The following is a 57,671-nucleotide window of genomic DNA, read 5'->3' on the forward strand; positions in this document are numbered from 1 at the left end:
CTTCAGAATGTAGGACGCAAGCAAGATGAGATTCCCGACGGGTTTGAGATTGCTCCTGTTTATCCAGTAGAATGACGTCTCCTACTTCAAATAGGCGGAAAGGTTTTTCCCCAGATCGGTTGAATTGTAAGTTTTTCATCAAACTCACCAGTAGACTTCGCCGAACCGTGTTATATTCAAGGGAAACAGGATTTTCCAGAATAATTTCATCCGATTTTTTCATTGGTAAGCGGAGACTTAAATTATCATTTTTGGAAATTAGGATATTATTGGACATTTCGATACAACCCGTACCTACCATAATATCTCGTGTCTTCTGTTCATTTACCAATACAGGATGATACTTACCTAACCCTTCCATATTAATTGTCAGATCTAAATTTTGATACCCGTAGCCCATAGCAACTTCTTCGACGATATCCACTTCATGCATGATATCATCCCGATAGGCAGGAATAGCGACATCAATCGTGTTGGAATCAACAATTTTGGCATCCAATCGCATTTTTTCTAAGCATTCCATCATTTCTTGGGGGGAGAGATGTAATCCAATATAAGAATTAATGTAATCAACTCGAGCTTGCCAGTGTTTTGGAGTTAAATCAGGAGTATACATCGCATTATCGGGCTCATCCTCGTAAATCACTTTCACGGACTCAACTTCACCTCCCATATCAGCAAAGGTTGAAGCTAAAATATTTAACGCTACATCCACAGCTTTTTTACTTGTTCCAGTAAGATCTAAGAGTAGATTTTTAGTTTTATCAGGTGTAACTGTGGTATATGTCCCATTTATCACAGGAGGAAAAGATACTACTTTTCCTTCAGCATCATAGATCATAGGATATTCATTAAAACCTTCTAATAAGTGGGCATACTGAATTCCCATCGGATGTTCCTCCAAAATTTCCTGAGGGGTTAATTCATAGGCTTCCAAGTGAAGAGCTTTAAATTTAACACCATCAGGCTTCACAGTGGTGTAAAGATAAGGCCCTTTGACAGTATCATAATCATGAATACCTATTGCAACCTTCTTCCGATCCCTTCCTACAGCCCAATGCAAGATTTCTTGCATTCGCATGAGAGTAATGACCTGGGTTTCATTAAGAGGTTCTGCAAAGCGAACTAATCCGGACACCACAAACGGACGAACTTTCCGTACTTTGGCATCTACCTTGAAATATTCCAACCCCTTCTTGACATGATATTCTTGTAACCCTTTTGCAAGACCATAATATCCCGCAAGAACGCGCGCGACCCCTTCAGGACTTGAAAAATCGGGACGATTGGGATTGAATTCTACCTTAATTATCCCTTCTTCAGGATCATAATCATCAATATCCAAGGATATCCATTGTAAATCATATTGGAGTGTTTCATAAGTTAATTCCTTATCCAACAATTCTGATAGCTGGGAAATTTTTAATTCTATCGTAGGCATTTTAATAGGACACCTCCCGTAACCATGAGATATTACTTTGATACAAATCTCGAATATCTTCACGTTTAAGCTTTAACATAGCGAGTCGCTCTAATCCTAATCCCCATGCGAGAACTCGAACAGGGTGCTTAATGCCCCATGCGTACGTAACTTCAGGTCGGAAAATACCCGATCCTCCCATTTCAAGCCATGCACCCAGTTCTTCACTGTATACAGAAACTTCCATGGAAGGTTCAGTATATGGGAAAAATCCGGGGCGGGTGATCACTTTCTTGAATCCCATCCGGCGATAAAATTCAGTAATTTGACCAATTAGATCACTCAATGAGACATCTTCAGCAATCACGATGCCATCAATTTGCTGAAATTCAGCTAAGTGGGTGCGATCGACCTTTTCGTTCCGAAATACCCGATCAATACAGAATACTTTGACAGGCAATTTTTGGTTTTCTAGCCCCACTTTTGCAAGATGACGAATAGTAGTTGCTGTAGTATGGGTGCGTAACAATAATTTTTTTGCTATATCTTCAGACCAATCATATCCCCACCCAGTAGATCCTGTATCACCTCCATTTTCATGGATATTTTTGATTTGGGACACATATTCCTTTTTAGGGAGGATTCCTTTGTTAGGTTTTTTAAGATAAAAGGTATCGTGCATTTCTCGAGCGGGATGGCCTTGGGGTTGATATAAACTATCAAAATTGTAAAAAGCTGTTTCGACAATTGGACCCCGAATTTCTTGAAATCCCATGGAAAAGAACACTTCACGAATTTGATTTTTCACAATCGTCATGGGATGCAACTTACCAACTTGAAAGCGAGGTCCTTCAATCCCTACTTCATAATGTTTTAAATTCGCGAGTTTTTCTTTCCATTCACCAGATTTCAGCATATCGGAGGTGATCCTCAATACTTCTTCTTGTACTTCCTCGATCTCAGAAATTTTGATCTTCAGTCCTTTTTCGGTTAATTGAACAATTCTAACCGTTCCTTTTTCTCGACTAACCATTTTACGCTTGGTTAAGGTTTTGACTTCGTTTTGTAATTCTTTTGGTATGGAAGAGAGAGAAAGGGGTGAATCTTTAGTAAATAATTTTAAAAGATGTTCCAAAGAAGATTCTTCAGCAGCCTCACTGTAAATAAATATTTGATTTGTTCCAGCTGCATCTGAGGTCACTACCCATTTATTTTTTTTCATATTTGTGAGTGCAATAAAGAAGATGTTTTTCTTAAACCCTAAAATCTTTGCAGCTTCAGCCGCTAACTCATCTAAATTCACTTCTTTTCGGCCATCTTTCACAAATAATTTGAATAGTTGACGTTCGGGTAGTCCTTTTTCATAATACGAAAGTCCTTCTTTGTTTAATTTTAAGGATATAACTTCACTTTCGGAGAATGTTGCTAACCCATTTTGCTCTAAAGTATATACGGCGCCCGACATGAGTTTCTCATATCCTAAGTTAAGGTGCTTGCTCAAATCCCATGCTTCCATTGGTTTATTGAGCTTTTGCAACTCCTTAAGCACGTCCATATATTCCGTTTTTAACGCGATTTTCTGACTGGTGGGTGTCATGTTATTTCTCCACTACCTTAGTATTTTTTTCTTGATTAATCAAATTTATTGAAAATATGGAAATCCACCATCATTACTGGTAGGAATGAGTTATGAGAATAGACACTGATTTCAATTATAAATGAAGATTGCAATTCATGAAATCCAAAAGATAAGTGCCATTTTTCTTACTATCTATTTGGGGATCCTAGTGAAAGGATACCAAGATTTATACTGAATTAAATAATTTGAAAGTTTTTCATGGTTAGAGAAGGAGTTTTAAATCAATTTGGAAAAAATTGAAAAAAATCTTTTTTTTATGCACTTTTCTTTAAATCTCTTTTTGAGGTAAATCAGTTCAAAGAACCACATTAGAATTCTCTCCATACTCAATTTTGCTGAGAATTTCCTTGTCTTCAATTTTTTCCACCCATTGAGCTTTCTGCACCTTTGCTTTCTGAGATTCAATTGGGGGTCGATAAAAGAACATATAATACCCGATGAATATAAAGACTAATCCACCAATAGATAGGAAAATTCCTCCCATTTCAATAAATGAAATCCCTAGAAAAAAGAAAACTAATGATACAAGTATAAAAATTATCCCAAATATTTTCCATACTAAAGGGCGTGGGGCAATGAACGAATCATAGAAACAAGGTGCACATAACATTTCTGAATACCTTGTGGAAATTTCTTTCTTTCTTTTACATTCCACACATACTAAAGAATGGCAATTCTCACATGTTTCAACCGCTATCCTGTCGGGGTGAAATTTACATTTTGGATCTGACATGAATATAATCCCTAGTCTTCTTAAAATTTATAAATTCATTGGTAACACCTTTTTTTCGACTTGCATTGCTTTCACTTATCATCCAATTGGATTATTTTGGGTATTACTTAGAATTATTTTTACGATTCAACTCTTTTGAGGATATCGATCACATTGCTCAAAAAACGTAATATCCGCATATCCAGCATATATTCTACCGGAATGAATAACATCCTTAGGAATATAATATCTATCCCCCTTGATAAAAGTATATTTCTTTTCTCCAATTGTGAGTTCAATGGTTCCTTCCAGAACAAAACCAACTTGAGCAGCATGGGAATGGGCAGGTAAATCTACATCCTTGCTAAACTCCATAAAAATAATTTGATGTGTGGACGATTGAGACAAATACGCAGATATTCCACTTATTGGGATGTCTGCCTTGGGAAGATTCAAAATTGGTTCTGGAAAAATACCAAGAGGAAGTACGTTTCTCTCATCAGCGGTTTGTAATTCATTATCCATATTTGATAACTTTTTTTGTAGTTAATCAAATTTGTTAAAATAGAAAACATCCCCAGTTCCAACGCAAATGGATTCCTTTTTAATTTTTCTATTGATAATTTTTGGCTTAAACATCCTTTATAATCTTTGAAAGATAGCGAGGCTTAGTGTTCAAGAAAATGGCATCAGAATTAAATAAAAAAAATAAAAAAAAAATGAGCCCAATTTCGTTGTTCTTCCTGCTCAGTTATACTCTCTTTTGGGGATATTTAGTTGTTGCATTTGCAATTATTACGATCCTTTCTTTAGATCCGGCGAATCTTCCGGTTTTTGCCGCAGAAATGTTAGGCATTGTCGGATCATATGCTCCAAGCGTCGCGGCTATCATAGTATTGCTTCAATATAATGATAAACAGGCAATAAAAGCGCTATTGAAACAATATATAAACTTCAAGGCTTCGTGGAAGTTATACTTACTGGGATTATTACCAATAGTTGTGGCATTCATCAGTGCATTAATTGGGAGAATTTTCATTTCTAATCCACCTGAAATCGTAATGTTATCCTCATTTGCTCCCGCCATCTTTGTTACTCTGTTGCTCGATGTTGCTAAGGGTCCTATTGGTGAGCAAGCAGGTTGGCGTGGCTTCGGATATGCAAAATTAATGGAAAAGCAAAGTTTCTTGAAAACTGGTTTGATAATTGGTTTTTTCTGGGCTTTTTGGCACGCACCTCTATGGTTGATGAATGCCTGGTCCATCGGAGAGGTTCTTGGTTTTATCCTTACCGCGGTTGCTACAACACTCTTCATGAATTGGATGCGGTTTAAAAACCAAAAATCGTTGATACCTGTGGTGCTGTTTCATTTATCCATGAATTTTGGCTTGCAATTGGTGACCGATATTGGGTTCAACTTGATTTCTTTGCGTGTTTTGCTTCCGATATACGGAGTAGTGTTTGTTATTTTGGCAACATTATTCTACGCATCAAATAAATCTCAGCTAATTAACTCTTCTCATTCAAAAATTGAGTAATTCAATCTTTTTTTCTTCTTGTATCCTTTTCACTTAATAACTCCAGAGCAGAAGAACTCAAGGAATGCGATATAAATTAAAAAGCAAAAGGGTTTTCTTGAAGAAAATTGCTTCTGTTATGGAAAAGAAATGGTGTAGGAGGGGGGATTCGAACCCTCGATGAGCTACCTCACTAGCGCCTCAGGCTAGCGCCGTGGACCATGCTTGGCTACCCCTACAGAAAAGATAGTATTACTATTAAAAATATAGCATAATAAAAAAAACTTTTGATACTAGTAATTCCCATTAAATTTCGAAGGTGCATAGATTTCGTGGGTTGAAGAATTGGACTCATAATCAGAGTATTTGGACTAAGCATGAAGGTTCATTGTAAAAATTGGAAACAAAGAAAAAAAAACTCAACTCGTCTTGTTTGAAAAAAATGTATTTCTAATTGATCTAATCATAGCAGCGATCAAGTCGAACAGGATGATTTTGGGGGACATAACCATAGGAACTATTATAAAATGTTTTTAACCCAGCTTGTAATTCATTAACACAGTTTGTGTGGTCTTCATTTGAGAATGTTTTTCGTTTAAAGAATTTCATAATTAGACATAGCTAACAAATAGATATTAAACTTATTCTTATAAAAAAAAAAGATACTACTAGAACGCAATTATGGAAACCAACCAAAAAAGGATAGAGTAAAAATTACACTTATAAATTTAATGTGGAAAATTCAAATTTCGATTTGTGTATCTTCAAAATTTTCATAAATTTTCAGTGGAATTCATTACATGCTAGAAAATCTTGTCAAATTGTCGTAATTGTCACAATATCAAATATTTCAAAAGATTTACACCTAATAGAATGATTTAACTTGATTTCGTGATTAAAAAGTAGGGTTTTTAACCTTAAAACCATATTTAAAGGATAAATGAACCACATATTTTTGGAATAGTTCATAACTTTTAACTATCGTGAAGTAGCATCTTTATTTTGAGATAAATTAGAAGTCTACCCAAGCTGCACCACATTATACTCGAAAATCAATTAATTAAAAATTAGATATTTCGTTCTTTTTTCTCTAATTTTTCTGTCGTTGTGGTTTTTTTAACCCCAGATAATTTTTGGATCTCAATTTCTTGGAGAAGCAATGCCAAACTGTAGATGATGTAGATAATCCCGATGATGATCATTAATCCAACAACAAGGTTTTGCAATAATTCCGCAGAATCGTCAGGGAAGTATTGGGACCCAACATATAATAGATCAAAGCCAATAAATAGTGAGAATAAAAGAAATATCAATCCAAGTGATAAAACAATACCGAATAAACCATATTTGAGTTTTCGTGATAATAATTCACCGCGTTCGGAATGACGAGTAATTCCACCAACAATAACAGTCCCCCCTTCTTGTTTTAGAATTTTCAAAATCCAACTGCGAATTGGGACAACATCAAAAATAAGGGAGAAAATAGCAATGATGGCCAAGATATTAAAAATATTGGATATTTCTAATCCGGTTTCGGCTCCTAATCGAATATCGATTTTTAATAATTTTAAAACTAAAACAAAAAGCAAGCTAATTCCCATTTTGCTGCCATAAAGCATAAGTAGTAATCGATCTCGGCGAGCTATTTGGAATAAATAATAGATTCCTCCCACAACAATTGTTATAACCCCAAATATTATTCCCAAAGTACTTTGTACTGTTGAAAACATTGAAAAAATCAAAATAAGACTGGTGATAATGCTCAAAATGGGAATAAAGGGATAGAGAGGAACTTTCCAAGGGCGAATTAAATTCGGGCGGGATTTACGCAATATAATTACTGCGAGGGAAAGAAAAATCATTGAAAACAAAAAGATGAAGTTACTCGCTTCTGTTATCAAACTAATATCCATACTCAGGGTAAAAACAAACATCAAAACCCCGGAAATAGTCATGGCAACCCATTGAACACCATTTTTTTTTTTTTGTACAATGTTGTGAATGAAACCATCCCGAGACATGGAATGTAGGATGTGGGTGGACATTTGAATACCTGCATTTATGGAGGTAATAGTTGCTACCATTCCAATAAATCCCATAAAATAGATACCGAAATCATTGTTCAGTATTCTGCCAAACATATCAGCTAAAGGAACTTTGGATTCAGATTGAATAACGGCATTCCAAGATGGTGAATTTACTTCACCTAAATTGAGAAGAGTGACTAATCCTACCATCCAATAAATAAAAATGGCAATTAGAATCGAAAAAATGAAGGTCCGAGGAATATTTTTCCGAGGTTTTTTAATCTGATCGAAAGCATTGGTTAAGGATTCAAATGTACTGTTCCACTCATAAACACAATATATGACGAAAGTGTAGCCCGTCATAGATAAAACTTCTCCAAAAGTAAATGGTTCGGATAAAATCTTACCAGAAAAATCTGTATGTTCTATTTGACTTCCCACAATTAATCCAATGACAATATAGATAAGAAATCCTCCTAAGATGATCCAAGTTGCAATTTTCATGGCTTTATTTAAGGGAATAGGTTTTTTCAAGTTTAGAATGAGGAAAACAATGATGATTGATGCACCAATAATATTGATCAGATTCGGATTAATTATGCGGTTAGGGAGAAAAACTTCTAAGGATAATGCAAATCCAAGACCAGATAGGGCAGCAAATAATAAGTTTCCGATCCAAATTAGCCACCCGATGAGATATCCTTGCCCCCCCCCGATAGCTTCTTTGGAAAAACTATAACTTCCACCTTCAATGGGAAGGGAAAGAGCTAATTCAGAGTAAATGAGAACGAAGCCCAACATTAATAAGCCATTTAAAATGAGGGAAATAAGCATTCCACCCTTCGCGGTCATAATAACCGTTCCTATAATTGCAAATATAGGCCCCCCGATGGTCCCTCCTAAACCTTTACTTAGAAGCTGGCGTAACCCAATTGATTTTTTTGGTTCCTCAAATTCTTCATCGTCGGTTTGATCGATTTCGCTTCCCATGGTTATCCCTAAATATCTAAAGGTGGAACTTAGATATGATTATTATTGATCTTCTCTTACTATATAATTTTCGGCAATCAGCAAAAAATCTTTAACGATGAAATTTCAAGTAAATACATATGGCAAAGAAAGATGGATTTGAGGAAGAAAGTAAAGATATGATGGATGATGAGTTACTTGATGACATCCCCGATGATATTTTATTAAATGAAGATTTGGATGATCCTTTGTTAGCAGAAGCAGAAGCCTTATTGGGAATTGCCAAGCCAGGATCGAAACCAAAAAAAAACCTCACTCCGAAAAAAACTGAAGAGGATAAGAAATCGATTCAAACAGAACCCAAAATCTTGAAAAAAGCAGTTATAAGCAAGCAAACTATGAAAGAATTTACCATTTTTATTCTGAAAAAAGCAAAAATCTATGAAGAGATTGCTTTTGAAACGATTCTCCGAAAATTAAATCCAGCCTGGAATTTTACGGAACCAGTTCTCATTGATGTGTTAGAAGCGATTATCGAATCCAATACCGTGACGGCTATAAAGATGAAAATGACGGCAAATTCTCTAAAATTTTATTCCGCCACCCATCCGAAAGATAAAAAGATCTAAGGGTAGAGTTTATGATCTATAATTTTTTAAGATAATATTTCGCTTTTAGATAAGGAAAATTGTTATATGGGGATACGAACAATCAAAATATAATATTAATCGAGTTGAAAACTAATGGCAATGCTACACGACGAAGAACACATTTGTAAACACTGTAATAAAAAAACCCCCCACATTCACCACTGCACTCCGGTTGAAGAAGCAAAACGATATACTTGCGGTTTTTGCGGGACTGAAAACATAAATCACCGCCACATGTGCAAGGAAAAATTAAATAACATCAAATTTTATTGTGCTAATTGTGGAGCGGTGGGAGTAGAAGAAACGGACATCTGTAATCCTGTGCCAATTGATGCAGAACAACGAGAACAATGGGATAAAGTGGCATCAAAAACAGATACAGAAGTATTGGATTCTTGCCGAATTTGTGGTCAACCAGTTTCACCACCCGGTCATTTCTGTGATCCGAAATATCCGTATGTTTGCGAATATTGTGGTGTAAAAGTCGAGACGGGACACCATTTTTGTAAAGAAAAAGTAGGTAATTGTAAATATGACTGCAAAACTTGTGGTCGGATCGCTATTAAAGCGACAGATGTATGTGCTCCCTTTAAATTTAGAGATTAATTGGAAAACGATCTCCCTTTTTTTCATCCTTTTCTCTAGCTGGAAACCTTTATATATTTGAAGTATACTAATAAAATTACGCAATAAGATACGGCTCTAGCTCAAGTACCACGGAATTTCCAAATTCTTAATTCCAGAAATGTTGAAAATTCAGCCTACTCCTCCCCGTAGTCTATGCGATTTTACCATAAATTATTTCGAGTTGAACTTATAAATGGACAATATGTTGATACTACAAATTATCATAGGGATTTGTTTCACAGGAATTGTAGTGACATTATTTTTAGAAAGTAAAGACTACCTTACCTACAGCTTATTGTTTTTGTTCATTATTGGTATCAGCTCATACTTTTTAAACAAGGATTTGTTTACAGATCCTGATATTGCAGATAACATTATTTTAGCAATTGATTGGAATGTGATTGTTTTTTTAGTCTGTCTGTTTTCCATTGTGGAAATTCTAAATGATCAAAAAGTATTTCATGAAATTGCATTGAAAATAGTTAATCGATTTCACAATCACCCAAGAAAGATGTTCTATGCTTTGAGTATTACCTCTACCTTTATAGCCACAATAATTGAGGATCTTAGTGTTGCGATTGTCTTTGTTCCGATAGTCATCGAAGCATGCAAAAAAATGCGAATTGATCCAACACCATATTTATTTGGAGTGACAATTTGTATCAATCTGGCGAGCACTTTAACACCGTTTGGTTCCGCAGAAAATATAATCATTGCCAACCATTTTGGGTTATCCCTTCATTGGCATCTTATATATTTAGGGATATATTTTCTCGTAGGATTAGCGATTACTCTATTCTTTTTGGATATCTTTGTCTTGAAAGGTTATATAAAAAATTTTGAATATTCACAGAAAAGTGCGATTCCAGGATATTTTGATCCAAATGAAGATGTGGGAATGTCAGAGGTTCATGAAAACCCTCCAATGATCGATAAAATGTTGCATCGAGCTACACTACAGGACATAAAATTCAAATATCTGCAAGAAGGTCCTAAAGGAGGTGTTTTACAACAAGCGGAACTCATTCAAATTCCAGAAAGTGCTCATATTCTGGATATCAAAATTGAAAAAAGTGTTTTTCGCAAAAATATTGTTGGTTTGCTCATTTTTGTAGTGGTACTTGTCACAATCTCCAATATTATAATAGCTGGTGTGTTAGGACTTTTGTTGTTTTTATTTCTCAATCCTGTTGAAATTTTCCCCGGTAAACGTCCTGAGCCTTCTGTGTCAACCTATCTTCATAAAATTGATGCAAAACTCATATACTTCTTTATAATTTTATTCTTAACGGTATTTTTTATGGGAAAAGCGGGATTAACAAATATTATTGAAAATTTGGTCGAATCTGTATCACATCACAATACTTTCGTACTCGCTATCGGGTTATTGATAATAACATCCCTGCTTTCAGGGTTGCTTGATGATGCACCAATCACCATTTTATTTTTACCAATAATTCAAGACCTAATCAACACGGGATTGTACTCTGATAATGCATTATTTATTGCTTTTACCTTAGGGATTAATTTAGGCGGAAATTTCTTACCCCAAGGAGCAGCTTGTGATATGATGACTTTAGAATTGGCGAGAAAGAACGGTGTAGAAAATTTCACTTATAAAAGTCTAACTATTGTGGGTGGATTATTTGCATTACTCCATATTCTCTTGGGAATCGGCTATATCTATATCTTTACGGAATTAATTATTTAATATTATAATCTTTAGAGATATTGCCTCAAAAATATATTGGAGTAAATTTTAAACCCTAATGCATAGATGAGAAACGATTTTTAGGCTCAGATACCCTGAGTAGTTATCTTCATTCGAGGTTTCTTTCGAGGTTTCGTCGGACTTCCTTCGATATGTATCATCATCGCCATAATGGTAAGTGATTCTAATCATATCATTTTTTCGATTTCTGGTAGAAAATATTCGAAAGAAAAAGTTGAATATACAAAGTGAAATGAATCTATTAATGGAAAATTTTTGGGACTTTGCGAAGTATATAGAATTAAAATATAGATATGATACAACTCCAATGTATCGATCATTACTATCTATCGCAAATGGATTGAATTCACCATTTTTTGAGGGGAAAAAATTAAATCCTCAACAATTAATAACTAATTCCTTTGATTCCCCCACTACTCAAAAAGGGATCTCAGCTTTTTTTGATTCACCCCAAAAAAAAGAATTTCGAGAGTGCTCTCAAGAATCGCTCATTTCTATTGGTTATTATGAACCATACACAAAATCGGCTCTTGATGAAGGTCAAAAACCCATTTTTGGACATAAAATGATTATTCAATTTCATTTAGCAATCAGACATATAAAGTTGGGTTATAATATAATTAATCTAGAAGATGAATCCTTGATCGAGAAGATGCCAAAATTACTATTATTCGTTTCTTCTACTATCTTAAGTAAAGCTGTGCAACTCAACTTGATTGAATATGTTAGGAAGGGAGGTCATTTATGCATTTTTGGAGATTTTCCAGTATGTGATGAACAACACCAAACCTATTCCTTAATAAAAGACGAGTACTCTAAAACCCAAAATAGTGGAAAAATCAAATATTTTAAAGGAAATCCCCTTACTTGTCGTAGAGGTATTCGATATTATCTCGAAGAATTTTCTTTGAAATATAAAAATCAAATATCTCGGCTCAGAATACCAAAAATTTTCTCACCTATTAAGGAAAATCTTTCTTTTTCTAAAATTTCTGCAAATATCCTAAGAAAATTTAATCCAACAGAACTTCAAGGCGATAGTCTCAAATCGATCCACCTTCTCTTACGATTTCTTCAAAAACAAGGGATCACACGTAAAATTGATGTGTCAGTAAGAACAGAGTATATTTTCCGCCACAAAATTGAAGTCTTTGTTTATACCCATCCTGATAAGGATCTTCTCTACCTTTTTATTTTTAGCAGAGATACTAGCTGGACTCTACCCGTTTCGATTCACCTTTATATCCCAGAGCGTTCTTTTAGCTTGCGTGTCCGCACAAATATACTTGGACATACTTCACAAGTTCTCCGTATTGAAAATGGTGAATTGAATAATTTCATCTATACTGGGATAAATCCTATTTTGCATACCAAAGCTCGGTTATATTTAAAAGTCAATAAAGATACGATTAAAACTTCTGATCCAGTTGATATCATTTATATTCGGAAAGAAAATAGTGCAGAGATTTATGCGGGCCATGGTAATTTTAAATATAACAAAAAAATATTCTTGAAAGGATTACAAGACCAACCCATTGTGGTTAAAAAAGGGGCTCACAAAATTTCTTTTTAGTATCTCTTTTGATCCTTTTCGATCGCTTTTTTTTGAAAGATTGGGGAAATCCTAAATCGATCAATTCACGATGGTGGGTTGGGATAAGCTTATAAATATGAAGATGACATTTTCGATCATATTGATTTTGTCGATGGATAAAATTAGAAGATGAATGATAATGGTTACAATAGCAGATGGAAGATATTCTCTTCCCAGTTCTTACCTTTATTCCAAAACCCAGCATGTTTTCTTGGATAAAGTGAAAAAAATTTGTGGTTTAGATCAAATCGGCTATGCTTTTCTTAAAAAGCCAACAGAAATGCAAATACTAGTTGATAAGGAAGTAAAGGTGGGAGAACCCTTTGTTGCAATAACAACGGATAGAGGGATTTCAACCTTAAATTCACCCTGTTCGGGCATATTGAAGACAAAGCATGATGATGCTTTGGAAAAAATGGAAAATGATACCTATGAATATGGTATTCTTGAGTTTGAAGAAATAACTGAAATTGATACTGCATTAATTACTGGAGCAGACATTGAACCTTGGGCTAATCATGAGGTGCGGTCATTATTAAAAAATGAATATAGCTTCAAGGTAATTTTAACCGGAGATTCAGCAGTTGGAAAGACGGCCATTAAAGTCCGCTTTACAGATGACTATTTTAAACAAGACTTAAAGACAACTTTGGGAGTCGATTTTGGTTCAAAAGAATTGAAGTGCGAATATTTAACAGAAGATATTCTATTTTCTGGGGTGTATAGATTTACTTCAAAAATGAACGTGTGGGATGCTGCAGGGCAAAGTCATTATGACAAAATTCGAGGCATGTACTACCGAGATGCTAAAGGAGCACTTCTGGTGTATGATGTGAACAATCCTGTATCATTTGATAATTTAGATAAATGGATTGAAGAATTAGATGAAAATTTGGGGCATGTGCCTACTTTACTCATTGGGAATAAAACAGATTTGGAGAGATTGGTACCACTTGAAAAAGCCTTGGAATTTGCGAAAAACCATGGTTTTCTTTATGCAGAATGTTCAGCAAAAACGGGTGATAAAGTTGAGAATGTTTTTCGGAAGTTAGCCATAGAAATCTACAAAAAAGAAGAAAATTTGTAAATTTGAGGCTTCGTTTTTTTTTCTATGCTTTATTTTCTATATCGCTTTAATGTGTACCAAGTATTTATATAAAAGAGTGTTTAAATCAGGCTCAATTGATTCGTAAATAGACTTATTTGATCGATTGTGGAGAATTTGATCATGAAATTTAGTATAGAAGAGATCTAATCCCGTTTCATAGAAAGTTGAAATGTGATCTTTTATAATATTTGGTCGAAACATCATTGTCAGAATTAATCCATGTTTCGCAACAATATTCATCTCAATGTTCAAACCTTCGATTAGGATACGTTGGATTTTTCCAACATTTTCTTCCCCAAATACATTTAACGCAGCTATGAAATTACTCATCAAAGGAATTTTTATATCAAAATCATCTGTAAAGGATTTTGAATATAAAATGTCACCGCCTTCACGTGCAATAAATATTCCAATTATGTATTTTTTCAATATTTTATGAAATTTAGAATTTTCAGATAGATTTGTCATTGAAGATGAACATGTCGATTTATCCATTCAAAACACTTTTACTATTAGGTATGATAAGCAATATTATAAAAATATCCATTTTTGAAAAGTAACTCACAAATATAGGACGAAATCACATAATATGATATTGTTAATATTCTTTATAATACCGATAAGAAAAAACCCAAAAAAATCACGAAAGATAACTTCGTTTCCAATCATCAATTCGGACCAAATTTGTCTTAATAGTCCGCGGACTTAACCATCGCAAGATATTGAGCTTAGAGCCTGCTTTATCATTGGTACCTGATGCACGAGCTCCCCCAAAGGGTTGTCTGCCGACAATAGCACCAGTAGGTTTATCATTAATGTAAAAATTACCTGCGGCATATCTTAACACTTTCTTACTTAGAGCAATTGCTTCAATATCCGTTGCAAAAATAGCTCCAGTTAGAGCATATGGAGAAGTTGCATCGCATATATGAAGGATCTGCTCAAATTCGTTTTCAGGATATACATAAACCGTAACAATTGGACCAAATATTTCTTCTTCCATCAATCGAGCTCGCGAATCTTTGGCTAGAATAACAGTTGGGTCAATGAACCAGCCTTTTGTCTCATCAATCTCTCCTCCTGTAATTATTTCATAAGATTCAGGATGATTTTTCGCATAGTTTAAATACTCAACAATTTTTCTAAAGGATTTTTCATCAATGATAGAACCACCGGCTACTTCCAAGGAGGAAACGTCCCCATATTTGAAATTTGGGAGGGTTTCCAAAATTATTTGCTTGTAAGAAGACCATTGATTCTCTGGAATATAGACTCGGGAGGCTGCAGAACATTTCTGTCCCTGATACTCAAAACTCCCACGTATTATATTCATAGCAGTATGTTGTAGTGGGGCAGATTGATGAACCATAATAAAATCTTTCCCACCAGTTTCTCCGACAATACGTGGAAAATTTCTGTAACTCCGCAAATTTAACCCGACTTGTTGCCAAATTTTGATCAAAGTATCATAACTTCCAGTGAAATGGATTCCTGCGAGATTGGGATTATTTATGACAATTCCAGCATCTTGGCTATCAAACGGAACAAAATTAATAACACCTGGAGGCAATCCAGATTCCAATAAGACTTCCATGATCTTATAATTGGCAAAAATCACACTTCGAGCAGGTTTCCACAATACCACATTTCCTGCTACAGCAGGTGCTGCCGCAAGATTGCCACCTATTGAATAAAAATTGAAGGGTGGAATAGCCAGAATAAATCCTTCAAGAGGACGCCATTCAAATTCATTTTCTTCCCCAACATAACTTTTAGGTTGAATTGCAAACAATTCTTCAAGATATTTGGAGTTATAATTAAGAAAATCAATCATTTCAGCTAAATCAATTTCTGCTTCATAGGGAGTTTTGGATTGGTTTAACATTATAGCAGCAATATTTTCAATTCGTTTTGGTCCAGCAAGGAGTTCAGCCGCTTTACGAAATATATTCACACGATCACATGCATCTAATTCTGACCATTGTTCGTGGGCATCTAATGCTGACGAAATTGCATCTTTCAAGTGTTCTTTAGTTGCTAAATGAGCCTTAGCAAGGATTTGAGAGTGATCATGAGGAGAAACAATATCAATCACTTTTGAAGACCGTATTTTTTTCCCATTGATAATTAGCGGAATTTCTTCAACATGGTTTTTCATACGTTCGAGTTCTTTAAGGAGCATTGAGCGCTCTTTGGAATTTTTTTTATAAGTTGGGATTTGATCAACATCATTTTCTACTATTTGGGGTACACATTCCATACAAAACACCTCTAATTTTGGAATTTTTCTATATCAAGGACTTAATGTAAAACGAGTAATCTGACTAGTAAAAACTATCAAATCAATATTAAACAAACCCATTGCAATAATAAGAAGAATAGGGGATTTGTAAACAAAAAGAAAGAATTATGGAATAAAAAGTAATATCAATTAAAGAGCTTCAATATGCACAAGATATTCAAATAATAACTCGAACATTTTTGGGTCAAATTGCTCATAAATTGTCTGATTAGTCCGGTTTTGGGCGATTTGTTCTTTAAACTCATCATAAAACATATCCAATCCAATTTCATAATATTTTGAGATATGATCTTTGACCATATGAGGACGAAACATCATTGTTAGAACCAAGCCATGCTTCGCAACAATATTCATTTCAATATCTAAACCTTCTATTAAAATACGCTTGATTTTACCGACATTTTCTTCCCCAAATACATTTAGAGCGGCGATAAAATTACTCATTAAAGGAAGTTTTAATCCATCTTGAAATGATTTGGAATACAAAATATCCCCTCCATCTCGAGCTACAAATATTCCCACAAGATACTTTTCCAAAATTTTTTGAAATTTCACATTTATTGGAACGTAGGGATGATGCGAGGACAGAAAAGAAGTTTTTGTATTTTCCATAAAAATCACCTTGGCGATATGATTCGTTTTGATCAAATAACCGTTTGATCAAATAATTGTTTGATCAATATATAAAGTAAACGCAATGTTTACATGGGGATAACTCGGAAATAGAATCCAAAAAAAATGACTTTTATTTGCCAATCAAACCAGATTTTTTCGCAATTTTCAAGAAAGCAAGTTGTAAAATGAAGGTTTCAAATATTGGGGATAATTCTATGATAGGAGAATTGAAGTTAATCATTAGGACATCGTAATCAGATTTATAAAATGCAGATAAACTCGGATTATTACAAAGAATTACAACTTTTCCCGCTCGAATTTTAATTTGATCAATTAAACGAATGAGTGTGTTGTTAGATTCTTCTCCTTCTCTATCTCCAACTAGCATCATACAATTGATAGATTTATCTTCAATTCTGCGTTCAAAAACTTGAAATGGTCCATGGAAAAAATGCCCCAAAGCAATTCCTTCAGCGAACTTGCGATGATATGTTTTAGCAATCAGAGCTGCAAACTTCGCACAAGCCAAGGATGATGGATCTTTTGAGATGAAATATAAATATTGAAGCTCATAGCCCAAAAAATCAGAAATTTGATCAACACTTTTCTCCCAAGATTCACGAAAATCTTTGAGTTCAGAGATCAATTCAAAAGATCCTTTCTGGATCGTATCTAAATTAAAATCGGTTCCCACTAACATTTGAGAAACTAAATAAAGCACAAATAAGGTATTTCCAAATGATTTCAAGCCAATAACTAATTCTGAATCAACATAAGTATGGAAAACTTGACCGCATTTTTTTGCAACGGGAGAATTTTGCTCATTAGTTATGAGCCAAAGCAAATTTCTATCAATTTTGAGTAAAGAAAGGTGATCTAGTGCTTTTAATATTAAGCGCGATGACCCAGATCGGGATATAAAAATATAAAGTGTATCTTGGGAATCTTCAGGCAAGAAATAATCGTAAAATTCGGTTAATTCGATACATTCCCATGTAAAATCTAAAGCATAGGGTGAATTCATGAATACAAATCGAGGTATGAAACTGGCGAAGTGATTAAACGTATTTCCAATAAAAACGACTTTTGAAAATTTAATTTGGGAAACGATTTGAATGATACTTTGGACCATTTTCTTACCTTCTCCAGTAGTATAAGAATTCACACAATCTTGTAATACTTCAGGAGCATTGAGAAAATTCTTAAGTAGGTCATTATAAGAAAAAGGCCAAATTTGCGTTTCTGGGGTCACTTTTCAATTACCTCCCGGCGTAGAGCTTGATCTAAAAGCAAATATTGTAATACAATCGTCTCAAAAATAGGAGCTAAAGAAGGATTTTTTGTAGTGTGTTCAAAAACCCAAACATTTTCATTTGATCTCCCCAACGATGATAACTCTCGGCTGTTATTAATAAGCATCACTTTTCCTGAGCCTAATTTTTTACTAACCATCTCAATCAAGCGAAGGGTATCTTCAAGATTAGATTCATCCCCAATAATTAGCACACATCGAAAATCTTCTGGATTAGATTGCACTATTTGATAGGGGCCATGGAGAAAAAGACCAATATTTGTTCCTTCTCCATAAATACGGGCATAAGATTTGACACTAAAAGCCCCCCTATACGCAGTTGATAGAGAAGCACCTTTGGAAATGAAATAAAGAAAATTATAATCTGTTCCTAAAAACTCTGTCAGTGATTTAACATGAAATTCCCAATCTTGGCCGTAAAATTTTATTTCAAAAATTAATTGGCGAATTTCTTCTTCAATTTTAGACGAGATGACATCGCGATTCATAAATGCTCTGCCTATAAAGTAGAGAACCAGCATTGCATTGACATAAGATTTTGTTCCGATAACTTCTTCATCCCCCACAACAGTAGGTAAAATAAAATGAGAGTTTTGAGCCACGAAAGATTCCAGATTATTTGATACACCCCAAATTTTCTGAGGATCCAGATTTTTATCTTGTAAATGTTGAATTGCAAGTTTTATTTGAGGAGAATTCCCTGAATGCGAAACAAAGCAAAAAACACATTTTTGCTTCAGCCTACGGGGAGTAAAATATTTGAGAAATTCATCCCCCTCATAAATTTCACAAGTTTTCTTTCTACGATTGATATAGTAAAAAGGGATATATGAAGCGAAGAAATTATAACTATGCCCCACAAAAATGATTTGTTCAATATTTTTGGATTGAACATATTGTTTTATTTGATTAATCTTTTGTTTTCCCTCAAACGACAAATAATAACGCAAACACTTGAGCATCGCCTTGGGAATGGATTGAAAATCATCCAAGATAGTATCAAATTTCAACTTGGTCATTTCTATATGATTGTTATTTATTTGTTTAACTCAAAAACCTTAGCTCAAAACATTGTTTGTGATTTTACTCAAAAAAAGAAATTTTAAAAATGAAGGATTAACACCTTAGTAAAAGTTGTCTACTCGATAATAATTATTAACCGGATGCATATAGAAATTAGTCGGATAACATATCTTAACAATGGAATTTAAATAGGAAGGAGTCAATTTCAGAATTAAGGCGAAATTTTAATTATAAACTTTTCCTTCCTATAAGAACTTTATTGAGTAAATTTTATAAAGATCATGGTCAATTAAGCACCATATTTAAAGTATTAACCGCTTACTTTTACGAGAATAACTTATCCGTTAACAAGCCAATTTATATACGATCTCGACAAAAATAGATTTGTGTGTGAATCATTCAATTCAAGATGATGAATGAATTTTTTTGTGAGGGATAAACTAAAATGTTCGATATTGATGATTATTTTACCGATTTTATGAAGAATGAAAAAATTTTTGAAGATCGCGATGTATTACGCCCGGAATTTATACCATCTATTTTACCACATCGAGATTTGCAAGTGAAGCGAATTGCCGAAATCGTGGCGTGTACCCTTAAAAATTCTATGCCTTCAAATATTTTCATTTTTGGTAAAACCGGAACAGGAAAAACAGCCGTTGTAGGTCATGTTAGCGAACGGTTAAATTATCAATGTCGAAAAGCGGGAATTACAGAATCTCAATGGATATTTTTAAATTGCCAGGAGGTCAATACAGGATATCGGATCTTAGCTAAAATTTGTGCGGAGATAGACCCTAACGATCCCGTTCCAATTGCAGGATGGCCCATTGACGTCATTTTCGATAAGCTCGTAGAAAAACTGGATAAATTTGTCGAAGGAATATGTTTTCTTGTTTTAGACGAAATAGATATTTTAGTTAAAAATACTAAAAAATCGCATGATGTCCTATATAACTTGGCCCGTATCAACTCTCGCTTGAAAAAAGGGCGAGTGAACCTAATTGGCATTTCTAATGTATTAAATTTCAAAAGTGCCTTGGATCCACGGGTTCTTAGCAGTCTTGGAGAAGAAGAAATTGTGTTTCCAGCATATAATGCCATGGAACTATCAGATATTTTACGCCAACGTGCCCAAAAAGCTTTTAATGAAAATGCACTCGACGATAGTGTGATACCTCTCTGTGCTGCCTTGGCGGCAAAAGAGCATGGAGATGCGCGAAAAGCATTAGATTTACTTCGTAAAGCCGGAGAATTAGCTGAACGCCGCAATACACTCACAGTAACCTCTGATCATGTTTATTTTGCCCAAGCAGATATCGAAAAAGATAAAATGCAAGAATACTGTGAAGCTTTGCCACTCCAAAGTAAAACTATTTTATTAAGCATCTACCATATGCAGAAGTACAGAGGGGAACAAGCCATAATTACTGGAGATATCTATAATGCATATTCTGAAATTTCCACTATGGTTCCCGGTCTAAATAAACTTACCCAACGGCGTGTATCAGAATTAATCCGAGAATTAGATTTATCCGGGATGGTAAATGCCCGCGTAAAATCAAATGGACGTTATGGTCGGACCAAATTTATCAAGCTAAATATCCCCCTTAATGATACATCAAAATACTTAAAAAATGAACGCCGCTTAAACGAGCTAATCAATTATCGCCCCATTTGTGTAGGACAAAAAACGATCCAGCACAATGGAACAAAATTTCGCAAGTTAGCATAAACTCAATCTAAGTGAAGCCCAATAATTAACCAAATTATTCAAAGAACCACAATGATTTTTGATAAACGATATTCCGTAGAAGCTCAATGGTTTTTTCACTGTCTTTAACAAACAATTTCATGAAAATACGAGCAATGTGAATGCAAAACTGCTTTTGGGATTTTCGTAGAGAATTATATTCTGGACAAGAGTGAGAAATGGATCGGGCTTTCACATCAATTTTAAAGCGATATGACTGTGAAATTCCGCCATCATCTTTACTTTTAACAATTCCTTCAATTTTATCGTCAAATGCAACTAAATCCAGTGAAACGGCGGAAGATCTTATTTTCCCGGCTTTTTCAAGAACTGAAACATCAACCAAATCCGACAGGAGAGCTTGATATGTCATGCTTGGAGTGATATCAATTGGAGGCCGCCATGATTGAGCTAATGCTGCAGCCATGGTTTTTGCTTTTAAAATCCCTTTTTCTTGCCAAGTGAGAAATTCCTGTTGTAATTCATCACTTAAAGAAATCGACTCGCTTTCTTTATTTTCAGAAAGATATTCCAGATGTATTGCTTGTTGAACTATTTTTTTTGTCTTCTCCAAGGGGGCGAGAAATAAATCGAAAGCAATGAAATTATATAACTCATCAACATTAATTTCGGGTTGATCAATAATTTTCCACCAGTGAAGGACGATATTTTTGAGATCCGAAGGAATTGTAAAGGCCATTTTTTCTTGTTCCTTTGTATTATGTTACATATCAGCAGCTAAATCAATAACTTGGGGAGTAAATTTGCCATTAACATTAATAATGGTCGGTTTCCCAAAATCAGGTTCAATTCCCAGACTTTTCTGGAAATCAGTTTGACCTTGGAAACAACCTGAGTTGATTGTTGTGATGCCATGGTAAGTTCCCACGCCATTTTTATGGAGATGCCCGGTATGCAAAATATCTGGCAGGGTACTCATGATCATCCAATCTTCAAGTAAGGGGGCAATTTCAGTTTTTTTCCCATATGTAGGAGTTAAATCACGCGCTCGAATAAATTCATTCATTGTTTTACAAGGATCTTCGTGAGACATCCCTGGAATGGACATGTTCATATCAATCAACGAAGTTCCATGAAACATCTGGACCTTGATTCCGTGAAGACTAACCATAGTTGGGCAACCTACCATTGATATACCCATTTCATACATTGCGGGAGCCATTTCTTTCGAGATTGCAGGATTGGGCACAGCCTTCCGAACAGCATCATGATCACCAGGGGAAGCAATTATTTGAATATAATCGGGAATTTGAGAGAGATATTCAGCGGTGGCCTCGTATTGTTTATAAATATCTTTAATAAATAAATGTTTATCTTGATTTGGATAAATTCCAATTCCATCAACAATATCTCCAGCAATACAGAGATATTTGATTTTACCCGCTTGCTTTACTTGTTTATCCGATCCCATATTACAATTTAAATAATCAACGAATCGATTCCATTCTTTTTCCAGCCAATATTTACTTCCAAAGTGAAGATCGGATACAAAACAGATCGATAGGTCTTCTTGCGGATAATTTATGGGATGGGTATTGGGAGAATCAGGAAAGATAATCTTATTGATCATGATAATGCGAGAATTCGTTTTTTTATTCACACTTAAATATCCATCCACAATCACTACATGGTCGGGTAATAGATAATTCATCAAATCATAAAGTTCTTTAGGTTCTTGTCGCACTAAAGTCATACACGTTCCTGTTAGATCTTCAAATTCTATTAAATAATTCCGTTTTGAAGTTTGGCGTTTTTCAACTACCATCCCCACAAATTTCACTTCAACTGAATTTTCCAAGCGATTAATCATGTTGATATCCAAGAGACTATGACCTTCAGGACGTTTCTTTAAAATTTTAGTCAATTTATGAAACTTATCCGCTTGGAGTCCGACGAATTCATCGAGTTTTCCATCGGTGAACATTTTTCCAGTAGGATCTGAAATGATTTCCACTTCTGCATTATATTCTGAAGCTAATGGGCGAAAAGTTGAAGTTGATTGACGGATTTGAACACGTTGATAACTTTTCTTCTTTTCTTCCCGAATTCGCAGAATTTCGGTTTCGTCCATCCGCCCTTTACTCGAAGATGGAGTCTCAAGATTCGATTCAGGAGGGAGTTGTTCCGAAACAACTTTATCATCCCCTAGATCTATGGTAGGAAGAGGCTTTAATACTTTCTGACCTGGAGGATTTTGAGAAATACTTGGAAACTCGGGAGAATCAGGTGGTTCAGGAATATCATTCAAATCGTCTATTGGAATCGATTTTTTATTTTTTTTTCCTCGATCTGGAACGAGTACTGATTTTTTTTTAATAAGATTGAGTGAATTCTTGGAATTACTGGTTTGAGAATTCAAGTTTGTTTCATTGCTACTATTATGATTAGAACGGCCTGAAATATCTTGTGGATGAATGTTTGGGGTAATTTTTGATCCATATTCTTGCAATAATATTTCTAAAGTGACATGCGAATTAAAAATCGGTGAGAATGATATTTTTCGGATTAAATCTTCGAGTTCTTGCGCATTAAATTTCAAATCTTCAATGTAACACAACGCTTCAGGGGAAATATTAATACGAGAAGCGAGAAATTTCTGAAGAATACTTTCGAGGGGAAATCCTTGAGGTGTTTGCGCAATGGTCATAGTTTTTTTTTCCTATCAATTCTTACCAATTTGCATATTTAAAGCCAGACAGCATCGACATTTTTAAAGTTTTACTATGCCATAAGCGTCCTTGATTTAATTTACATAAATTTCCCATTAAATGTATATATTGTCACGCTGACAAATCCAAATTTAAAGTAACATGTATAAAAGCACATACATAGGAAAATCATGTGAAAACATTCTTTTCCAAATCCTTCCGATTTTATATTCATCCCATTAGGTAAATATTATGCCCGTCGTAATGTCCGAGAAAAGTAAAAAATATTTTGATAAAATTGAAGAAGATGTCAATAAAATTTATGAATTTGCCAATAAAGCTCGTGCTATAGGAATTGATCCAGCTCCTGAAGTGGAATCACCTCCTGCCCGAGATATGGCAGGACGGGTTGAAAAGTTAGTTGGACCTGAAGGAATCGCCCAATATTTGCGGGAGTGGAAGGAAGCAGGAGAAGATCAAGATGAAAGTTGTTTTCGAGCAATGGATTGGATCATCGATGGGAAATTTGGAAAGCAATATGATCCCAATGAAGCGGTTGATCTAGCAATTCGTGTCGCTTTAGCAATAAAAACGGAAGGAGTTGTCTCAGCACCCTTAGAAGGTATTGCAAAAGTCGTCATTCGAGAAAATTTAGCAGGGGGAGAACCGTACTTAGCACTTTATTTTGCAGGACCAATTCGAGCAGCAGGGGGAACAGTCCAAGCTTTTGCAGTATTGTGTGCTGAACACGTTCGTCGAAAAATGGGGATCGCAGAATGGAAAGCAACCCCCGATGAAGTGGGACGATTTGTTGAAGAAGTGAAACTTTATGATCGAATTATGAACTTGCAATATCCCTCCACACAAGAAGAGTTAGCCTTTGCTGTCGAACATCTGACGATTGAACTTAATGGAGATGCAACAGAGACCCAAGAAGTTTCAGCTTATCGAGATTTGCAACGTATTGAAACGAATTTTGTACGGGGAGGACCTTGTTTAGTTTTGAATGATGGGGTTTTGCTTAAGTCTAAGAAAATTTTACGTGTTATTGATAAGCGGAAGATCGAGGGGTGGGATTGGCTCCGAAAATTAAAAAAATTGGCTCATGCAGATACTAAAAAGAAAATAGATGAGGACGGGAAAGATAAAGCTAAGGATTATGGAGGAGACACTTACAAAGGTAAAAAGATCATTGAGGAAGAAGAAAAAGTTGAAGTTATAGCTGAATCCCCAGTGCAAAAACGCCAAGAATACTTGAATGAAAAAAATCCGCCTCTCAATAAATTCATTGCAGACATTATTGCTGGTCGCCCCGTTTTTGCTTATCCCTCTCGAATTGGAGGTCATCGCATAAGATATGGACGATCACGCAATACAGGTCTTGCCGCATGTGGCACGCATCCATCCCAAATGATTCTATTAGAGAGATATATGGCTATTGGCACCCAGATCCGAATAGAAAGACCGGGGAAAAGTGGGTCTACGATGCCTGTCACATCTATCGAACCACCAATCGTTTTAATGAAAAATGGCGATGTAAAGCAACTTTGGGACATAAAGGAAGCTGCTGATATTGCGGACAATCGATTAACGGCTAAAATTCTCTTTTTAGGAGATATGCTTTTTGGGTATGGAGAATTTGCAGAAAATAATCACACAGTTCTTCCATCAGGCTATTGTGAAGAATGGTGGGCAGTGGAATTAGAAGATAAAATTCAAAAGATGACCGCTGACGGAGGCACACCCTTTACCGATCTTCCAGAAGATCTATCTCAACCAATAATTGAAAAAATGATCACAAATCCTTTTGATGAAATTCCCAATGGTCGCCAAGCTCTTGAACTTTCACGTAAGTATGATGTGGGAATCCATCCTCGCAGTTTAGATCATTGGGGAAATATTAATGCGGTTGATCTTTTGGCAATTCGGAAGCAATTTGGTTTAGGACTTTGTAAATTATTCAAAGTTGCCAATACATCTGATCTTTCTATTGAAGCGCCATCTTTAACCCAATTAGAAACTAAGTTCCAGGATGGATTTGACCTTCCCATAACTTCCGAAACCAAAAAATTCTTTGAAACCGCTTACACCCCCCATCAAAATTACGATTCATATATACATATTGATCCAAACCGTGCGATTATTTTTTATGAGCTCTTTGGATTTGGGACATCATCCGTTTATACTTCCGAAGCAGAACAGAAAGCTCCCGAATTGACGGCATTGGATCTATTTCCTTACCTTACTTCTATCCGAGTTAATGATAAAGCCCCCCACTACATGGGAAGTCGGATGGGCCGCCCCGAAAAAGCAAAAGAGCGCAAAATGCGCCCTCCTGTTCATGGTTTATTTCCCATCGGACATGATTCCAAACTTCAACGGAGCTTTCAATCCGCTGCAGGAGTAGCCTACATTGAAGTGGAATTGGGACAAAAATCATGTCCAAAATGTAATTCCAATACATTTTTAAACAAATGTCCAAAATGTGGAACCTTGACCAACTTTAAAAAAATTTGTTCCCGTTGTAACAAACTGTACGATCAACAAGACACCGAATGTCCCGATTGTAATAGCTTTTTATCCAGTACTTCCCTAAAAAAAATCCCTTTCAAGAAATATTTTGAAGTGGCCGCCAGTCATATTGCCAAGACCATCCCCTCCTTGAAAGGCGTTAAAGGTATGACTTCCGAATACAAAATTCCAGAACCGATCGAAAAGGGTATTCTACGAGGAATTCATGATGTATATGTTTATAAAGATGGTACAATTCGAGCCGATGCTACTGATATACCCTTAACCCATTTTACTTGCCGTGAAATCAATACATCGGTCGAGAAAATCCTAGAACTCGGGTATGATCTTGATATCTATGGGAAACCCATTACCGATGAAAATCAGGTAATCGAGATAAAAGTGCAAGATGTTCTCCTCACCCATCACTTAGGTGATTATTTCGTCAAAGTGGCTAATTTTGTGGATGATGAACTTCATTACCTCTACAAACAACCTAAATTTTATAATGTAAAAGATAAATATGATCTTATTGGCCACTATATGGCAGGCTTAGCCCCCCACACTTCGGCCGCTATCATTGGACGGTTAATTGGCTTTACATATGCGGAATCAGGCTATGCTCATCCTTATTGGCACGCCGCGAAACGTAGAAACTGTGATGGTGATGAAGACGGAATCATGTTGCTCCTGGAATGTTTGCTGAATTTCTCAATGTATTATCTCCCTTCTTCTTTGGGAGGCAAAATGGATGCACCTTTAGTCGTTTCTTTGCTACTGGATCCCTTAGAAGTAGATGGAGAATCTCATAACGTCGATTATGCAAGCAAATATCCTCTCCGGTTTTATGAAGAAGCACTTACCTACAAAAAACCTAGCGACATGGACAGTTATATGGTTCTTTTCAAACATAAACTCCGTACCGAAGCGCAATTTGAAGGGTCAATGTTTACCCACCCAACTTCTTCGATTAATCTCGGGCCTCGAAAATCTGCCTATACGACACTGGGTACAATGACTGAGAAAATTGAATCGCAATTGTACATGGCAAAAACAATTACTGCGGTTGATGCAAAGGATGTGGCCCGAAAGGTCATCTCCTCCCATTTTGCTCCAGATATTTTGGGAAATCTTCGCGCATTCTCTACCCAAGGGTTCCGATGTATAAAATGTGGCGCGAAATATCGTCGAGTGCCTATATCGGGAAAATGTAATAAATGTCGAGCCGGAAAATTGCTCATGACAGTCCATGCGGGGGGGGTCATCAAATATCTTCCAAAAGCTCAAAAACTTATTAAAGAATTTGATTTAGGGGACTATACTGAACAACGCTGGCAAATAATCGAAAAAAATGTAATGTCACTGACCAATAATCCCCGTGTGAAGCAAAAATCAATCAAAAGTTTCTTCAAATAAGCCTTTTTTTTTATTAATTTGAGCTTTACATTTAACAAGGAATTAAATTTATATTGAACTTTGTTTCTTGCTAAAACAAAATTTAATTTTACAGTATGGGATATTTGTATTTAATAAATTTTACTTAACAATAATTACAGAATATGAAATTTTTAGTATAAAATGTAAGTGTTTAAACAAGAATCCTTCTTCTCCAAAGATATGCAACTTGAAGAATTTGTTCCTAAAATGCCAAAAATCGAGCTTCATGTCCATTTGGAAGGATCCATTCAACCCTCCACTTTACTTCATTTGGCAAAAAAAAATCATGTTTCCTTACCCTCCCAAACCTTAAAAGAGATTTCACAATGGTTCACTTTTTCAAATATTTCCCATTTGTTCGAAGTTTACCCCAAAATATGTGAATGTATTCAAACTCCCGAGGATATTGAGTACATTACGAAAGAATTTTTAAAGGGGCAATCTAGCCAAAATATTCTCTATTCTGAAGTAACCTACACCGCTTCCAATCAATGGTACGACAATGGAATACCTTTAAGGGAACAAATTGAGGCGATTAATCGGAGTCGTCATTGGGCAGAGAAAAAACTCAATACATCTATGGGTTTGATTATCGATATCCCCCGACAACTATCTCCAGACCAAGGACTAAGTATTGCCCAACAAGTTGTGGAAAGTCAAAATTTAGGAATCATTGGTCTTGGACTCGGTGGAAATGAACGGGATTATCCTCCAGCAATTTTTCAGGATGCATTTGAATATATTAAAGGGACTCCAATTCATAGTGTTCCCCATGCCGGAGAAATGGCAGGACCTCAAAGTATTTGGGATTCAATTCACTTTTTGGGAGCAGAACGGATTGGTCATGGTGTTCGATGTGGTGAGGATCCGATGTTAATGGATTTTCTTCGGGAACATCAAATTCCCTTGGAAATATGTCCAACAAGCAATATTTGTTTGGGAATCTATGAAGAATTCCAAAATCATCCAATCAATCAGCTTTTTCAAGCAGGATTAAATGTTTCCATCAATTCAGATGATCCAACATTATTTAACACAACACTTACACAGGAATTCCTAACATTGATTTCAGTTTTCAATTATAGTTTAAACGATCTTAAACGATTTACTGTGAATGCAATTAATGCTTCATTTTCTGGACCAGAAATGAAAGAAGATCTATTTAAAAGGATAAAAAACGAGTTTTCAAAATTTGATGATTAAGATGCAATAATAGCCTATTTTTTTTTTTCATCATAGCATTTGACAGAATTATTCATTTGATCGCATATTTCTTGATCTAACGGACTTGTGGGTTGATTTTGAGCATCAGGATGCTGCTCTGCAAATAACTTCTGAGAATTTTTCAATATTTTCTCCACTTTTGAATTTATTTGTGCAATTTCCATATCCGTCTAGATACAAATCAAATTTATTCCATATAGTTTTATTTATTTGTGTTAACAGTACAGATAGACATAATTGTATCTCCCAATTTTCTTGTAGGTATTAAATTATGGTGCATACTTTACTACTTTAAGAAATTAGTAAGAAAATTTTGTAGAAATTATCTGAGAAGTAGTATTAATTGATCTTTTTTGATCATCGAATGATTCATTAAAAGAAAATCAAGATATCTTTTGTTTTTCGAGAATTTTTTAAATACTAGCAATTTTATAATAACAAGCCACCTTGAATGTTGGGATTTCGATGATTTGATGAAATAATGATAATTGAAACAAAATATACAGAAAAAGATTACCATAACGCCTTTTCTTCGTATTATTCTTCAGTATGGGTCTTTAAAATATTCCCAATGTTTGGCACTATAGCTTTTGTGCTCCCTTTTATTTTATATGGCATATATAAAAGGTTAAGTTACCATTTGGGACTCCTCCTTATAGTATCACTCTTTTGTTTTCTTTTTAAATGGATAATTATTACATTTAATGTAAAGGAAATGAAATCCAATAAAAATTTTGGGAGCGCTAATGTGGTTGAATTCTTTAATGATGGGCGCATTGAGGCTAGATCGGAGAATGCGAAATCCGAATTTCGAATAGATAGCTTCATTCATTATAAAGTTTCTAAAGGTTGGATTTATCTATTTATTCAAAAAAATCTTTTTATTCCAATAAGGATTTCCGATGCTACTCCAAATGAGTCGTTTGAAGAATTATTAGGATTATTGCATAAATTTGGAATAAAAAAGAAAGGGTAATAACCGAATCTAATAATTTAGAAAATAATGGAAAATAGTTGAGAATTAATAGAATTTAGAACAGAATTTTATCCAATATTGTATTATTATTGAAGATACTGGCAAAAATGGTTAGAAAAATGTTGATAGACAGACCAAATCACTCCAATCAAAGATTTAGGTGTTGATAGTTTGATTGGCAATGCTCTCCCTATTAGCTCTTTTATCATTTTTTCTTCTCCTATGAAGCCATATAAAAAGTCCTAAAGTAGGTAGATGCAAAAAAATCGAAAATTTTTATATTGATCTTGTATTAGATTACTTAGATCGTTAATCCGACTAAAAAAACCATGCACATGTAGCCAAGCTGGTCGACGGCGCTGGACTTGAATTGATCTCTTCAATTTTGAAGGATCTAAAGATATCCAGTAAGCTTACGCTTTCGTGGGTTCGAATCCCCCCGTGTGCGCCATCTTTCTTTTATTTCCTTTAATTGTGAGTTAGTTATTTTTGATACTATGGAATAATAGATCAGGAAGTCTAGTGAGTGGAAAGAAAGCATTTTGAGCTCTATAAATTAGAAAAATTAATTTTCATTTCAAGCGAATAAACTCAAAAAAGGATTAGATTGTTTCTGAAAGGAGATTAAAGTAAATTTTTGCTATGCAATAGGCTGTTCAAGGAATTTTTTTGGTTGCTTATAATCAGAATTCATGGCACAGGGTCAATTATCTGGTATCTCATCAAGCATTTTTTGGGAACATTCAGGACATAATCCATGAGTAAATTCAGTACCTTTGCTCATGCGAAAATAATCATCTACTGGGAGCCAAGAACCTTCTTCCGAATGGATTTTTTTACATGAAGAACATATTGGAAGAATTGATTCGAGGGTGTGAATTTTCATTAAAGCTTCCTGAAGATCATTATTTCGAAAAATTAATTCTAAATCCGTTTCAATGACTTTCTGAAAGCTTCCAACGAGTTTATTATAATTATCTGTATAAGCATTCGGTTTTGAATCCAAAACACAGACGGTTCCAAAGATTTCACCGTTTGGCCAACTAATCGGAAATCCAAGATAAGAAATCATACCGAGTTTTATATCCGGATTCTGATTCCATTCTGGATCGTTTAAAGCATCTTGAACAATTAAGGATCGTTGGGATTGCATCACGGTGGTGCAATAGAGTCCACTTAATTTCGCCTTTTCTCCAACTTCATAGGGATTTCCTTGTGTGTTACTCGAAACAAAGACTTCTATATTTGGAGGAGAGACACGCATAATTAACCCAGAGGGGACATTGATAATTTCCGCCATGATATTAACAATTTCTTGCCAATTTTTAATAAATTTATCTGGAATTGAAGTAGAATTGGTGGAAATATCAAAATTTTGCATAATAATTATTATGAGGCAATATTTGAAAAAAAATATTATTAAAAATTATTTGTGGAAGAGATATTCTTCTAACAAATTATAAGGCAAAATTACCATGGAGATCAAAAATCAAAATGTGAAGTCAAATTTTTTCACATTTTTGGCGTTAAGACATTTAAAAAGTCAATTCATCATTATAATGGCATAGAATTATATAAGATTGAAACAGATTGAGAAGTGGATGGCAATTCAAATATATGTATTCCTCAGGATGAGCTTAAACGGAGTTTTGTTCATTCTTTTTATAATATTTCTGTATAAAGCAATACGAAGGAAACAATTTGCCCCATTTTTGACTGGAAGCTTTTCTTTAGCTTTGATCGGCAACACTATAATCTTATTCACAGATCAAATCATTAAAATCAATTTATACGGTCATTTTCTGGTGGCTGTTTCTTTTTCTCTAATTTATCTTCATTGTGTTGCCTTGATCAATTCCAGGCCAAACATGTTTATCCAGATCTTTTTCATCAGCTTGAATTCAGCCATTTTATTGATCTCTATGTTGAAATCTTTTGATCTGCTTAGCGAAAATATTGCATCTCAGCTTGTAATGCAAATTTCTTCAACAATAAAAATGGTAGCACTGGTATTTTCTGTTATCATTGAGGTCAAGATATATTCAAACACGAAATTGGTAACTGTTAAAATAGAATTGATTTCAATTGTCATCTTGCTGATCTATGCAATCAACTTATTTATCCGAGATTTTTTATTTTTTTCAGAATATGCAATGATTTTTACCCAAATTTCGTGGTTTTCGGTTTTACTAGGGAGTATCCTATTAATTTGCAACTATATAACGCATGCAAACTACATATACTATCTTCCCTTTCCGATTCATAGTATCATTGTATATAATGAAGGCGGAATGTTAACCTATGCTCAAAAATTTAATAATTCGAAATTTACTGATCAACTTCCAGATGCTTTAATTTCTGGAATATACTCAGCAATATCATCATTAGTTAGAGATACATTGGGAGTAGGTGCTCAGTTGCAACATATTAATGCAGATAAATATCAAATCTATTTCAAAGAAACTTCTAATTTGAAGGCAACCTTGGCAGTGATAGCCTTAGGGAAATCATTCTTTTTCCAAAAATCACTAAATAAATTCATTGATTCCATCCCTAATAGTTTAATTAATGAAATAAATCAACCAGGGGTTGCTTTATCGGATTTTCAGCAAGAAATTGAGGAGTATGTTAAACAGTCTTTTCCTTATATTCAAATTCTAAATGATTTAGATTAATGATTAAAATGTAGAATTGTTTTAGGTTTGATGGATTCATTAGCTGTCAAATTATATCACTCAGACCATCAGAATACAAACTTAGGATAATGAAGTCTTATGAAGTTATTTAAGGCAAAAAAGCCCATTATTTACTATGAAATTGAAAGTTGGTCAAACTATACAAAAAGTGGGAGAAGTGAAATCCTCCCATTTTATGAAGATGGTAAATCTCCTCGGGTTTGAACACGTGGAATTTGATCCTACTGTATTCGATGATATTGAGGCAACAATTCCAACCATTAGAAAACATTCCGTAGTGCTTCATGCCCCCTTCTACTCTTGGTGGGGGTATGATTTGAGTTCCCGGAATCAATCGGAAAAAGTTGAAGCTTATATGAAAAATGTGGAGAAGTTTGCATCCCAGTTGAAGGCACATTCAATTGTGGTGCACCCCCCGATGGATCCAGAGGGTGATAAAGTTTTTTTTTTAGAAAATCTGAATAGACTCCCTATAACAATTTTCTTAGAGAATCTTCCAGGACAAAAACTCTCTGATTTTGAACGGTGGTATCTTGAAACAAAAGCGAAAACTACGACTCACACAGAAATATGTTTTGATGTACCACACAGTTTTCTAACCCACGGAAGAGAGAATTTATTCAATATTCCCGAATCGTTGATTTCAGACATAAATTACATTCACATCTCCGAGTTATCTTCGGAGAAAGATTGCCATTGGCCCTTTGGGACTCCAGGAGGAGAATTACCTTTTGAGAAATTTGTGGATTTTCTACATCGAATTGATTTCAATGGAATTATTAATATGGAAATGATGCCAGCAGATTTGCAAGGAATTAATAACCTTATCGATTCATACTTGAAATTAAAGAAACTTGGGACTAAGTTCCAATATATAATGAAAAAGATACGAGTCACGTTAATCAAACCTATTTTATTGAATAAGCTGCAAGGGGTGCCATTAAAAGCAGAACCTGATAAACATATTTGATTTTCAATAAATCACAGACAATTTTTTTTAAAGTGCCATTGATATATTCAAAATTGATTATAATATCGCTTCCATATATTTATAGGATTAAATAATTGTAAATTAACCTATCAAGGAATTGAAGAAAAATTGGAAAGGAATAATAATTTCAAACCGGATGAACTATTTAACTCATTTTTTTTGCAAAAATAAATATATATCCTAGATGAAATAAATTGAAGGAAATGTCAGAACAAATATATCGGCAAGTTTTTGAAGGTGCTGCTGAGGGGATTTTGATAGCAGATGTTAATACCAAGGAATTTTTATTTGCAAATCCTGCAATATGTAATCTATTAAAGTATTCTAAGGATGAATTAATTCGTCTATCAGTTTTGGATATTCACCCAAAGGAAGAGTTGGATCATGTACTTTCTGAATTTAATGCACAAGCCCGGGGTGAAAAAATTGTGGCAATGAGCATACCTTGTTTAAGAAAAGATGGAAAAGTGATCTATGCTGATATCAATACTACTAGGGTAATCATTAATAATAAGGAATATAACCTTGGGTTTTTTTCGGATGTTACCTCACGAATAGATGCATTAAAGCAAGCTCAAGATCACATAATATTTCTAGAAAGTCTAGATAAAATTGAAGTAGCTATCAGATCTGCCACAAACGCAGAAGAATTGCTTCATAATGTTTTGCAAGAAGTTTTCGCTATTTTCAATTGCGATAGGGCATTTCTATTTTACCCATGTGATCCTGAATCCCCTAGTTACCGAATTCCATTTGAAATTTTTAAAAAGGAATATCCAGGAGCTTCCATCCAAGATCTGGACCAACCCATGAGACCTGGAGAAGTAGATATATGCAGAGCAGTTCTTGCAACAAGCAATCCTATATCTTATGGACCAAATGGCGATTTCCCACTCTATACAGAAGGTACAGAACAATTTGGAATTCTTTCACAATTAGTAATAGCAATTCATCCGAAATTAGATAAACCTTGGATTCTCGGTTTGCACCAATGTTCATTTGCTCGAATTTGGTCACCCGCAGAATATACACTTTTGAAGGAGATTGGTCGCCGGATATCTGACGGTTTAAATAGCTTGCTTATATTTCAACAACTCCAAGAAAGTCAAATGGAATATAAAAATCTTCTTGATGCTATTCCAGATATGGTTTGGGTAAGTGATTTGGAAGAAAAATTTCTATTTGCTTCGGAAGGCTGGAAACGTATTGCAGGTTATGATCCTAAAGAGTTGATTGGAAAACCTTTCTACGATATAATGGTGAAAGAAGAACAAGCGGAACTTGATTTTGCACCTGAAGAATATCAAGAAGGAGTTAAAGAAAAATTTGATGATCTTAAAACAAAAGAAGCAGCTTATCGTGATTTTCTAAATTGGAATTATCATAAAAATGGTGAAAAACGATGTCACTCATCTAGCGCAGTGCCTCGATATGATAAACAAGGTAAATTTATTGGATATGTAGGGATTGATAAAGATATAACAGATTGGGTTAAAGCAGAAAGAGCCTTAAAAATGAATCAAATACGTTTGGAAGCCCAAATTAAGCTCAATAATATGATATCATCATCCATTACCCAAATAACAGATTTTACTTTAAATGAGGCGATAAAAATGACCGAGAGTGAACTTGGTTATTTAGCTTTTATAAATCATGATGAATCTATACTAACGATACAGAGCTGGTCCCAAAAAACGATGAAACAATGCCAGATTAAAGACAAGCCTTTGAAATTCCAAGTTAAAGATACCGGGTTGTGGGGAGAATCAATTCGTCAAAGAAAACCAACAATTACTAATGATTATGATGCTCCTAATCCCTTCAAAAAGGGGATTCCAGAAGGTCATATTCACCTTTCACGACATTTAAATGTTCCAATTTTTGAGAAAGACAAGATTGTTGCTTTGATAGGCGTTGCTAACAAGAAAGAAAATTATGATGAAGCAGATATTTCCCAGTTGACCTTACTAGTGCAAGCAATGTGGATGATTATTACTAGGAAAAAATCAGAGGAGGAACTTCAAAAAGTTGAAGATCAGCTGATTCAAAGTAGAAAAATGGAAGCTATTGGACAACTTGCTGGGGGAGTTGCGCATGATTTCAATAATATCTTGGCGGGAATATTGGGTGCTGCTGAAGTTCTTATGGATATAAATACAGATAATTCAAACCAAATAGAATTTTTAGAAATGATAATTCAGGATGTAAAACGTGCATCAACTTTAACCAACAAACTTTTAACTTTCAGCCATAAAAATAAGAAAAAATTTGAGACAATCGATTGTTTAGAGGTAATTAATGACACAATCAGCATATTAAAACGAGCGATTGATAAAAAAATAAATATCAAATTTGAAAACAACGCAGTTCAATCAATTATTTACGGAGATGAGTTTCAGCTGGAGAATGCTTTCATGAATATTGGGATAAATGGAAGCCAAGCCATGAAAAATGGAGGAAATCTTAATTTTAAGACCAGTAATGTCTATTTGGATCAAACCTACTGTGACCATTCAATTTTTTCAATAACTCCAGGGGATTATTTTATGCTGGAAATTAAAGATGAGGGAATTGGAATTGTTCCAGAACATCTCACCAAAATTTTTGAACCTTTTTTTACAACAAAAGAATTAGGAAAAGGAACGGGGTTAGGTTTATCTGTTACCTATGGAATAATTCAAGAACATAATGGCGCGATAAAAGTGACCAGCGAAGTAGATGTAGGATCAAATTTTACAATTTATTTACCTCTAACCAAGGATCCTCTAACAATCCAATTGCCAAAAAAAATCACCCATGAGGGAAAAGGAACGATTCTACTTATTGATGATGAGGAAATGATTCGATATCCTGCGAAACGAATACTAGAAGGAATGGGTTACCACATAATTTTAGCAGAAAATGGTCGAGACGGTGTAAATAAATTTATTCAGCATCAAGATAGCATTATTTTAGTAATTTTAGACATGATAATGCCAATTATGAATGGAAGGGACACCTTTCTGGAATTACGGAGAATTGATGCTAAATGTAAAATAATTATTGCGACTGGATATGCGAAAGAAGAAAAAATTGAGGAATTGCGACAAATGGGACTATCCGGTGTTATTAAAAAGCCTTATCTTAAATCAGAACTAAGCATTCTCCTATCAAACATATTTTCGAATCACTCATGACATGCCTCAATGTTTTTTAAGCTAGAAACCTTATTATATACCTACATTGCCCACCAATTTATTTTCTCAAATTGATTCCAGTCGGATATTATTTGATATTTCCCCAAATCCACAAGTTCTTCTTAACAAAAAGTATCTTATCGTAGAAGTTAATGAGGAATTTTCCAAAGTTATGGGTTATTCCAAAGAAGAAATGCTTAATAATCCAGTATCATCAATTTTTGCGAATATTCAAGAATATATCGAAGCTTCAGCCCTATTTACTCGAGATAATAAGCTCAAAAATTTTGAAATGATTCCGAAAATTGTGGATGGTTCAATTCAATATATGCTACTAAATATTAGGCAAATAATTGATCAACGACAAGATTTTTTAGGATATTTACTGACCTTCACAGAATATACTGCGATAAAAAATGTCATGGAATATACTCGACTAATCATTGAAACTTCTCCCAATCCTCAAATATTTTTGAATATCAACAATGAGATTTCAGATTTGAATAAACAATTATTGAAGGTAACAGGATATCAACGCGAAGATTTGATTGGAAATCCGGTTTCAATAGTTTTCCGTGATCATGAACAGTATCGAGCAGCCAACATCATCTTGAGAAAAGAAGGCCAGTTAAAAGATTTTGAAATGATCCCAAAATCTAGAGATGGAACGATATTTCACATGTTATTAAATATAAAACCCATGATAGATAAAAATGAAACAGTTTTGGGTTCTTTGCTTACTTTTACTGACATAACATCGCTCCGAAAGGCAATAGAAGTTGTTGAACAAATAACTGGGGATGTTTATTCAAGTAATACATTAGAAGAAAGAACAAATAATTCCCAACCAAAAAAAAATCAGCAAGATTTAGCTTCTATTAATCAAATAAAGATGGAAGCTGAGCTGAAAAAACGATCTCATGATTTAGATGAACGTATTAAGGAGTTACAATGTCTTTATGGAATTGACAAAATTCTAGAAAATGAGGGGCTTTCCGTCAATGAGATTTTTCAGAACATTGTGTCTATCTTACCAGCAGGTTGGCAATTTCCTGAAATCACCAGAGCAAAAATAGAATTTGATGGGATCGCTTATATTTCTGCACAATATATTAATACAAATTGGAAGCAACGAAATAATATTCGGATTAATGGAGAAATTCGGGGGTATATTGAGGTTTTTTATTTGAAAAAAATGCCGAATGCTTCAGAAGGTCCATTTTTAAGAGAAGAACGTCATTTGATAGACGCAATTACTGAACGAATTGAAACCGTCTTTGAAAAAAAATTGGAGGAAAAAGCCCGAAAGCAGGCAGAAGAGAAGTTACAAGAACATGCTAGACGATTAGAAAACTCATTAAAAGAAAAGGAAGTTCTTCTTTCGGAAATTCACCATCGGGTGAAAAATAATCTCCAACTAATCTTTAGTTTAATTCTTCTGCAAGAACAATATGTTACAGATGAAAAACTCCAATTAATGTATCGAGATTTTAAAAATCGCGTCAAAGCCATGAGTCAAATTCACGAAACACTATATTCCAGCGGGGATATCACCAAAATTAACTTTAATGCATATATCCAAGAGATTATCACTAATTTAATTCACAGTTATTATATTGAAACGAATGTGGTTAAGTTGGATATATCAATCGAACAAATTGATATAAGTTTTAATAAAACTATCTTATGTGGTTTGATTGTGAACGAAGTAGTATCAAATGTATTGAAATATGCTTTTCCAGACAATAAGAAGGGTAAACTTAAAGTAAAGATACGAAAAAATAAAAAAAACGGAAATATTACAATCAACATTCAAGATAATGGAGTTGGATTCCCACTGGAGTTTGATTATTTAAAAACAGATACCTTAGGGTTACGTATAGTGACATCTCTTTCAAAGCAACTTAAGGGATCTATTTCAATGAAAAATGAAAATGGAGTAAAATTTAACTTATCTTTCCAAGAATAGTGCTAAGAAATGTTATAGGGAACGATTTATGATGTCTTTTAATTGTTGAAGTGTAAAAGGTTTTTTTAGAACACCAATAAAACCATACGATATTGGGTCTGCCATGATTGGATCATTAGAATAACCGCTACTCACAATTGCCTTTACATTTGGATCAAATTCTTTGAGTAAAACGATCGTTTCTTTCCCACCCATCGCACCTGGAATAGTGAGATCCATAATTAACAAATCTACGGGATTTTCCGATGATTTAGCTTCCTTATATTTTAAAATCGTGTCTTTTCCATCATCCGTGAAGATAGCATGATGTTTGAGATGTTTAAACATTTTCACTAGGATTTTTTGAATAGAAGGATCATCTTCTAACACCAAGATTGTCTTATTAGAAGTTGATTTCGAGGATTTAGATTTTGGTGGTGAAATAGAATTTGAACTCAAACCTTCAGAAATTACAGGAAGATAAATATAAAAGGTTGTTCCATGAGTTTCTGGAGCAGTACTAGAAATAAAATAAATATAACCGTTATGGCCTTTCACAATAGAATACGCAGTGGCCAAACCTAAGCCACTTCCAGATGATTTAGTAGAAAAATAGGGTTCAAAAATACGAGATTGAATATCTTTTGGAATTCCAGAACCATGATCTTGTATCATAATCTCGATATATTTACCAGGGAGAAGATTTATTTTTTTTTGAATTTCTCGATACCGGAGAAAATTTGTTTTTGTGTCAAAATTATGGAAACTAAGTATAATTTCTCCCCCTTTAGACATTGATTGATCCGCATTTATCACAATATTGCCAATGACTTGAGAAATCTGGTTGGAATCAACATAACAATCCCACATTTTTTCATCAAAATCTAAAGTACATTTCGATTTGGAACCTCGTAAAGCAAATATTGCAGTAGAAGAAATTAATTGTGTAATGGATACATTAGATTTTACAGGCTTACCACCTTTTGAGAATGTAAGCAATTGATATGTAAGATTTTTTGCACGCATAATTCCAGATTCTGTTTCACGTAGAATGGATTTGATATCTTCTAAATTATTTTCTTCTAATGCTAAACTCACATTTCCTAAGAGAGAAGCGAGAATATTGTTAAAATCGTGGGCAATTCCCCCTGCTAAATTTCCAATTGATTCTAATCGTTCCTGTTTTATTCGTTCTAGAGTTACTTTTTGACTTTGGGAAATGTGTCGTAAGAAACCTAAAACTTCAGTTGCTTCTTGATCTTGATATATAAATTGCAAATTAACTTCTCCCAAGAATTTTTCACCCGATTTAGAAATAATCTCAATTTCATGATAATCCTGAGTGGCCAGTCCTTTTTGTTTTTGTTGAATTAAATCTGTTAAAAATTCAATGGAATTGGGCGCAATAAATTCCTTAAAAGATATTCCAAGGATTTCATCTATTCTATAACCCGTTAGATTTAATCCGGCCTCATTAATTGAAGAAATTGTTCCATCATCTAAATGAACGGAAAAAACAACATCAGAAGAACGTTCAAATATTCGTTTATAACGTAATTCAGTATCTATTATGGATTCTTCTATGTTTCGAGAAAATGTAATATCTTGAAATTGCAGTGCAAAATAAGTCTGGATCTTGAAAACTCGTATAAAAACACAAATACTAGATTTATTTGACATAGGATCAATTTTCTGCGGATTGATCCAGATATCGTTGAATTTTGCAGATTCTCCATGATTCAAAGATGAAATGTGCTCAATAATCCCAATATTTCGGAAATTCATGTCTTGAAAAAGATTATATGATTGGATGTGGAAAACTCCAAAGATGTCACGAAAAGATTGATTAAAATTCAAGACATTTCCCACTGAATCAACAATAAGTAATCCTAAAGGGTTTAACGCAAAAAATTCATTGCATAAATCTTTATCAAGCATTTTTTTCAAACTTTCCCGAACTTCCAAAATTGGTTGTCATCTAACCAAACACCTACGTTTTAATATAGCTTTTTTTTTGCAAAGTTTTTTAGAAATATCTTTGTTGATCGGAATTAGGTTTATAACCGATATACGGTTTTTTTACTCAATGCATCGACCGTTGATTACTGGAATTATTCAAAATATGGCTTTTAAAAAGTGTGAATTTAGTAAAGATGATAAATTGTATATTTTCGGGCGTAATCCAGAGCTTTCTCTGGCCGAAATTATCTCACGCTTTCATGTGATAGGGAGTACATATAAGATCAAAGCAATGAACAAAATTGGTGTAGTAATTGAAGCACCCAAACATATTTCTATCAGTAATTGTGGGGCGGTATTAAAACGAAGCAAACCACTAACAACCATCCATCAACCCTTAAATGTTCAAAATATAAAAAAGGACCTCACAGATCATATTATCAACGAATTTTTTGAAGAAAAAGGCAATTGGACAATCAGCTATTATGCAAAAAAAATGGGACCTGAAGAAGAATATCTTTACCAAACAGTCCAAAAAATTATAAAAAATTCTCTAAAGAAAGCGGGTGTTAGAAAGGCTTTCTTCTTCAAAGGCGAGAAAAATAATATTGTGGAACCCCGAAGATTATGGCGCAAAAGAGTAATTCAAGACGGATTAGAAATAATTATTTGGCAAAATAAAGGGGAGTTTACTCTCTGGCAAACTGAGGAAGTTATAAATATAGATGAAATAGCTAAGCGAGATAGTGATCGACCCCACAAACGGCCACTTTTATTGTTAGGACTTGCACTTGCTCGGAGTATGATAAATCTAGTTTCTATTGAATCAAATCACCACGATCGTCCTATTTATGATGCATTTTGTGGAATGGGATCAATTGTAAGTGAAGCTTATCATTTAGGTTTACAATCTTTAGGATCTGACATAGACGGATCTTGTACAACACGATCTCAAGAAAATTTGAGATGGATTAGCCATTTAAAACCCAATCGTAAAAAGCGAGGCATTTTTCAAGAAAAAAACATCTTTACAATGGATGTAATGACCCCTGATATGGATAGATTGAAAAATTTCAATGGATCGATCGTTTCAGAACCAAATTTATTGACACCTTTAAAAAAATATCCCACTTACGCTAAAGCAAATGCACTCTTAGATACCTTTGAAAAAAATTATCGCGGTTATTTAGCAGGAATTAGAAAAATTTTGCCTAAAAATGGCATATGTGTGCTGATTTTCCCTCAATTTCACATTTCCACCAATGAACGCGTGGGCTTAAATATAATTCAACTTCTTGGAGACTTTGGATTTAAAATGTGTGAATTTTCAATTGATTCATACAAATATCCCGCTCATTTTGTCCATTCGTGGAAAGATCCAATAATTGAACGACAAATAGTTGTTTTTAAAAAAGTTTAATTGGAAAAACTCTGTCACTTTTGTGTCCCTTGGATGGTATAAAATTCACTTCCTTTTTAATAAAAATGTTTATATTTGCTTCACTCTAAGTTAAGCTATATCGTTTTTTTTTTAAGGGGTTTTTTTAGGGGTTAAGAAAATGAAAAAAATTAAACAAAAACTTGTAATTATCTTTGCTTTGGTACTTGTTAGTATTAATGGGATAAGTTTTGGGTCTGCTTGGGGATTTTACCCAACTAATCCGATTCCTGTTGATCCAATTGAGATAACCTATGCAAATTATCTTGAACTGGATGGTGATGGGTATGAAGATGATGTAATTACTCAATTTACATTGAAATCGCCAACAGGATATTATGCCTATTTGGATGTCGAACTCGAACTTGAATTAGTATTACCATCGGGTTACACCTATATAATGCGATTTAGCATTACTGAATTTTATGTCGAATTACCTGTCACTGTTGAATGGCATAATTGTGCCACAGAAAGTGGCTGGTATGATTTTAATATTGAAGCAGATATCTTTGGATTTGATTCAGATATTATTTTCTCTGGAATAGTCACAGATTCATTAACGTTTGATCCACCTTTTGATAAATCGGGCAGTTCAATATTTGGAATGGTGCGATACTAATTCCCTTCGTTTTATTTTTTCTTTATGTAAAAATGCATAATTAATTTTTTTTTTAAAAACAGGCAAAACGAGTAGGTTCTGGTGAAGAGGAAGAATTTAACAATCAAGGCAATTCGAGTTCTATTAGCGCTAGAACAAAAGCCTTTAGCCACATATGATGAACTTTCTATTATTACTGGTTATGCAAAATCCGTTGTTTTTGGAATTATGAAACAGCTAAGTTCTTCTAAAGATCATCCTTCATATTTTTATGTCGTTGGTCATCCTAATCTTCATGCTTTGGGTTTAGAAGTTGTGGACGTCTTTGTTCACGCAAATTCAATTGAACAAGTTACAAATCTCTATAAAATTTGTCAAGCTCATCCGTATACAATAGTATTTGCTCCTTGTTATGGTGCTACTAATGGAGCTTTGGTGCAATTTCGGATTCCTTTAAATTCTAAATCTCTGATAAATGACCTTTTTTCTCATTTTAAAGAGAATAATGTCATTCAAGACTTCCAAATCTTAAATTTCGGAACAAAATCTATTTATACTTCTATTGATGTTAAATTCTGGGATTTTTCTTCCTTTTGTTGGAATTTTAATTGGGAAGAATGGTTTTCTTTTGAAATATCAGAATCAAAATCAGAACCAAAAACATTTGGAAAAGTAGGAACCGTAAAATCTTGGCTTAAAAAACGAGATATTGCTATACTTGCTCAGCTAACTGATGATGCAAGGAATAAAAAAATTGATATGATTAAAGCTTTGAAACAACAAGGATATAATTTTACGCCTCAAACCTTTAGTCGACGATTAAAACGTGTAAAAGATGAATGTATTTCTAAATATCGTGTTTTCATGGATTTAGCGTCTTTTGATTTGTTGAATTGTATAGCTATTTTAGGAAAGGGTAAAAAAAAAGAGATTCAAGAACTTACTCAACGAGTATCATCTCAGCAAATTCCCTTTCATTCAGTGTTCAAATCAGAAAAGAATCGATTTTTTTGGTATTTATATCTACCTACCACTCATACTGCAGATTTATTATATCATATTCGTCCCAAATTTAGTGATATAAAAATGTACTATATAGACCAACCTCGCAGTCATTTATTTTTACCTTGGCCTGAAACTTTTAATGAAGAGAAGGAAGATTGGAAAGTAGATCGCCAGTTCATGGTCGATGATGTAATTACCGCCCTAATTCCAAAGGATGAATCAACGGATTAAATATTCTTGCACTAACGAAAAAAAATTGAATTATTTTATTTATCAATCAAGATAGCGCCATTGATACAAATTTTTTCGAGAGAGCTTTCGTGAATAATGATGGAACCATGGAAGAAATCTTCAAAATATCCGTAAACATCAAATAATATATTAATCGATACTTTTACAAGTCGTTTTTTGTTTCTATATTCTTTTTGGGTCTTTAAACTGTGTTTTTGTATGATCTGTTTCCAGAAAATTATTCTTAAAAATCCTAATCAAACAATTTCACGCAAAATATAAAATTTATAGAAAAAAAAAAGTAGGAAAGGATGAGTTAATCCCTTCACCACTTTAAGAGGGGTTTATATCAGAATTACAAAGTGAAATAACTACCTGAATTCCCATCAAATTCCATAGGAGCATCGCCACCACTGTGAGGATACACTGAAGCAGCATAATCAAAAGCCGCTTCCATCGTTGTGGTTGCACTGCTACCAAAATGGTTGATCAAAGTATATTCAAGGAAGTAATAAGTCCAAGCTCCATTATTATGGGCAGAATCATCATATCCATAGCCATCTTCAGTGCATGTGGTTGTGCAATAGACGTTATTACTGTTAGGCATGGCCATTAATTCAGGACCAATTCCACCAGAATAACAATGATCAATGAACACAAATATGTCATCAGCAATGGCTCCATCAAGAATAGCAGCTAATTCAGTGTCATAAAAATCACCATCTTCACCACTTTCACCTGAACCGCAATCCCATGAGCAAATGTATGAACTACCAGATCCAGTACCAGAACCATGACCAGAAGTGATATAAACGATTTCACCTTCTTGTTGAGCTAACCAATTCAAATAATATTTGGTATTGGCTTCGGTAGCTAGTCCATCATATTTTGGAAAATTAGATGGATGACCATCACCAAGTACTATAATATTTGATTCTTCAAAGCCACAAACTGTGGTAAGATAATTGAAATAATCGGTTACATCTTCATCACAGTAAGATAAATCCGAAATTGCTTTATAATCAGAGACACCACAAAGTAAAGCATATTTTCCTCCAGTGCTAACCTCGTTATCAACAGTAATCGAAATAGAATCAATTTGACTATTTCCTGCGGCATCAAAGGCTTGAACTGATATGGTGTGACTACCTTCAGAAAGAGTGGTTGTATCAAAACTCCAGGAATAAGGAGCTGATGCATCAGAAGTCCAGGATCCTGAATCAACTCGACATTGGACATCAACTACACCAACATTATCAGTGGCAGATGCAGTTATGGAAATTGTGTCTTCCACAGTGGCCCCATTAGATGGGGAGGTAATGGAAACGGTTGGTTTTTCATAATCCCCACCTGTTCCTCCAGTATAATAGCTCACAGTAGCGGTATACGCGGTGCTAGAAGCACTAGATGTGTACATCCGGACTGCAATATAGTAGGTTCCAGCAGTTTGAATGTTATATGAACAGGTTTCTGGATTGCTTGTGGTGTACCCCCGTGCAAGATATGAAGAATAGGATGCTGTTTGACAAATATACACATCAATATCATAACTTCCACTCCAGGAAACTGAAACGTCCATCATACCAGCTTCTACGGCAGATAATTCAAAGTAGTCAACTTCAGATCCAGCCACGCTTCCAGTAAGATCACGTTCAATCAATTGAACATCCCCATTATCATTGTCAACGGTGATGCTAACGTCATCTTCCCCAAAGTTTCCAGCAGCATCATACGCTTGTACCGTAATTGTATGAGCACCATCTGATAGAGTAGTAGTATCTAGTGACCAAGAATATGGACTAGTAGAATCAGTTGTCCAAGATCCACTATCGACTTGATATCGAAGATAATCGACACCAACATTATCAGATGCGGATGCAGTTATAGAAATTGTATCATCCACAGTGGCTCCATTTGATGGAGATGTGATAGAAATTGTTGGTTTTTCAGTATCAACAACAGTTCCACCAGTATAGTAAGAAACAGTGGTGGTGTAGCTTGTGCTTGATGCATATGAGGTGTACATTCTTACTGCAATATAATAAGTTCCAGCAGTTTGAATGTTATATGAACAAGTTTCAGGATTGCTAGTAGTATAACCTCGTGCTAAATAGTTAGAATAACTAGCGGATGTGCAAATATATACATCAATATCATAACTATTTCCCCATGTGGCAGAAACCTGCATAAGACCAGGTTCAACATCTGTCAATTCAAAATAATCAACTTCACGTCCAGCAACTGAGCCAGTCAAATCTTCAGTAATTTGATCGGCTTTTTCATCAGCTAATTCATCAATTACACTTGCAACACCTAAGCTATAATATGATAATTCGGCAGAATAGGCCGTACTAGAAGCCCAGTAAGAGTACATCTTAATCCCAATATAATAAGTTCCTGCGGTTTGAATTTCATAAGAACAAGTTTCAGGATTATTAGTTGTATATCCTCGAGCAAGATAATTGGTAGTTGATTGAGTTGTTGAGATGTAACAATCAATATCATAACTATTTCCCCATGAAACATCTAATTCCATTAATCCTGGTTGAGCTTCTACAATATACCAATCAGTTTCTCCTCGTCCAACACTACCTTCAAAGGTCTCAGTTATAGGAATTGGATTTGAATTGTCATTTGAGACACTAATTGAAATACTATCTTCATCAAAATTACCGGCTGCATCAAAAGCTTGAACAGTTATGGAATGACTTCCATCCGATACTGAAGTTGAATCCCAAGTCCAAGTATATGGTGCTGAATAATCTTGAACCCATGATCCAGAATCAATTCTATATTGAACATAGGAAACACCCACATTATCTGAAGCAGAAGCTTCAATGGCAACATCACCTAAAACAGTATCTCCAGATGATGGATTTGAAATTGCAACGGTAGGATCAATTATATCTTCTCCACTGCTTGAACCTTTATAGTAAGATACGGTTGCTGTGTATGCGGTGGAAGAGGCACTACTGGTATACATTCGAATTCCAATATAATAAGTTCCGGCTGTTTGAATTTCATAAGAAGTTGTTTCAGGGTTGTTAGTAGTATATCCTCGAGCAAGATAAGAGTTATAATTTGCAGTTTCACAGATGTATGCATCAATATCATAACTTCCACTCCAAGAAACTGAAACATCCATCATTCCTGGTTCAACATTAGTAAGTTCAAAATAATCAATTTCAGATCCGGCGACGGAGCCTACTAAAGATTCAGTCACTAATATTGGACCTGTATAATCTTGATCAACATTTACAGTTATTTCATCAATATCGGTATTTCCTGCTTCATCATATGCTTTTGCGGAAATATCGCGTGATCCGTCAGCTACTGAAGTAGAATCCCAAGTTAAAGCATAAGGAGAAGTTGTATCAGTTCCGATAATACTGCCATCAATATAAAATTCGACTTTCGTAACACCTCTATTGTCTGAAGCATCAGCGGTGATTGTGATTGTATCTTGAACAATATCATTTTCTTTTGGATCTGTAATAGTTACAGAAGGATCTATAATATCTTCACCAGAATTAGAATATCCTAAAAAGGCTTCAACATCAATTCGTCCACTTCCGTAAGTATTGTCCTTTCCAACTACACCCATATCCACGGCACTTGCTTCAACAGCATCCTTAACGTCAGCAGGGGATACTTGGCCGTAGTATAAATCATAATAAAGAGCACATGAACCTGCAACAAATGGAGTAGCCATAGAAGTACCACTCATTGTTGTGTATGAAGTTGTTGTACCAGCTCGAGCAGCTGTGATACTCACACCTGGACCACAAACATCAGGCTTAATTCTTCCATCAGGTAAAGGTCCCCGACTGGAGAAAGATGCAATATTCCATCCACCTTCACCAGGATCACTTACAGCACCTACAGTAATAGCATTGTATGCGCTTCCTGGAGAACCAATAGTTCCACTGCTAGGGCCAGAGTTTCCTGCTGCAATAACGACAGTTAAACCGCCAGCAACTAACTGATCGGCGGCTTCAGCGGTAGCATCATATAAGCCCCCATTATCATCCCCTAAACTCATGGATACAATATCGATACCATAAACATCTTTATTGGTTAAACACCACTGCATACCATCAATTACTTGTTCATTTGTTCCACTACCAGAATCACTTAACACTTTGACTCCAACTAAGGCAGCTCCAGGAGCAACACCCATGTAATTAGAATTTGCATCACCAGTTCCAGCAGCAATGCTAGAACAGTGAGTACCATGGCCATGACCATCATACGGATTGGATTGACCATTAATAGCATCGTACCATCCAATAACTTTTCCACCATCTAAATCAGCGTGAGAATTATCAATTCCGGTATCAACTACAGCAATAACAACATCATTCTTGCTGTAAGAAGTTGGATTTCCATCCCGATCCCCATCAACACTATAAGTTTGTCTTCCGGAAATTGCACCTGCATATTCTGCAGCAGTATCCATACATACTGTGAATTCACGGATATCATCTACACCTTTAATTGAAGGTGCAGTCTCAAGTGCGGCGCGTATATTAATTGGGACTAACCCAACTACCATATCAAAACTTTCATATATTTTGTCGACAAGAATGCCGTTGGCTTCTAGGTACTCGTAATCGATACCGTCTTCAAAACCAATAATCTGTCGTTCGTATTCGATAGCATTTTGATCGACAGAAAAACTTTGTCTATATGAAGAAGATGATAGGGCTGATCCCAGAGTCAAAGACTGCGAAACCAGCATAAATAACATAAGTCCCATGAGTGGGACTATCATTTTATTCAATTTTTTATTCATAATCAAACCAAACCCTTGATTATACCTTGATATCGAATTTTTTTTAATCATTTAAAAATAATTAAACGACTCTCAATATCAATGATATTTCATTCATAGTCTATATAAATATATTGAAAAAACTACCATCATTTTGTTAACAGTAGTAATTTTGAGTTGTTTATATATATTCAATTTTGAAACAGAATTTTGTGATTAAAAGATAAATTTTGTTAAGTTCTTAATATCTGGTTAATATGGATTGGGAAAAAAAAAGAATATTAAGACAAGGCATTTTTTTACCAATGGTCTGGATGCGAGGATCATGCAAATAAAGATCATTCAACTTCGCATAATCGTCCTGTCTATTTTGACGGGCCAAATTTTTCCTGAGGAATTAGAATCTAAGAAAATATGAAAAAAGATGAGCGCTATCTCATTAAAACTTCTTAACTCAAAACAATTCTCAAGAAAACACCTATTATAACTAGGAAAGCAATAATACTTATTCCTAACTTCGAGAGAAGAAAGTTACGAGTAGGATTGACATGGAAATCGATTGCCTCGTGAGGACACAACTCAGTACAACAATAACAAGTGATGCATTTCTTTTTATCCCAAAGCGGAACAGTTTTTCCAACTTGTTTTTCTTCCGGAGGAGTTAAAGCATCCACAGGACAGTTTTGCCAGCATTTTCCACATAGTACACACTTGGAAGGATCCACTTTTAAACGAGATTTGAAGAGAATTTTACCCAGATATTCTGTAATCTTTTTGGGAATTTTAAATTTAGGTATTTTGATGGAAGGGAGTTTGAAAGGTCGTTTCACCGATTCAATTTTTTCTCCAACGAAGGTATAATCGTCCAGTTTCATGGAACCAAGATTTTTCTGTTCAGCTTTGGGTAAATACATAACTTGGTTTGGATCCACATCAATAATTTTGCACACTGTTGTATCCAAAGCTACTCCGTCATATCCAGCTAAGATCAGATCCAATTTAACAACGTCTCCAGCCGCTGGACCTTTTCCTTCTTGACATAAATAACCATCTATAACAGTTAATTGGGGCGAAGAAACAGAATAAACATCAACTAAAGCGGAAGTGAAAGCATCAACCATTGGAAATCGCGCATGCATTTGAGCTTTATTCCCCAACATAACGGTCCCAAACATATTTTTAATGCAACAGGTTAGGGTTGTCAATCCATGGGTTTTGATTTTTGGGATATTTATAATCAAATCAGCATCTTCCAATAAATGTGTACTTGCTATTTCATCTAAAACAAATCCATTTTTAACTGAATAAATTTTTCGGGGAGTTTTTTCAAGAGGAGCACATTCAACATTTTCATCTATACACACTTGCAGAATTCCACAAGCTTTTAATGCCACCTGGGTAGCATTGGGAGAATTACTCCCTGAAGAATCACCCACAAAAACACGAGCAGGTTTAAATTGTTTCACCCAGCGAATGACAGCCCGTAAAACTTCAGGATGTGTGGTGACAGCTCGTTCCGCAGGTTTCCCACTGAGCACATTCGGTTTAATTAAAATGATCATACCTTCCCGAACCATCAATTCTTCAGCATTAATTGCTTTTAATGCGGTAAAAACCGCATTTTCTACCTCTTCATTATGAATTTTTTGAATTGAAATTAAGTTATTGTGAATCATAAATCTTGCACATTTAACTATTAGCTCCCATTCAATAAAAAATTAAAAACTCTAAAAACTTTGATAGACAGATTTGAATTTATACAAAGAAAAGGAGGGCGGAAAAAATTAGAAAAGCGCATCTTCATGAATCGTTTCAAGACAAGAATAAGTGTTTTCAGTTTTTAACCCACTTTTCTCCATAATTTGAAAAATAAAAGATTCCAAACAATCAATACATCCTTCATCTTTAGAAGTAATGGGAAGAAAAGTTAATTGATGAATTAACGAATATTGAGTAATATTTTCAAGTTCATCGCATGTAAACGGTACTAGATCAATTTTATTCCTAATAATTAAAAATGAGACTCTCCGAAGATTTTTTTCTTGAATTTTCATCTTCAAATAGCTAAAAAGTTGAGATGATTGAATTGTGAAATGATCACACACGAAAATAACTAAGTCCACACCTTCAATTACTGGGGGAAAATTAAAAAAATCATTTATACTGGTGCCTCCGATTTCAATGAAATTCACATCAGTGGATAATCTTGATAAGTAATAAGTTTGCAAATCAACCCCAATTGTCGGTAAATAACTGGTTGTAAATTCTCCAGATCCAAATTTTTGCAAGATCTGTGTCTTCCCAACTCCAGGTTCTCCGATAAGTAATATTTTATAAACCATTTAGAATCCCTTTTTATCTTACTAATAGGTTGTTCTCTACTTCAATTTGAATTATTAGTTTTAGAAATATATCTATAAACTTTACAATAAAAATGTCAGTTCTCCGAACTTTTCATAGTCAAGTAACTGTCTATCAAATGGTTCGAGCTAAATTTTTGAATTTTAGTAAAAACTATCAAATTACATTTAATTACAACTAAGGGAAAAACTAGGGTAGAGAAAAATGCTGACTATTGATCAAACCCATAAAGGTTTCATTGTTAAGTATAAAAACAAGATCATTTTAAAACATTCCAAGGATTCTCCTTGCTGCAATTTTGGAACAGGAAATGCTTCTTATTCGGAACATCTTGGATCCTATAAAATTAAGGAAAATCTTTTTTACAAAACCAGTTTAACCAAGTTTAAAATTATAGAAACCAATGCTAGCCATCTACGAATTCACTTCTCAGATTCTACAAATCCTTCCGAGGTTCTGGAGATAATAATTCGAAATGAAAATCGAAGAATCGTGATAATCCCAAAAATTGGGACATTATCACCAGAAAATACTCTTATTATCGATGAAGGGAAGAAATATAATCGATTTTGGATTAAATTAGCAGCCAATCCAGACGAGGCGATCTATGGATGCGGTGAACAATATTCAGAATTAAATCTCCGGGGGAAAAAATTACCTTTATGGGTGGAAGAACAGGGTATTGGTCGAGGAGATCCAAAATGGATCACATGGCTCGCCGATATCAAGGCTGGTGCAGGTGGAAAATGGTATACAACCTACTATCCCCAGCCAACCTTCATTTCAACTGATCATTATTTTTGCCATGTAGATATGACCAGTTATTCTGTCTTCGACTTCATTTGTTCCGATTTCCACTTATTACATTCATGGGAAATACCTAAGCAAATAATCTTAGAATATCATAATACACTATTAGATACCGTATCAGGTCTCTCTACATTTTTAGGCAGACAACCAAAATTAGCAGATTGGGTTTATGATGGGATGTGGCTGGCAATTCAAGGAAAAGGTGGAAACCAAGCAGTTCGAAACAGATTGCAAAAAGCCCTCGATGCAAAAGTTTTAGTCTCTGGAATTTGGAGTCAAGACTGGCAAGGAATCGTTACCACACCCTTTGGAACTCAATTGTTTTGGGATTGGAAGTGGGATGGAAAGGGTCGACCAGTTAGATTTGATAATTTTCCAGAATTTGTTAAAGAGATGCGGGAAAAAGGAATTCGATATTTAGGATACATTAACTCATTTTTGAATATTGAAGGAGAGCAATTTAAAGAAGCTTCGAAAAAGGGTTTGGTGATTAAAAATCGGGATGGAACCGATTTCATTACCAAAACAACCACTTTTCCAGTAGCATTATTAGATTTATCAAATCCAGCAACTCAAATATGGATCAAAGACATAATCAAGCAAAACTTGATAAATGAAGCGGGATTATCGGGCTGGATGTCGGATTTTGGAGAATATCTCCCCCCCGATGCAGCATTACACTCTGGAGAATCAGGAGAAAGTTACCATAACCACTTCCCAGTGGTTTGGCAACGGCTAAATCTGGAAGCGGTGCAAGAAGCGGGAAAGTCTGAGGAGATAGTTTTTTTCACCCGATCGGGTTATTCTCATACTTCTAAATATACAACTATGGTTTGGGCTGGAGATCAAATGCCCAATTGGAGTATGGGTGACGGATTGGCTTCGGTCATTCCCGCAGGATTATCCTTAGGGCTCTGTGGAATCGGGTACTATCATTCGGATATAGGTGGTTTTACTTCAATTAAGCCTGTGGTTCGGAAAAAGGAAAATTTTATGCGATGGGTGGAACATTCTACATTCACGATGTTGATGCGGACTCATGAAGGAATTAAACCTGAAATCAACTGGCAATTTGATTCGGATCAAGAAACTCTTGACCATTTAGCGCGAATGACACATATTCATGCTATTATGAAGCCCTATCTACAACACATTTCAGAAGAATATCAAACCACCGGTATTCCTCCGATGCGTGCTATGGTCTTGCACTATGAATCTGATCCAGAAGTCCGGGATCTCAAATATCAATATCTTTTTGGGAAAGATCTTTTGGTGGCACCTGTAATTAAGAAAAAACGAAAATCCTGGAAAGTGTATATTCCTGATGATCAATGGATCAATATTTGGACCGGAAAAGATTGTATGAAGGGATGGCAAAAATATGCTGCACCCCTCGGAAAACCTCCTGTGTTCTATAGAAAAGGAACAAGATTTACCAATATCTTTGAATCTATCCAAAAATTATAAAAAACGAAAAGAAGCACTATTCTTCTTCTTTTTTTCCTAAGTATTTTTTAAAGGCGTCTTTGAAATCCATCATCTTTCTTTTATATTGAGAACTTGCTACGTGATGTGCCAGTTTCAACCCTTTTAATTTGGTAATTTCTTCCATTTGTTGGGCAATTGCATCAAAGGATGAGACATTTCCAGAAAAAGATTCAGTAATTTCTGCTTGAAATTGTTTTGAGAATCTTGTTTTCATTCGTCCCAACACTTTTTCTGCGATAGCTACCGGACCCTTTCGATCCATCACTACAACAAAACCAAGTTCTTCATTAAAGGAAAAAACCATACGAAAATTTTGTGTCTCCACCAATCGAATATCTTCTTGTAGGACTTCATTCGTAAAATGCATAAAGGAAGTTAATAAACCGGAAATTAAAATTCCACTAATTTCTGTCATATCTGGCAGTTCTTCCACTGCCACATCTAATAAATTAAGACCCGAATGCCGTTGAAAAACGAGTATTTTATAAATTCCCATAATAAACAAAACAAGAATCATAGCCTTATTTGTCTTTGGATAGGCAAACAAATGATATTCTACAATGAAGTGAAAAAGAATATAAAAAAAATTTAGTTGGAAATAAATTCTGTGAGTTCAATTTGATTCCGAACCAAGGTATAATAGGCTCCTTGTTTTTTAAGGAGTTCTTCGTGAGTACCCATTTCAACAATATTACCATCATCGATTACAGCAATCATGTCGGCATCTCGAATCGTCGAGAGGCGATGTGCGATAATAAACGCCGTTCGATTGGAGAGCAAGAGTTTGATGGCTTTTTGAATCTTTATTTCGCTAAACACATCAACTGAACTGGTTGCTTCATCCAAAACAATAATCCGAGGATCTGCTAATAAAGCCATTGCAAAGACTAATAGCTGGCGTTGGCCTACAGATAAACGTTTGCCTCGTTCTTGAAGAGGAGTATCGAGCCCATATTCAAAGCGTTCAATAGAATCTTTCAACCCCACCTGCTCGAGAACAAACCACATATCCTTATCTGTCGCTTTTGGGTCACCAAGGTGTAAGTTATCGCGAACACTGCCTGAAAACACAAAGAAATCTTGGGGAACTGAAGTAATTTGTTTGCGGAAAGAGGGGAGAGAAAAATCACTAATTTCTTGATCATCTACTAACAATCGACCCTTTTTGAGTTTATAGAGACGACTTAAGATGTTAATAATCGTTGTTTTTCCTGCACCAGTTTTCCCAACGAGTGCAATAGTCATACCTGCTGAAATATTCAGATTGATTGGATCATAGATGGGAACATTATCATAATATTCAAAGGTGATATTATCGAAGGCAATAGCTCCTTCAATAGGGGGAAGATCAGGTAAGTGTAAATTCCAGGGAACTTTCGTTTCAGTATCGAGAAGAGACTTAATCCGTTCGGCTCCTGTTAAAGCATCTTGTAATTCTTGATATAAATTTCCTAAGATCACAATGGGGCGAAACAAGATAGCATTATAATTCAGAAAGGCCAATAACACTCCAATGGTGATTGCCCCAGCAAAATACCGATATCCTCCAATAAGCACCAAAAATGCCGTTCCCAAGGAAGAACCTAAGAGTAATGTTGGAAAGAGTACGGCATGGATAATATTAGAGCGAATGGTAGCATGAGTATTAGCAAGATTAATCTTTTCAAAATTCCTATTATTTTGCGATTCACGATTGAGTGTTTTGATAACACGAATGCCAGCAATGCTTTCTCCAATATTAGCCATCATTTGAGCGTTTAATCGACGATTCTCTTTACGTCTGGCTCGAATTGATTTTCTTCCCACAACTCCAATACTTAAAATGAGTGGAATGACAACTACGGAAACCAAAGCCATAAATAGATCTAAACTAAAGAGAAAACCGAGAATTACAAACACTGTGACGATGTTCGAAAGATTTGTTACCACCCTTCCACCCAAAAATTCTCGAATCGCCATAATGTCACTTGTTAAACGGCTCATGATTCTTCCCACCTCATTACGATCATGATATGACAAATCGAGCTCTTGAAGGTGAGAAAAGGTATCTTGTGCCATATCGCGGGAAGCTTGCAATCCCATATTTGACATCAATATAGTACGTCGATAGCTAGAATAGAATATAATTGCTTGAAATAATAGGTATAAAAATGCAACTAATCCCACTTCTAACCAAATTCGTTCCACTTGGGGGAAAATTCCTACTAACCAATCAATAAACTGGATTACTATAGCATCCAACCATTGGATATCAAAAAAAGTCGCTGCTTGGTCAGTAAATTTATCCATAGCAATTTTTATGAGGAGTGGAGAAATAGCGGTAAAAATTGTGTATAAGATCATTTGCCATATGATCCCTCCTAAGAGCCCTTTATATTTCTGCGTATATTTAAACATAAATTTATATAGAGTTAAATCCTTATAGCCAAAACTCCCTGTAGCTTTTTCTTTCTCGGCATCGGAATGTTGCATGATTAATTTTGCCCCTTTTTTGATGAATTGATGGATGAAGCGGGATTATTTCTTGCAACTGACTCATTCCAGTCGATATTTTTAAGTTGATATTGAACAGTTTCAACAAATTGCTGATATATGCCAGGAACAGAACGTAATGTATCATCGGTCCCATCTTGAACCACAAATCCTTTGTCCATAACGATAATGCGCTCTGCATATTGTAGACTTGAAGGTCGTTGAGAAATAATGATAGTCGTACGATTCTCACCAAGTTTTTGGAGTGAAGCTTGAATTAAGCCCTCAGTGACTGGATCTACTGCAGATACAGAATCATCAAAAATGATGATGGGAGGATTCTTAAGAAGAGTTCGTGCAATAGCAATACGCTGACGTTGTCCACCGCTTAAAGTTACCCCTCGTTCGCCAACAATGGTTTCATACCCTTCTTCTAAAGTACAGATAAACTCATGTATCTGTGCTGCTTTTGCAACTTTAATGACGTCTTCTCTTGTTGCATTGGGAAAACCATACGCAATATTATCATGAAGAGATAAAGTAAAGAGATAGGCTTCTTGATGTACAATTCCAATCTGTTTTCTTAGAGAGGATAGGGAAAAAGATTTTATATCAAAATCATCAATTAATATTCTACCTTTGGTAGGATCAAATAGGCGAGGAATTAAATTAACCAGAGAAGATTTGCCCGATCCATTAGGTCCAAGTAGTACAATTTGTTGACCGGGTTCTATAGTGAAATTTATGTTTTGAAGTATTGGTACACCAGTAGGATAAGAAAAATCAACTTTGTCAAAGGTAATTTTTCCTTTAACCTCATTCATAATGAGATCCCCTTGTGATTGGAGAAGTGGGTTGGGTGCATCAAAGACTTCATTTAATCGTAAGGTAGCCGCATTAGCGTCAAAAGTTAACACCCCCAAATATCCCATCCATCTTCCGGGGATCCCCATTTGGATGACGAGTAGCATAAAAGCAACAAATTGTCCCGCTGTGATTATCCCGTTGAAAATAAAAGCACCACCCACAATTATAAGCCCCATAGTTGCTAAAGAAAGAATAAAAACCATTCCTTCCCGTAACCCCGCTCGTACTCGATATGTTTTCAGCATAGTATCAATATATTCATTGTTTTTCTTGACATATTTGGCAATTTGTTCTTCTTCTCTGCCAAAAGATTTAACCGTTTTAATTCCAGCTAAATTTTCAGCGATAAAGTTGTTCAGTTTGCCCCCAACATATTTTTCTTGATAAAATTTGCCTTGATTCTGGCTAGAAGCATAAAATATTGTTCCAAAAATTATGGGTATTAAAATAAGAAGAATTAGCGATAAATATGGAGAAATTTGCCATACAGAAATTATTGAAAATAGATATAACCAAAGGAATAAAAGAAAAAGGCGATAGCCCCATCTTAAAATATTTCCAAAGGAAATAATTTCTCCAATTGTGCGGCTCATGATCTGGCCAACATTTTCATTAGCATAAAATTCTAGTTCTTGGGATTGAAGAGTTTCATAGAGATCTTGACGCAAATCTCGGATTATAGCTTGCCCGAAGTAAGTCGCGGATACCCGAAGGGACATGTTCCCACCCCAGTCTAATAAAGCATACATAATTAAAAGCAAAAACCCTGGTACCAGTCGATCTAAATTTCGAGGTACGATAACAGTATCAATTAAAGACGACACTTGAAATGGAATCAAAGTTTGGAAAACCGCCGTAGCAATAGCTGTCAGATTAACAATCATAAATATTGTTTTCTGACGTTTGACATATGGAATTAAAAGTTTGAAAAGTGCCTTCATGGGTTGTTTTACCTAGGTAGATGAGTAAAATGTTTGATATAAATTTTTGGTTTTAATATAATATTTCGAATGTTTGAATTCGGTGCATTCCATCAAACA

The 57,671-nt window shown here is 34.8% G+C and carries 40 protein-coding genes and 2 tRNA genes (1 of these 42 running past the window's edge); 19 read left to right on the forward strand and 23 right to left on the reverse strand.

Going from position 1 to position 57,671, the window contains the following annotated elements; all coding sequences use genetic code 11:
• The 4 genes from pheT to NEF87_RS12380 form a co-directional block, all read right to left on the reverse strand.
• Positions 1–1,441: the 5' portion of a phenylalanine--tRNA ligase subunit beta gene (gene pheT, locus NEF87_RS12365; RefSeq protein ID WP_457920051.1), read on the reverse strand. It extends 251 nt beyond the left edge of the window; 1,441 of the gene's 1,692 nt are visible here — the first part of the coding sequence; its start codon is at positions 1,439–1,441; the stop codon falls past the left edge of the window.
• A 1-nt stretch (position 1,442) separates the two neighbouring features.
• Positions 1,443–3,017, reverse strand: a complete 1,575-nt coding sequence (gene pheS, locus NEF87_RS12370; protein ID WP_457920052.1) for a phenylalanine--tRNA ligase subunit alpha — start codon at positions 3,015–3,017, stop codon at positions 1,443–1,445.
• 337 nt (positions 3,018–3,354) lie between these two features.
• The gene (locus tag NEF87_RS12375; protein WP_457920053.1) at positions 3,355–3,792 is read right to left on the reverse strand and encodes a hypothetical protein; all 438 of its coding nucleotides are present in this window, start codon (positions 3,790–3,792) and stop codon (positions 3,355–3,357) included.
• A 126-nt stretch (positions 3,793–3,918) separates the two neighbouring features.
• Positions 3,919–4,296, reverse strand: coding sequence for a cupin domain-containing protein (locus NEF87_RS12380; protein ID WP_457920054.1), 378 nt, complete (start codon positions 4,294–4,296; stop codon positions 3,919–3,921).
• A 158-nt stretch (positions 4,297–4,454) separates the two neighbouring features.
• Here NEF87_RS12380 and NEF87_RS12385 point away from each other — a divergent pair, with 158 nt between their 5' ends.
• A complete protein-coding gene (locus NEF87_RS12385) occupies positions 4,455–5,309 on the forward strand; it encodes a CPBP family intramembrane glutamic endopeptidase (RefSeq protein WP_457920055.1) in 855 nt (284 codons plus the stop codon).
• A 130-nt stretch (positions 5,310–5,439) separates the two neighbouring features.
• Here NEF87_RS12385 and NEF87_RS12390 read toward each other — a convergent pair.
• The 3 genes from NEF87_RS12390 to NEF87_RS12400 all read right to left on the reverse strand — a co-directional run bounded on the left by NEF87_RS12390 (position 5,440) and on the right by NEF87_RS12400 (position 8,305).
• Positions 5,440–5,527, reverse strand: a tRNA-Leu gene (locus NEF87_RS12390).
• Positions 5,528–5,747: 220 nt separating this feature from the next.
• Positions 5,748–5,897 carry a hypothetical protein gene (locus NEF87_RS12395; protein WP_457920056.1) on the reverse strand — a complete coding sequence of 50 codons (150 nt, stop codon included), beginning with the start codon at positions 5,895–5,897 and terminating at the stop codon, positions 5,748–5,750.
• Positions 5,898–6,355: 458 nt separating this feature from the next.
• Positions 6,356–8,305 (reverse strand): APC family permease, encoded by a 1,950-nt coding sequence (locus tag NEF87_RS12400; RefSeq protein ID WP_457920057.1) that lies wholly within the window; start codon positions 8,303–8,305, stop codon positions 6,356–6,358.
• Between the two features lie 119 nt (positions 8,306–8,424).
• Here NEF87_RS12400 and NEF87_RS12405 point away from each other — a divergent pair, with 119 nt between their 5' ends.
• From NEF87_RS12405 to NEF87_RS12425, 5 genes are all read left to right on the forward strand, one after another.
• The gene (locus NEF87_RS12405; RefSeq protein WP_457920058.1) at positions 8,425–8,913 is read left to right on the forward strand and encodes a hypothetical protein; all 489 of its coding nucleotides are present in this window, start codon (positions 8,425–8,427) and stop codon (positions 8,911–8,913) included.
• Between the two features lie 114 nt (positions 8,914–9,027).
• Positions 9,028–9,540, forward strand: coding sequence for a hypothetical protein (locus NEF87_RS12410; protein ID WP_457920059.1), 513 nt, complete (start codon positions 9,028–9,030; stop codon positions 9,538–9,540).
• 214 nt (positions 9,541–9,754) lie between these two features.
• Positions 9,755–11,272, forward strand: coding sequence for an SLC13 family permease (locus tag NEF87_RS12415; protein WP_457920060.1), 1,518 nt, complete (start codon positions 9,755–9,757; stop codon positions 11,270–11,272).
• A 265-nt stretch (positions 11,273–11,537) separates the two neighbouring features.
• Positions 11,538–12,866, forward strand: a complete 1,329-nt coding sequence (locus tag NEF87_RS12420; protein ID WP_457920061.1) for a hypothetical protein — start codon at positions 11,538–11,540, stop codon at positions 12,864–12,866.
• A 160-nt stretch (positions 12,867–13,026) separates the two neighbouring features.
• Entirely contained in the window at positions 13,027–13,974 is a 948-nt protein-coding gene (locus NEF87_RS12425; RefSeq protein WP_371801702.1) for a Rab family GTPase, read from the forward strand.
• A gap of 36 nt (positions 13,975–14,010) precedes the next feature.
• Here NEF87_RS12425 and NEF87_RS12430 read toward each other — a convergent pair whose 3' ends face one another.
• The 5 genes from NEF87_RS12430 to NEF87_RS12450 all read right to left on the reverse strand — a co-directional run bounded on the left by NEF87_RS12430 (position 14,011) and on the right by NEF87_RS12450 (position 19,243).
• The gene (locus NEF87_RS12430; RefSeq protein WP_371801703.1) at positions 14,011–14,490 is read right to left on the reverse strand and encodes a hypothetical protein; all 480 of its coding nucleotides are present in this window, start codon (positions 14,488–14,490) and stop codon (positions 14,011–14,013) included.
• A 145-nt stretch (positions 14,491–14,635) separates the two neighbouring features.
• Complete coding sequence (gene pruA / locus NEF87_RS12435; RefSeq protein WP_457920062.1) at positions 14,636–16,255, reverse strand: L-glutamate gamma-semialdehyde dehydrogenase; 1,620 nt, start codon at positions 16,253–16,255, stop codon at positions 14,636–14,638.
• A 171-nt stretch (positions 16,256–16,426) separates the two neighbouring features.
• Complete coding sequence (locus NEF87_RS12440) at positions 16,427–16,909, reverse strand: hypothetical protein (protein ID WP_371801705.1); 483 nt, start codon at positions 16,907–16,909, stop codon at positions 16,427–16,429.
• A 133-nt stretch (positions 16,910–17,042) separates the two neighbouring features.
• A complete protein-coding gene (locus tag NEF87_RS12445) occupies positions 17,043–18,164 on the reverse strand; it encodes a hypothetical protein (RefSeq protein WP_457920063.1) in 1,122 nt (373 codons plus the stop codon).
• The gene (locus NEF87_RS12450) at positions 18,161–19,243 is read right to left on the reverse strand and encodes an SIS domain-containing protein (RefSeq protein ID WP_457920064.1); all 1,083 of its coding nucleotides are present in this window, start codon (positions 19,241–19,243) and stop codon (positions 18,161–18,163) included. The genes NEF87_RS12445 and NEF87_RS12450 overlap by 4 nt, the downstream gene beginning before the upstream one ends.
• A 449-nt stretch (positions 19,244–19,692) precedes the next feature.
• Here NEF87_RS12450 and NEF87_RS12455 point away from each other — a divergent pair, with 449 nt between their 5' ends.
• Complete coding sequence (locus NEF87_RS12455; protein WP_371801708.1) at positions 19,693–20,982, forward strand: Cdc6/Cdc18 family protein; 1,290 nt, start codon at positions 19,693–19,695, stop codon at positions 20,980–20,982.
• Between the two features lie 34 nt (positions 20,983–21,016).
• Here NEF87_RS12455 and NEF87_RS12460 read toward each other — a convergent pair whose 3' ends face one another.
• Both NEF87_RS12460 and NEF87_RS12465 read right to left on the reverse strand, forming a co-directional pair.
• Positions 21,017–21,700 (reverse strand): hypothetical protein, encoded by a 684-nt coding sequence (locus NEF87_RS12460; protein ID WP_457920065.1) that lies wholly within the window; start codon positions 21,698–21,700, stop codon positions 21,017–21,019.
• A 24-nt stretch (positions 21,701–21,724) separates the two neighbouring features.
• Positions 21,725–23,668: a metallophosphoesterase gene (locus NEF87_RS12465; RefSeq protein ID WP_457920066.1), complete on the reverse strand. Its 1,944-nt coding sequence runs from the start codon at positions 23,666–23,668 to the stop codon at positions 21,725–21,727.
• A 253-nt stretch (positions 23,669–23,921) separates the two neighbouring features.
• On the opposite strand from NEF87_RS12465, the gene NEF87_RS12470 reads away from it, so the two are divergent.
• Positions 23,922–27,596, forward strand: coding sequence for a DNA polymerase II large subunit (locus tag NEF87_RS12470; RefSeq protein ID WP_457920067.1), 3,675 nt, complete (start codon positions 23,922–23,924; stop codon positions 27,594–27,596).
• Between the two features lie 168 nt (positions 27,597–27,764).
• Positions 27,765–28,820: an adenosine deaminase gene (add, locus tag NEF87_RS12475; RefSeq protein ID WP_457920068.1), complete on the forward strand. Its 1,056-nt coding sequence runs from the start codon at positions 27,765–27,767 to the stop codon at positions 28,818–28,820.
• Positions 28,821–28,834: 14 nt separating this feature from the next.
• Here the strand turns inward: add and NEF87_RS12480 are convergent, their stop codons facing one another.
• The gene (locus tag NEF87_RS12480; protein ID WP_457920069.1) at positions 28,835–29,005 is read right to left on the reverse strand and encodes a hypothetical protein; all 171 of its coding nucleotides are present in this window, start codon (positions 29,003–29,005) and stop codon (positions 28,835–28,837) included.
• 551 nt (positions 29,006–29,556) lie between these two features.
• Between NEF87_RS12480 and NEF87_RS12485 the strand changes: the two genes are divergently transcribed.
• Entirely contained in the window at positions 29,557–29,817 is a 261-nt protein-coding gene (locus NEF87_RS12485) for a YcxB family protein (RefSeq protein WP_371801714.1), read from the forward strand.
• Positions 29,818–30,148: 331 nt separating this feature from the next.
• A tRNA-Ser gene (locus NEF87_RS12490) sits at positions 30,149–30,268 on the forward strand.
• Between the two features lie 252 nt (positions 30,269–30,520).
• Here NEF87_RS12490 and NEF87_RS12495 read toward each other — a convergent pair.
• A complete protein-coding gene (locus NEF87_RS12495) occupies positions 30,521–31,198 on the reverse strand; it encodes a GAF domain-containing protein (RefSeq protein WP_457920070.1) in 678 nt (225 codons plus the stop codon).
• Positions 31,199–31,418: 220 nt separating this feature from the next.
• Between NEF87_RS12495 and NEF87_RS12500 the strand changes: the two genes are divergently transcribed.
• The 4 genes from NEF87_RS12500 (at position 31,419) to NEF87_RS12515 (ending at position 38,649) form a co-directional block, all read left to right on the forward strand.
• The gene (locus tag NEF87_RS12500; protein WP_457920071.1) at positions 31,419–32,492 is read left to right on the forward strand and encodes a hypothetical protein; all 1,074 of its coding nucleotides are present in this window, start codon (positions 31,419–31,421) and stop codon (positions 32,490–32,492) included.
• 136 nt (positions 32,493–32,628) lie between these two features.
• Positions 32,629–33,483, forward strand: a complete 855-nt coding sequence (locus NEF87_RS12505; protein ID WP_457920072.1) for a TIM barrel protein — start codon at positions 32,629–32,631, stop codon at positions 33,481–33,483.
• A gap of 224 nt (positions 33,484–33,707) precedes the next feature.
• Positions 33,708–36,680 carry a PAS domain S-box protein gene (locus tag NEF87_RS12510; protein ID WP_457920073.1) on the forward strand — a complete coding sequence of 991 codons (2,973 nt, stop codon included), beginning with the start codon at positions 33,708–33,710 and terminating at the stop codon, positions 36,678–36,680.
• A 46-nt stretch (positions 36,681–36,726) separates the two neighbouring features.
• Positions 36,727–38,649, forward strand: a complete 1,923-nt coding sequence (locus tag NEF87_RS12515; RefSeq protein WP_457920074.1) for a PAS domain-containing sensor histidine kinase — start codon at positions 36,727–36,729, stop codon at positions 38,647–38,649.
• 12 nt (positions 38,650–38,661) lie between these two features.
• On the opposite strand, the gene NEF87_RS12520 is transcribed toward NEF87_RS12515, so the two are convergent.
• Positions 38,662–40,566: a hybrid sensor histidine kinase/response regulator gene (locus NEF87_RS12520; RefSeq protein ID WP_457920075.1), complete on the reverse strand. Its 1,905-nt coding sequence runs from the start codon at positions 40,564–40,566 to the stop codon at positions 38,662–38,664.
• 148 nt (positions 40,567–40,714) lie between these two features.
• On the opposite strand from NEF87_RS12520, the gene NEF87_RS12525 reads away from it, so the two are divergent.
• From NEF87_RS12525 to NEF87_RS12535, 3 genes are all read left to right on the forward strand, one after another.
• Entirely contained in the window at positions 40,715–42,007 is a 1,293-nt protein-coding gene (locus tag NEF87_RS12525) for a hypothetical protein (protein WP_457920076.1), read from the forward strand.
• Between the two features lie 139 nt (positions 42,008–42,146).
• On the forward strand, positions 42,147–42,644 hold the full coding sequence (locus tag NEF87_RS12530; protein ID WP_371801723.1) for a hypothetical protein: 498 nt from the start codon (positions 42,147–42,149) through the stop codon (positions 42,642–42,644).
• An 81-nt stretch (positions 42,645–42,725) separates the two neighbouring features.
• A complete protein-coding gene (locus tag NEF87_RS12535) occupies positions 42,726–43,859 on the forward strand; it encodes a hypothetical protein (RefSeq protein ID WP_457920077.1) in 1,134 nt (377 codons plus the stop codon).
• 355 nt (positions 43,860–44,214) lie between these two features.
• On the opposite strand, the gene NEF87_RS12540 is transcribed toward NEF87_RS12535, so the two are convergent.
• The 3 genes from NEF87_RS12540 to NEF87_RS12550 form a co-directional block, all read right to left on the reverse strand.
• On the reverse strand, positions 44,215–48,654 hold the full coding sequence (locus NEF87_RS12540; RefSeq protein ID WP_457920078.1) for an Ig-like domain-containing protein: 4,440 nt from the start codon (positions 48,652–48,654) through the stop codon (positions 44,215–44,217).
• Positions 48,655–49,082: 428 nt separating this feature from the next.
• Positions 49,083–50,309 (reverse strand): DUF362 domain-containing protein, encoded by a 1,227-nt coding sequence (locus NEF87_RS12545; protein WP_457920079.1) that lies wholly within the window; start codon positions 50,307–50,309, stop codon positions 49,083–49,085.
• Between the two features lie 108 nt (positions 50,310–50,417).
• Positions 50,418–50,975 carry an ADP-ribosylation factor-like protein gene (locus NEF87_RS12550; RefSeq protein ID WP_457920080.1) on the reverse strand — a complete coding sequence of 186 codons (558 nt, stop codon included), beginning with the start codon at positions 50,973–50,975 and terminating at the stop codon, positions 50,418–50,420.
• Positions 50,976–51,198: 223 nt separating this feature from the next.
• On the opposite strand from NEF87_RS12550, the gene NEF87_RS12555 reads away from it, so the two are divergent.
• The gene (locus NEF87_RS12555; protein WP_457920081.1) at positions 51,199–53,271 is read left to right on the forward strand and encodes an alpha-glucosidase; all 2,073 of its coding nucleotides are present in this window, start codon (positions 51,199–51,201) and stop codon (positions 53,269–53,271) included.
• A 16-nt stretch (positions 53,272–53,287) separates the two neighbouring features.
• On the opposite strand, the gene NEF87_RS12560 is transcribed toward NEF87_RS12555, so the two are convergent.
• The 3 genes from NEF87_RS12560 to NEF87_RS12570 all read right to left on the reverse strand — a co-directional run bounded on the left by NEF87_RS12560 (position 53,288) and on the right by NEF87_RS12570 (position 57,572).
• Complete coding sequence (locus NEF87_RS12560) at positions 53,288–53,809, reverse strand: hypothetical protein (RefSeq protein WP_457920082.1); 522 nt, start codon at positions 53,807–53,809, stop codon at positions 53,288–53,290.
• 71 nt (positions 53,810–53,880) lie between these two features.
• Positions 53,881–55,764: an ABC transporter ATP-binding protein gene (locus NEF87_RS12565; protein ID WP_457920083.1), complete on the reverse strand. Its 1,884-nt coding sequence runs from the start codon at positions 55,762–55,764 to the stop codon at positions 53,881–53,883.
• 2 nt (positions 55,765–55,766) lie between these two features.
• Positions 55,767–57,572, reverse strand: coding sequence for an ABC transporter ATP-binding protein (locus tag NEF87_RS12570; RefSeq protein ID WP_457920084.1), 1,806 nt, complete (start codon positions 57,570–57,572; stop codon positions 55,767–55,769).
• Between the last annotated feature and the right edge of the window lie 99 nt (positions 57,573–57,671).

It is taken from the genome of Candidatus Lokiarchaeum ossiferum (assembly GCA_025839675.1).
In the GTDB taxonomy this organism is placed as follows: Archaea; Asgardarchaeota; Lokiarchaeia; order Sigyniarchaeales; family Promethearchaeaceae; genus Lokiarchaeum; species Lokiarchaeum ossiferum.

What these genes read in the sequence shown, in the direction of transcription:
- pheS (WP_457920052.1), bottom strand. Translation starts at nt 3,017, where the DNA reads ATGACACCCACCAGTCAGAAAATCGCGTTAAAAACGGAATATATGGAC.
- NEF87_RS12375 (WP_457920053.1), bottom strand. Translation starts at nt 3,792, where the DNA reads ATGTCAGATCCAAAATGTAAATTTCACCCCGACAGGATAGCGGTTGAA.
- NEF87_RS12380 (WP_457920054.1), bottom strand. Translation starts at nt 4,296, where the DNA reads ATGGATAATGAATTACAAACCGCTGATGAGAGAAACGTACTTCCTCTT.
- NEF87_RS12385 (WP_457920055.1), top strand. Translation starts at nt 4,455, where the DNA reads ATGGCATCAGAATTAAATAAAAAAAATAAAAAAAAAATGAGCCCAATT.
- NEF87_RS12395 (WP_457920056.1), bottom strand. Translation starts at nt 5,897, where the DNA reads ATGAAATTCTTTAAACGAAAAACATTCTCAAATGAAGACCACACAAAC.
- NEF87_RS12400 (WP_457920057.1), bottom strand. Translation starts at nt 8,305, where the DNA reads ATGGGAAGCGAAATCGATCAAACCGACGATGAAGAATTTGAGGAACCA.
- NEF87_RS12405 (WP_457920058.1), top strand. Translation starts at nt 8,425, where the DNA reads ATGGCAAAGAAAGATGGATTTGAGGAAGAAAGTAAAGATATGATGGAT.
- NEF87_RS12410 (WP_457920059.1), top strand. Translation starts at nt 9,028, where the DNA reads ATGGCAATGCTACACGACGAAGAACACATTTGTAAACACTGTAATAAA.
- NEF87_RS12415 (WP_457920060.1), top strand. Translation starts at nt 9,755, where the DNA reads ATGGACAATATGTTGATACTACAAATTATCATAGGGATTTGTTTCACA.
- NEF87_RS12420 (WP_457920061.1), top strand. Translation starts at nt 11,538, where the DNA reads ATGGAAAATTTTTGGGACTTTGCGAAGTATATAGAATTAAAATATAGA.
- NEF87_RS12425 (WP_371801702.1), top strand. Translation starts at nt 13,027, where the DNA reads ATGGTTACAATAGCAGATGGAAGATATTCTCTTCCCAGTTCTTACCTT.
- NEF87_RS12430 (WP_371801703.1), bottom strand. Translation starts at nt 14,490, where the DNA reads ATGGATAAATCGACATGTTCATCTTCAATGACAAATCTATCTGAAAAT.
- pruA (WP_457920062.1), bottom strand. Translation starts at nt 16,255, where the DNA reads ATGGAATGTGTACCCCAAATAGTAGAAAATGATGTTGATCAAATCCCA.
- NEF87_RS12440 (WP_371801705.1), bottom strand. Translation starts at nt 16,909, where the DNA reads ATGGAAAATACAAAAACTTCTTTTCTGTCCTCGCATCATCCCTACGTT.
- NEF87_RS12450 (WP_457920064.1), bottom strand. Translation starts at nt 19,243, where the DNA reads ATGACCAAGTTGAAATTTGATACTATCTTGGATGATTTTCAATCCATT.
- NEF87_RS12455 (WP_371801708.1), top strand. Translation starts at nt 19,693, where the DNA reads ATGTTCGATATTGATGATTATTTTACCGATTTTATGAAGAATGAAAAA.
- NEF87_RS12460 (WP_457920065.1), bottom strand. Translation starts at nt 21,700, where the DNA reads ATGGCCTTTACAATTCCTTCGGATCTCAAAAATATCGTCCTTCACTGG.
- NEF87_RS12465 (WP_457920066.1), bottom strand. Translation starts at nt 23,668, where the DNA reads ATGACCATTGCGCAAACACCTCAAGGATTTCCCCTCGAAAGTATTCTT.
- NEF87_RS12470 (WP_457920067.1), top strand. Translation starts at nt 23,922, where the DNA reads ATGCCCGTCGTAATGTCCGAGAAAAGTAAAAAATATTTTGATAAAATT.
- NEF87_RS12480 (WP_457920069.1), bottom strand. Translation starts at nt 29,005, where the DNA reads ATGGAAATTGCACAAATAAATTCAAAAGTGGAGAAAATATTGAAAAAT.
- NEF87_RS12485 (WP_371801714.1), top strand. Translation starts at nt 29,557, where the DNA reads ATGAAATCCAATAAAAATTTTGGGAGCGCTAATGTGGTTGAATTCTTT.
- NEF87_RS12495 (WP_457920070.1), bottom strand. Translation starts at nt 31,198, where the DNA reads ATGCAAAATTTTGATATTTCCACCAATTCTACTTCAATTCCAGATAAA.
- NEF87_RS12500 (WP_457920071.1), top strand. Translation starts at nt 31,419, where the DNA reads ATGGCAATTCAAATATATGTATTCCTCAGGATGAGCTTAAACGGAGTT.
- NEF87_RS12505 (WP_457920072.1), top strand. Translation starts at nt 32,629, where the DNA reads ATGAAATTGAAAGTTGGTCAAACTATACAAAAAGTGGGAGAAGTGAAA.
- NEF87_RS12510 (WP_457920073.1), top strand. Translation starts at nt 33,708, where the DNA reads ATGTCAGAACAAATATATCGGCAAGTTTTTGAAGGTGCTGCTGAGGGG.
- NEF87_RS12520 (WP_457920075.1), bottom strand. Translation starts at nt 40,566, where the DNA reads ATGCTTGATAAAGATTTATGCAATGAATTTTTTGCGTTAAACCCTTTA.
- NEF87_RS12525 (WP_457920076.1), top strand. Translation starts at nt 40,715, where the DNA reads ATGCATCGACCGTTGATTACTGGAATTATTCAAAATATGGCTTTTAAA.
- NEF87_RS12530 (WP_371801723.1), top strand. Translation starts at nt 42,147, where the DNA reads ATGAAAAAAATTAAACAAAAACTTGTAATTATCTTTGCTTTGGTACTT.
- NEF87_RS12540 (WP_457920078.1), bottom strand. Translation starts at nt 48,654, where the DNA reads ATGAATAAAAAATTGAATAAAATGATAGTCCCACTCATGGGACTTATG.
- NEF87_RS12545 (WP_457920079.1), bottom strand. Translation starts at nt 50,309, where the DNA reads ATGATTCACAATAACTTAATTTCAATTCAAAAAATTCATAATGAAGAG.
- NEF87_RS12550 (WP_457920080.1), bottom strand. Translation starts at nt 50,975, where the DNA reads ATGGTTTATAAAATATTACTTATCGGAGAACCTGGAGTTGGGAAGACA.
- NEF87_RS12555 (WP_457920081.1), top strand. Translation starts at nt 51,199, where the DNA reads ATGCTGACTATTGATCAAACCCATAAAGGTTTCATTGTTAAGTATAAA.
- NEF87_RS12560 (WP_457920082.1), bottom strand. Translation starts at nt 53,809, where the DNA reads ATGATTCTTGTTTTGTTTATTATGGGAATTTATAAAATACTCGTTTTT.
- NEF87_RS12565 (WP_457920083.1), bottom strand. Translation starts at nt 55,764, where the DNA reads ATGCAACATTCCGATGCCGAGAAAGAAAAAGCTACAGGGAGTTTTGGC.
- NEF87_RS12570 (WP_457920084.1), bottom strand. Translation starts at nt 57,572, where the DNA reads ATGAAGGCACTTTTCAAACTTTTAATTCCATATGTCAAACGTCAGAAA.